The organism is Microcoleus harperi Pol14_C6, assembly GCF_036701295.1.
GTDB lineage: Bacteria > Cyanobacteriota > Cyanobacteriia > Cyanobacteriales > Microcoleaceae > Microcoleus.
In genome coordinates, this window is sequence record NZ_JAUBQN010000005.1 from 184,488 (window position 1) to 242,158 (window position 57,671).

The 57,671-nt window shown below is 46.3% G+C and carries 46 protein-coding genes and 1 pseudogene (1 of these 47 only partly in view); 19 read left to right on the top strand and 28 right to left on the bottom strand.

Annotation, left to right across the window (positions count from 1 at the left end):
• Nucleotides 1–993 (top strand): Calx-beta domain-containing protein (locus tag QUA27_RS06355; RefSeq protein ID WP_333067039.1); only part of this gene is annotated, 993 nt, incomplete at its 5' end.
• A 544-nt stretch (nucleotides 994–1,537) separates the two neighbouring features.
• Here QUA27_RS06355 and QUA27_RS06360 read toward each other — a convergent pair.
• Nucleotides 1,538–1,864: a DUF4129 domain-containing protein gene (locus tag QUA27_RS06360; RefSeq protein WP_333067040.1), complete on the bottom strand. Its 327-nt coding sequence runs from the start codon at nucleotides 1,862–1,864 to the stop codon at nucleotides 1,538–1,540.
• Between the two features lie 587 nt (nucleotides 1,865–2,451).
• Between QUA27_RS06360 and QUA27_RS06365 the strand changes: the two genes are divergently transcribed.
• The 3 genes from QUA27_RS06365 (at nucleotide 2,452) to QUA27_RS06375 (ending at nucleotide 6,759) form a co-directional block, all read left to right on the top strand.
• A complete protein-coding gene (locus QUA27_RS06365; protein WP_333067041.1) occupies nucleotides 2,452–4,179 on the top strand; it encodes a diflavin flavoprotein in 1,728 nt (575 codons plus the stop codon).
• A 212-nt stretch (nucleotides 4,180–4,391) separates the two neighbouring features.
• The gene (locus QUA27_RS06370; RefSeq protein ID WP_333067042.1) at nucleotides 4,392–5,021 is read left to right on the top strand and encodes a vWA domain-containing protein; all 630 of its coding nucleotides are present in this window, start codon (nucleotides 4,392–4,394) and stop codon (nucleotides 5,019–5,021) included.
• Nucleotides 5,014–6,759 carry a diflavin flavoprotein gene (locus tag QUA27_RS06375; RefSeq protein WP_333067043.1) on the top strand — a complete coding sequence of 582 codons (1,746 nt, stop codon included), beginning with the start codon at nucleotides 5,014–5,016 and terminating at the stop codon, nucleotides 6,757–6,759. Before QUA27_RS06370 ends, QUA27_RS06375 begins: the two co-directional genes overlap by 8 nt.
• Before the next feature lie 140 nt (nucleotides 6,760–6,899).
• On the opposite strand, the gene QUA27_RS06380 is transcribed toward QUA27_RS06375, so the two are convergent.
• From QUA27_RS06380 to QUA27_RS06410, 7 genes are all read right to left on the bottom strand, one after another.
• Complete coding sequence (locus tag QUA27_RS06380) at nucleotides 6,900–8,351, bottom strand: HAMP domain-containing methyl-accepting chemotaxis protein (protein ID WP_333067044.1); 1,452 nt, start codon at nucleotides 8,349–8,351, stop codon at nucleotides 6,900–6,902.
• Nucleotides 8,352–8,396: 45 nt separating this feature from the next.
• On the bottom strand, nucleotides 8,397–8,921 hold the full coding sequence (gene pgsA, locus QUA27_RS06385; RefSeq protein ID WP_333067045.1) for a CDP-diacylglycerol--glycerol-3-phosphate 3-phosphatidyltransferase: 525 nt from the start codon (nucleotides 8,919–8,921) through the stop codon (nucleotides 8,397–8,399).
• A 208-nt stretch (nucleotides 8,922–9,129) separates the two neighbouring features.
• Nucleotides 9,130–9,984: an ADP-ribosylglycohydrolase family protein gene (locus QUA27_RS06390; protein ID WP_510175255.1), complete on the bottom strand. Its 855-nt coding sequence runs from the start codon at nucleotides 9,982–9,984 to the stop codon at nucleotides 9,130–9,132.
• Nucleotides 9,985–10,058: 74 nt separating this feature from the next.
• Entirely contained in the window at nucleotides 10,059–10,769 is a 711-nt protein-coding gene (locus tag QUA27_RS06395; protein ID WP_333067047.1) for a sugar transferase, read from the bottom strand.
• A 263-nt stretch (nucleotides 10,770–11,032) separates the two neighbouring features.
• Complete coding sequence (locus QUA27_RS06400; protein WP_333067048.1) at nucleotides 11,033–12,937, bottom strand: hypothetical protein; 1,905 nt, start codon at nucleotides 12,935–12,937, stop codon at nucleotides 11,033–11,035.
• A 143-nt stretch (nucleotides 12,938–13,080) separates the two neighbouring features.
• Nucleotides 13,081–15,372, bottom strand: a complete 2,292-nt coding sequence (locus tag QUA27_RS06405) for a hypothetical protein (protein ID WP_333067049.1) — start codon at nucleotides 15,370–15,372, stop codon at nucleotides 13,081–13,083.
• A 653-nt stretch (nucleotides 15,373–16,025) separates the two neighbouring features.
• Nucleotides 16,026–16,196: a hypothetical protein gene (locus QUA27_RS06410; protein ID WP_333067050.1), complete on the bottom strand. Its 171-nt coding sequence runs from the start codon at nucleotides 16,194–16,196 to the stop codon at nucleotides 16,026–16,028.
• Between the two features lie 273 nt (nucleotides 16,197–16,469).
• Here QUA27_RS06410 and QUA27_RS06415 point away from each other — a divergent pair, with 273 nt between their 5' ends.
• The 4 genes from QUA27_RS06415 (at nucleotide 16,470) to cobT (ending at nucleotide 20,095) form a co-directional block, all read left to right on the top strand.
• The gene (locus QUA27_RS06415) at nucleotides 16,470–17,183 is read left to right on the top strand and encodes a Crp/Fnr family transcriptional regulator (RefSeq protein WP_333067051.1); all 714 of its coding nucleotides are present in this window, start codon (nucleotides 16,470–16,472) and stop codon (nucleotides 17,181–17,183) included.
• 90 nt (nucleotides 17,184–17,273) lie between these two features.
• Entirely contained in the window at nucleotides 17,274–17,771 is a 498-nt protein-coding gene (locus tag QUA27_RS06420) for a universal stress protein (RefSeq protein WP_333067052.1), read from the top strand.
• 246 nt (nucleotides 17,772–18,017) lie between these two features.
• Nucleotides 18,018–18,773 carry a DUF2232 domain-containing protein gene (locus QUA27_RS06425; protein WP_333067053.1) on the top strand — a complete coding sequence of 252 codons (756 nt, stop codon included), beginning with the start codon at nucleotides 18,018–18,020 and terminating at the stop codon, nucleotides 18,771–18,773.
• A 215-nt stretch (nucleotides 18,774–18,988) separates the two neighbouring features.
• Nucleotides 18,989–20,095, top strand: coding sequence for a nicotinate mononucleotide-dependent phosphoribosyltransferase CobT (gene cobT, locus QUA27_RS06430; RefSeq protein ID WP_333067054.1), 1,107 nt, complete (start codon nucleotides 18,989–18,991; stop codon nucleotides 20,093–20,095).
• Nucleotides 20,096–20,482: 387 nt separating this feature from the next.
• Here cobT and QUA27_RS06435 read toward each other — a convergent pair whose 3' ends face one another.
• A complete protein-coding gene (locus QUA27_RS06435; protein ID WP_333067055.1) occupies nucleotides 20,483–20,881 on the bottom strand; it encodes a hypothetical protein in 399 nt (132 codons plus the stop codon).
• Nucleotides 20,882–21,547: 666 nt separating this feature from the next.
• Between QUA27_RS06435 and QUA27_RS06440 the strand changes: the two genes are divergently transcribed.
• Complete coding sequence (locus QUA27_RS06440; protein ID WP_333067056.1) at nucleotides 21,548–21,667, top strand: hypothetical protein; 120 nt, start codon at nucleotides 21,548–21,550, stop codon at nucleotides 21,665–21,667.
• Nucleotides 21,664–22,773, top strand: coding sequence for an extracellular solute-binding protein (locus tag QUA27_RS06445; RefSeq protein ID WP_333067057.1), 1,110 nt, complete (start codon nucleotides 21,664–21,666; stop codon nucleotides 22,771–22,773). Before QUA27_RS06440 ends, QUA27_RS06445 begins: the two co-directional genes overlap by 4 nt.
• Before the next feature lie 250 nt (nucleotides 22,774–23,023).
• Here the strand turns inward: QUA27_RS06445 and QUA27_RS06450 are convergent, their stop codons facing one another.
• The 5 genes from QUA27_RS06450 to QUA27_RS06470 form a co-directional block, all read right to left on the bottom strand.
• Nucleotides 23,024–23,968: a YwqG family protein gene (locus tag QUA27_RS06450; RefSeq protein WP_333067058.1), complete on the bottom strand. Its 945-nt coding sequence runs from the start codon at nucleotides 23,966–23,968 to the stop codon at nucleotides 23,024–23,026.
• Between the two features lie 102 nt (nucleotides 23,969–24,070).
• On the bottom strand, nucleotides 24,071–24,601 hold the full coding sequence (locus QUA27_RS06455; RefSeq protein ID WP_333067059.1) for a hypothetical protein: 531 nt from the start codon (nucleotides 24,599–24,601) through the stop codon (nucleotides 24,071–24,073).
• A gap of 301 nt (nucleotides 24,602–24,902) precedes the next feature.
• Complete coding sequence (locus QUA27_RS06460) at nucleotides 24,903–28,124, bottom strand: PAS domain-containing sensor histidine kinase (RefSeq protein WP_333067060.1); 3,222 nt, start codon at nucleotides 28,122–28,124, stop codon at nucleotides 24,903–24,905.
• 629 nt (nucleotides 28,125–28,753) lie between these two features.
• Nucleotides 28,754–29,884: an aldo/keto reductase gene (locus QUA27_RS06465; RefSeq protein ID WP_333067061.1), complete on the bottom strand. Its 1,131-nt coding sequence runs from the start codon at nucleotides 29,882–29,884 to the stop codon at nucleotides 28,754–28,756.
• A 5-nt stretch (nucleotides 29,885–29,889) separates the two neighbouring features.
• Entirely contained in the window at nucleotides 29,890–30,396 is a 507-nt protein-coding gene (locus QUA27_RS06470; RefSeq protein ID WP_006635481.1) for a bifunctional nuclease family protein, read from the bottom strand.
• Between the two features lie 228 nt (nucleotides 30,397–30,624).
• Here QUA27_RS06470 and ribE point away from each other — a divergent pair, with 228 nt between their 5' ends.
• Complete coding sequence (gene ribE / locus QUA27_RS06475) at nucleotides 30,625–31,341, top strand: riboflavin synthase (RefSeq protein ID WP_333067062.1); 717 nt, start codon at nucleotides 30,625–30,627, stop codon at nucleotides 31,339–31,341.
• Nucleotides 31,342–31,597: 256 nt separating this feature from the next.
• Here the strand turns inward: ribE and QUA27_RS06480 are convergent, their stop codons facing one another.
• The 3 genes from QUA27_RS06480 to QUA27_RS06490 form a co-directional block, all read right to left on the bottom strand.
• Nucleotides 31,598–32,488, bottom strand: coding sequence for a glycosyltransferase family 2 protein (locus QUA27_RS06480; protein ID WP_333067063.1), 891 nt, complete (start codon nucleotides 32,486–32,488; stop codon nucleotides 31,598–31,600).
• A gap of 15 nt (nucleotides 32,489–32,503) precedes the next feature.
• Nucleotides 32,504–34,876 carry a glycosyltransferase family protein gene (locus QUA27_RS06485; RefSeq protein WP_333067091.1) on the bottom strand — a complete coding sequence of 791 codons (2,373 nt, stop codon included), beginning with the start codon at nucleotides 34,874–34,876 and terminating at the stop codon, nucleotides 32,504–32,506.
• Nucleotides 34,877–34,950: 74 nt separating this feature from the next.
• Nucleotides 34,951–36,726 (bottom strand): M23 family metallopeptidase, encoded by a 1,776-nt coding sequence (locus QUA27_RS06490; RefSeq protein WP_333067064.1) that lies wholly within the window; start codon nucleotides 36,724–36,726, stop codon nucleotides 34,951–34,953.
• Between the two features lie 430 nt (nucleotides 36,727–37,156).
• Between QUA27_RS06490 and pgeF the strand changes: the two genes are divergently transcribed.
• Entirely contained in the window at nucleotides 37,157–38,035 is an 879-nt protein-coding gene (gene pgeF, locus QUA27_RS06495) for a peptidoglycan editing factor PgeF (RefSeq protein WP_333067065.1), read from the top strand.
• Between the two features lie 244 nt (nucleotides 38,036–38,279).
• Nucleotides 38,280–38,891 carry a CPP1-like family protein gene (locus QUA27_RS06500; RefSeq protein WP_333067066.1) on the top strand — a complete coding sequence of 204 codons (612 nt, stop codon included), beginning with the start codon at nucleotides 38,280–38,282 and terminating at the stop codon, nucleotides 38,889–38,891.
• A 139-nt stretch (nucleotides 38,892–39,030) separates the two neighbouring features.
• Here the strand turns inward: QUA27_RS06500 and QUA27_RS06505 are convergent, their stop codons facing one another.
• Nucleotides 39,031–39,717, bottom strand: a complete 687-nt coding sequence (locus tag QUA27_RS06505; RefSeq protein WP_333067067.1) for an HAD family hydrolase — start codon at nucleotides 39,715–39,717, stop codon at nucleotides 39,031–39,033.
• 496 nt (nucleotides 39,718–40,213) lie between these two features.
• Between QUA27_RS06505 and QUA27_RS06510 the strand changes: the two genes are divergently transcribed.
• A complete protein-coding gene (locus QUA27_RS06510; protein ID WP_333067068.1) occupies nucleotides 40,214–42,343 on the top strand; it encodes a diguanylate cyclase domain-containing protein in 2,130 nt (709 codons plus the stop codon).
• On the top strand, nucleotides 42,324–42,857 hold the full coding sequence (locus tag QUA27_RS06515; RefSeq protein WP_333067069.1) for a GNAT family N-acetyltransferase: 534 nt from the start codon (nucleotides 42,324–42,326) through the stop codon (nucleotides 42,855–42,857). Before QUA27_RS06510 ends, QUA27_RS06515 begins: the two co-directional genes overlap by 20 nt.
• Before the next feature lie 20 nt (nucleotides 42,858–42,877).
• Here the strand turns inward: QUA27_RS06515 and hppD are convergent, their stop codons facing one another.
• The 8 genes from hppD to pstS form a co-directional block, all read right to left on the bottom strand.
• Nucleotides 42,878–43,939, bottom strand: a complete 1,062-nt coding sequence (hppD, locus tag QUA27_RS06520; RefSeq protein ID WP_333067070.1) for a 4-hydroxyphenylpyruvate dioxygenase — start codon at nucleotides 43,937–43,939, stop codon at nucleotides 42,878–42,880.
• A gap of 400 nt (nucleotides 43,940–44,339) precedes the next feature.
• Nucleotides 44,340–45,047, bottom strand: coding sequence for an SDR family oxidoreductase (locus tag QUA27_RS06525; RefSeq protein WP_333067071.1), 708 nt, complete (start codon nucleotides 45,045–45,047; stop codon nucleotides 44,340–44,342).
• Between the two features lie 83 nt (nucleotides 45,048–45,130).
• Entirely contained in the window at nucleotides 45,131–46,540 is a 1,410-nt protein-coding gene (locus QUA27_RS06530; protein WP_333067072.1) for a PIN domain-containing protein, read from the bottom strand.
• Nucleotides 46,541–46,582: 42 nt separating this feature from the next.
• Nucleotides 46,583–47,854 (bottom strand): APC family permease, encoded by a 1,272-nt coding sequence (locus tag QUA27_RS06535; protein ID WP_333067073.1) that lies wholly within the window; start codon nucleotides 47,852–47,854, stop codon nucleotides 46,583–46,585.
• A 274-nt stretch (nucleotides 47,855–48,128) separates the two neighbouring features.
• Nucleotides 48,129–48,980, bottom strand: coding sequence for a phosphate ABC transporter ATP-binding protein PstB (pstB, locus tag QUA27_RS06540; RefSeq protein WP_333067074.1), 852 nt, complete (start codon nucleotides 48,978–48,980; stop codon nucleotides 48,129–48,131).
• Nucleotides 48,981–49,036: 56 nt separating this feature from the next.
• Nucleotides 49,037–50,017: a phosphate ABC transporter permease PstA gene (pstA, locus tag QUA27_RS06545; protein WP_333067075.1), complete on the bottom strand. Its 981-nt coding sequence runs from the start codon at nucleotides 50,015–50,017 to the stop codon at nucleotides 49,037–49,039.
• 82 nt (nucleotides 50,018–50,099) lie between these two features.
• Entirely contained in the window at nucleotides 50,100–51,101 is a 1,002-nt protein-coding gene (gene pstC, locus QUA27_RS06550; RefSeq protein ID WP_333067076.1) for a phosphate ABC transporter permease subunit PstC, read from the bottom strand.
• A gap of 193 nt (nucleotides 51,102–51,294) precedes the next feature.
• Nucleotides 51,295–52,323, bottom strand: a complete 1,029-nt coding sequence (gene pstS, locus QUA27_RS06555) for a phosphate ABC transporter substrate-binding protein PstS (protein WP_333067077.1) — start codon at nucleotides 52,321–52,323, stop codon at nucleotides 51,295–51,297.
• Between the two features lie 334 nt (nucleotides 52,324–52,657).
• On the opposite strand from pstS, the gene QUA27_RS06560 reads away from it, so the two are divergent.
• The 4 genes and pseudogenes from QUA27_RS06560 to QUA27_RS27310 form a co-directional block, all read left to right on the top strand.
• On the top strand, nucleotides 52,658–54,166 hold the full coding sequence (locus QUA27_RS06560; RefSeq protein WP_333067078.1) for a UbiD family decarboxylase: 1,509 nt from the start codon (nucleotides 52,658–52,660) through the stop codon (nucleotides 54,164–54,166).
• Nucleotides 54,167–54,359: 193 nt separating this feature from the next.
• Nucleotides 54,360–54,647 carry a type II toxin-antitoxin system HigB family toxin gene (locus tag QUA27_RS06565; protein ID WP_333067079.1) on the top strand — a complete coding sequence of 96 codons (288 nt, stop codon included), beginning with the start codon at nucleotides 54,360–54,362 and terminating at the stop codon, nucleotides 54,645–54,647.
• Nucleotides 54,644–54,880, top strand: a complete 237-nt coding sequence (locus QUA27_RS06570; RefSeq protein ID WP_333067080.1) for a hypothetical protein — start codon at nucleotides 54,644–54,646, stop codon at nucleotides 54,878–54,880. Before QUA27_RS06565 ends, QUA27_RS06570 begins: the two co-directional genes overlap by 4 nt.
• A gap of 16 nt (nucleotides 54,881–54,896) precedes the next feature.
• Nucleotides 54,897–55,010: pseudogene (locus tag QUA27_RS27310) on the top strand (hypothetical protein); the annotation flags it as partial.
• 32 nt (nucleotides 55,011–55,042) lie between these two features.
• On the opposite strand, the gene QUA27_RS06575 reads toward QUA27_RS27310, so the two are convergent.
• Both QUA27_RS06575 and QUA27_RS06580 read right to left on the bottom strand, forming a co-directional pair.
• Nucleotides 55,043–57,475, bottom strand: coding sequence for a tetratricopeptide repeat protein (locus tag QUA27_RS06575; RefSeq protein ID WP_333067081.1), 2,433 nt, complete (start codon nucleotides 57,473–57,475; stop codon nucleotides 55,043–55,045).
• 104 nt (nucleotides 57,476–57,579) lie between these two features.
• A protein-coding gene (locus tag QUA27_RS06580; protein WP_333067082.1) for a hypothetical protein crosses the window boundary here: on the bottom strand, nucleotides 57,580–57,671 show its end. It continues 403 nt past the right edge of the window; only the last 92 of its 495 coding nucleotides appear in the window; its start codon lies off the right edge, out of view — the gene reads right to left on this strand; the stop codon is at nucleotides 57,580–57,582.

Sequence of the window (57,671 nt, forward strand, 5' to 3'; positions counted from 1 at the left end):
GCTGCATCGATTAACTACCAGACTCTTGACGGTTCGGCAAGTTCAGCAGGCACAGCAGCCGATTACACTAGCGCGACAGGGGTGTTGAATTTTGCTGCGGGGCAAACTACCGCTAGTTTCACCGTGCCGGCTTTGACTGATGCGATTTCGGAATCGGCGGAAACGGTGAATTTGGTGCTCTTCGGTGGCAATGTCAGTAGTCCGTCAATTTTGACGATTAATGATGTGCCCCCAACTGGGACGACGGTAACTCCGACGCCGACTCCAACTCCAGTAACATCAACAGCAACCCAGTTTGTTTTTAGTGCGGCTACTTTCACCACTCCGGAATCATCTGGCTTTGCTACGGTGACAGTCAATCGCATCGGTTCCACTACGGCTGCCGGAACCATTAGCTACAGTACTCTTGACGGCAGCGCCCTATCAACTGGAGGAACTGCGGCTGATTATGCGTCTACTGCTGGTGTACTCACCTTTGGCCCTGGGGTAACTTCCACGACGTTCAGCATCTTTGTCAATCCTGATACTGTGCCTGAAATGACTGAGAGTGTTAACCTATATCTCAACAACGGCCCCGTCGGCACTCCGTCAACAGCAAGACTAGACATTATTGACGGTAGCAGCAGTGCATCTGGCAATGTCTTCCAGTATAGTGCGTCTGATTACGGCTCGATCGGCGCTCAGGGGGGCGGCACAACGGTTACAGTTACCCGCTCAAGCGGCTTAGGTGCAGCATCGATTGATTATATTATTCTGGCGGGTACTCCAGCAGGCACCGGCCCTGCACCTGTATATGGTAACGACTACCTGCTTAACCCGGGCGGCCCCACTGGCGGCACGTTGTCCTTCGCCAACGGCCAACTCAGCCAAACCTTTACTATTCAAGACAACCCATTTACTACCAATAATGGGATTGTGCGCTTAGGTCTTGCTAACCCCACTGCGGGCTACAGTTTCGGCAGTACAGCGGCAACAAGTATCACTCTCATCTAAGGCTGTTAGTAGGGCGAGGAATCCTTGCTCTACTAATATGTCCCGCAAGTAGTTAAATGCTTTTTATCAGTCTGATTCCTCACTACAGCTTTTTTCAAGAAAGTGAGGTACGCGGGTAAAATCTTCGCTAGCTTAACAGCAGCGAGCATTGTCGCCCAATTACTGAATTTCGTTCGGGTAGTGCGCGAGACAGCAACAAAGTTAGCAATGTCAGGCAAGATGCGATTCCTTGCAAGGTGGCCCTACCGATATTGAGAATAACAATATCACCAACGCTAATATCGTATTGCTGGGGTAGGTGCTAGTTTCGTCGTTTTCAACCCATTTGCTGTTTAGGTCTTATACAACCCTTTCAAGGTGGTACTCTTAGATGCTACGCCCGTTATTCGAGTACGACCTTGAACCCTTGTATATTGAAAGAATTAGATGGCGATTTGCCATTGGGTGGGGGTTTTTGAGATAGTCGGTTTTTGGCAATTATTGTTCGTAAAACCCGCCCCTAAAATTATCGATTGGATATTATTGTTTTTTTGGGCTTACCTACTTAATCCTTAATTTGTTGATAAGCTTGCTGACACTGTTCAAACGTTGAGGCGTCAGCTTCCGTATTCCCAAAATATAGTTGTTCGTGTATTCTTATCAAAGTTTCATAAGGCACTGGCTGGGGTAATTGCTGGATTAATTGTAAATATTCGTCATCAGTGCAACTGGGTTTGTAAACCACGGTTCCGGTATCATTTAACCGCTGCAACGCCGCCATGTAAAGACAGCGGCAAGCTTGGCGGTATTTGCCTTGTTGCTGCAATTTTTGCGATCGCAACAACCACTCTGCTACCAATAAATCTTTAATTTTTTTTTTTCGCACTTCCATCAGTTGTTTGATTCCTCTTTTGGAAATTATGAATATAAAAACGTAACAGTTGCCAAATCTGCCAACTCGCCCAGACTGCAAGCAATGCTAAGATTAACCAAAAAGCGGCTTTAGCGATCGCCCCCTAGATGGGGGAATCAAACCAAGATGGCAATTTGACATTCGATATATTTCGGGCATTTTTTAGTTCCCACCACTCCTCCACTCGCTGTTGCCACTGTCCTAATTGCCAACCCAAATTAGTTTTATCACAGGAAGTTTCAGAGATAGCTTTACATCACTTAATTGATTGGGGCTTGTGGATTTTGGATTTTTTTACTCGATCGTCTTACTGCACATTTTTTACAGCTTTTAAGTTGCTATTAACTAATTGACTGCTCGATCGCAATTTCCATCCAAAACTCACTACCTCGATCGCCCAACCGATCGAACTTGCTTTACATACCACACCTATTTGCTTTTTGTCAAGCTATCTATCTCTGTTTTGGGATGCTTAACTGAGTGATAGGAAATTTGATAAAGATTTACAAAAAAAACGTGTCAGAATGAAGACAATAAGGTAGTGGGTAACAGACAAGGAGGCACTGATGGTAGCGCTGACTGAACGAGTCCAACGCAGATTGACGGTGGAAAAAGTCGAAATTGCCCCTGACACAACGGCAATTCGATGCCTGGACTGGGATAGAGACCGCTTTGACATCGAATTCGGACTCAAAAACGGTACAACTTACAACTCATTCATCATTCGCGGTGAAAAAACCGCCCTCGTCGATACCTCGCACGAGAAGTTTCGCCAGCAGTACATGGAAACTCTGACGGGCGAAATTGACCCCAAAGATATTGACTATCTAATTATCAGCCACACCGAACCAGACCACAGCGGTTTAGTCAAAGATGTGTTGGCGCTGGCACCCCAAGCCATTGTCGTGGGGGCAAAAGTTGCTATTCAATTTTTAGAAAACCTTGTACACCAACCATTTGAGCGATTGGTGGTCAAAAATGGGGACAAATTAGATTTAGGAAACGGCCACATTATCGAATTTGTATCCGCGCCGAACTTGCACTGGCCCGATACTATTTTCAGCTACGACAGCAAAACTCAAGTGCTGTTCACCTGCGACGCTTTCGGGATGCACTACTGTTCCGACAGCACCTTCGATGACGATTTAGCAGCAGTTGAGGAAGATTACCACTTTTATTATGAATGTTTGATGGCTCCCAATGCTCGATCGGTACTCGCTGCGATGAAGCGGATGGCAGAATTGGGAGAAATCGGTACAGTTGCAACCGGTCACGGGCCCTTGCTGCGGCACAATGTGGTGGAACTTACCGGGCGCTACAAAAAGTGGAGCCAAGCGCAAGCTAAGGCAGAAACCACTGTAGCGGTATTTTACACCTCTGACTACGGATTTAGCGATCGGCTCAGCCAAGCGATCGCCCACGGTATCACCAAAACCGGTGTCGCTGTGGAAATGATGGATTTGAGAATCGCCGACTTGCAAGAAGTCCGCGAACTTGTGGGTAATGCTGCCGGCATCGTAATTTGTTCGCCGCCGAGTAGTGGGACTGCTGCTGCGAATGCCGAAGCTGCTATCAACACAATTTTAGTTGCGGCTAACAACAAACAATCTTTCGGTTTGTGCGAATCCGGCGGCGGCGATGACGCATCAATTTATCCACTGCGAAACAAGTTCAAAGAGTTGGGTTTAAAAGAAGCATTTCCCAACATTTTAATTAAAGAATCACCGACAGAAGCGAGTTATCAACTTTGCGACGAAGCCGGCACCGACTTAGGACAGTGGCTGACGCGGGACAAGGCTGTCAAACAGATGAAATCTCTCGACAGCGACCTCGATAAAGCTTTGGGACGAATCAGCGGCGGACTGTACATCATCACCGCCCAAAAAGGCGACGTTAGCGGTGCGATGCTGGCTTCTTGGGTAACTCAAGCAAGTTTTAAACCGCTGGGTTTAACAATAGCAGTAGCGAAGGATCGGGCGATCGAATCGATGATGCACGCGGGAGATAAATTTGTTCTCAACGTGCTGGAAGAAGGCAATTATCAAACTTTGATGAGGCACTTTTTAAAGCGTTTTGCTCCTGGTGCCGATCGATTTGCCGGAGTTAAAACTCAACCTGCTACCAACGGTTCTCCCATTTTGACAGATGCTTTGGCGTACATGGAGTGCGAAGTAGTCAGCCGGATGGAACTTTCGGACCATCATATAGTATATGCGATCGTCGATAGCGGCCGCGTCTCCAATCCCGATGCACTGCCTGCCGTTCACCACCGCAAAGTCGGAAATCACTATTAGTAAGCAAGTTCGGCAACGAGCAGTGTACGCGGGGTTGAACGGATTTAACGGACTCTTTCTCAGGGAAGAAACGTGATTTCTTGTACGCAGCGACTCTCAAAGTAAGGTGCAACCTAAGCACCTTACCAGGCTCTCAAAGTAGGGTGCAATCTAAGCACCTTACCGGGCAAACCGTTGTCATTTTGACTCCATTTTAACTAGGGGAATTGCCAATGCCTGCCAATCTTTTAGAAGACCGAGATTACACAATTATTATTGCCAGAAGCGATGCCAGCCGAGACGCCCAACATCCTTGGTACGAGGAATGGGTAGAAGCACAGGCATCTCTGATCGACTTAGCAAAAAAATGTCAGGAATTTGACACCGACGGCATCACTCTTTACGAAGCTTCTACTCCTATGTGGAAGTATAAAAATTCCAATGTTGCCCGGTTAGCTGAAATTTTGCAGCGACAAAATACGGAACCGGATTCAGTAAAGCCGACTACAATTCATTTGGAAGAAGCTCTTAAAGCAAGTTTTAGCGATTATTTCGCCAACAAAACAGATGGCAAAGGGAAGAAAGGAGCAATAATTGTTGCAGTCGTAGATCAAAAACCAGAAAATACCGCTGCTGTCGCTGAAATTATTGTAAGTGCAGCAAATAAAATAGATAAAGACGAAGAAATTGGAGTCAGCTTTATCCAAATTGGAGATGATTTGAAAACCAGGGAATTTCTGACTGACCTGGATACCAATTTACAGGGTAGAGGTGCAAGGTTTGACATTGTAGATACCAAGTTTTGGCACGAAATCAAAAGAAGTTCTGTAGTTCAGTTTCTCATAGGTGCAATTAATGACTAACACTTTGACTCCAAGACTCGCATCTAATGCCAAACCCCGCGACGTGCAGTTTATCCCGATCGCACTCGATACTTTTATTGTGCGATCGCGCACTTGGGACAGACTCAAATTTGAAGTCGAGTATTCGCTGCAAAAGGGTACGACAGCAAATAGCTATATTATTCAAGCTGACAAAACTGCTTTGTTCGACCCGCCGGGGGAATCTTTTACTCAAAATTACCTGGAATTTTTGCAGCAACGGGTGGACTTGACAAAGCTGGATTACATAATTTTGGGGCATTTCAATGCTAACAGGTCAGTAACAATTAAAGCTCTGTTAGAATTAGCTCCTCAAATAGCTTTGGTTTGCACGAATCCAGCAGCAATTAGTTTGCGCGCCGCTTTTCCCGACCAAGAATTAAACATTATGATCGTTCGGGGAGAAGAAACTCTCAACTTAGGAAAAGGTCACGCCTTAAAATTCATTGCGACTCCGACTCCTCGCTGGCCAGATCAACTTTGCACCTACGATCCGCAAACTCGAATCGTATTCACTGACAAACTATTTGGAGCTCACGTTTGCGGCGATCAAGTATTTGATGAAGGGTGGACTGTTTACAGCGAAGATAGGCGGTATTATTACGATTCCCTGCACGCATCTCAAGCAAAACAAGTGCTGGCAGCAATGGATAAATTCGCCGATTTACCCACAGCATTTTATGCTCCCGGTCACGGTCCGATCGTCCGTTACGGCCTTAATGAACTGAGCAATTTGTATCGGGAATGGAGCCAGCAACAAAATTCAAAAGACTTGACAGTTGCTTTGATTTATGCTTCGGCTTACGGAAATACGGCGACTTTAGCGCAGGCGATCGCCAAAGGAATTACGAAAGCCGGCGTTGCGGTGGAAAGTATTAACTGTGAATTTGCCGAACCGGGAGAAATTAAAGAGGCGATCGAAAAATGCGCGGGATTTATCATCGGAACTCCCACTCTAGCAGGACACGCTCCGACGCAAATTCAAACTGCTTTGGGAATTGTTTTATCTACCGCAACTAAAAGCAAACTAGCCGGGGTTTTCGGTTCTTTCGGCTGGAGTGGAGAGGCGATCGACTTAGTGGAAAACAAGCTGAAAGATGCCGGCTATCGAATTGGATTTGAGCCGATTAGAGCCAAATTTAAGCCGACGGCGGCGACAATTCACGAGTGCAAAGAAGCGGGAACAGATTTTGCTCAAGCTTTGATTCGATCGCAAAAATTGCGGGCACCGAAACCGCAGTTAGCAGCGGGTAGCGATCGCACTGAACAAGCAGTAGGGAGACTCGTTGGTTCGCTGTGCGTACTCTCGGCGAAGCGGGGGGAGGTTAGCAGTGCGATGCTGGCTTCCTGGGTGTCGCAAGCAACGTTTAATCCGCCCGGTGTGACGATTGCGGTGGCAAAAGATCGATCGATCGAAGCTTTGATGTACGCCGGAGATAAGTTTGTGCTGAATATCTTAGCCGAAGGGCGACAGTTGCGGAAGTATTTCATGAAAAACTTTGCTCCGGGAGAAGACAGATTTGCGGGAGTCGAAACAATGGAAGCTAGCAACGGCTGTCCAGTTTTGACTGATGCTCTAGCTTATCTGGAATGCGAAGTGATAAGTCGGATGGAATGTGGCGATCACTGGGTAGTTTATGCGGCGGTTGAAAACGGTCATTTGCTGAAAAATGACGGGGTAACAGCGGTGCACTACCGGAAATCTGGGAGTCATTATTAAATCGAAACAATCTCGCAGAAACCTGTTGTTGTAGGGCGGTACCCTTGTACCCCCTCTTATTTCTTTTTACCCTGCCCTTCGACTTCGCTCAGGAACCGAGACTTGACCGCTCGCGTAGCCGAAGGGCATTATTCCTGATGCTAAGATAGCTTTTTAAGTTCTTCTGCGGTTTCGTTGAGGAGTTGCGTACTGAGTTTAACTTGAGCAAGACTACTCCCAGTTTCTGTTGCTCCTAAGTTAACATTGTTCATGGCCTCAAGCACTTGTTGAATTGCGACCGCCTGTTGGTTAGCATTCAGAGAAATCTGTTTGTTGTTCAAAAATACTTTGTCGATCGCATCTGCTACACCCGCAAAAATTTCAGTTGTCCCTTGAGCTTGTTTAATACCTTGCTCCGCTGTTTTTGCTCCTTCATTCGTTACTATCACCGTATGGTCGATCGCCACTTGAATTTCTGTCACCAGAGTATTAATTTTCTCGGCTGATTTTTTGCTTTCCTCAGCTAGTCGGCGAATTTCTGTCGCAACTACAGCAAAACCCTTACCATTTTCGCCAGCACGGACTGCTTCGACTGTGGCATTGAGAGCCAGCATATTGGTTTGGTTAGCGATATCGGCTACTAGGTCAGAAATTCCACCAATTTTAACAGCATTGTCGCTCAAATAGGTAATCTGTTTGGCGATCGCTCCTACTTTTTCTTGAATAGTTACTATCCCCTTCATGGTATTTTCTACGGATTTATTACCGGAATCAGCTAGTGTTAGCGCTTGATGAGCCGAGACTGCTGATGCTTCTGCTTGCTTGGCTGAAAGTCCCGAAGCAACACCTAACTCATTCATCGTCGCAGTCGTTTGATTCACAGCATTAGCTTGTTGAGACACAGTATGTTCCTGCATCGCCACGGCGGCTGCGATTTGCGTTGAAGAAGAGACAATCTTCCTCACAGATTGTACTATTGGGTTAACAATCTCACGGCTGACGATCGCAGTCAGGGATGCTGCGGACAACAAAGCGAAGATGAGAGTAAGCAGTAGCAGGACAGTCAAATCCCCTATCTTCGCTTCAATTCGATCGTGTTTTGTTGCGCCGACTTTTCGCTGAAGGTCGATTAGTGCTGAAAAGTCCTTAACGGTTTCGGCACCAAAGGGAGTTGTCGTAGCTGCGCGATACTCTGCTGCTTCCTTAACTTTGCCTGCTTGCTGCAACTCAAACCACTTAGGTCTGGCTGCAACATACCTTTGATAAATATCTTGCACTTTTTTGAAAGCTGCTTGCTCTTCGGCTGTGAGTTCACCTTTAGCATATTCTCGCAGGCTATCGTCAATTATTTTGTATAACTGTGGCTCTTGCGCCAAAATTTCCGCTCGCTTTTCAGGTTGAACTATAAACTGGGGGAAGCCGTAACGCAGCTTCCACAAAGCTGACTCGGCGTTGGCTAGAGCAACTGTCCCCTTAACTTGATATGTGTACAATTTCTCCGCATCTTCGGCTAGTTCAACTGTGTTTCGCCAACCCACAAACCCCACACCTGCGAGTAAGGCTATCAAAGCTCCAAAGCTAGCCAATAATTTAGCCCGAATCCCTAAGTTCATTGGATTTTAGATTTTATATTAAACAGAATAAGGAATAACGAAGAACTAGGCTTTGTCAAGCTCAGCATTCTTTTCCGGCCACAGATAAATAGCGCCAGAAATCAAAGTTAAAGCCACAGAAACCCAAAAAGCAATTAATGCCGGAACACTCCACGCCTCAGATAGAGGAGCAATTAAAAGTGCGATCGCCACAATCTGACTCACCGTCTTCAACTTCCCCCAAATATTAGCTCCCGAAATCGTAGTTTTATTAACACGCCACCCCGCAATTGTCAACTCCCGACCCAAAATTAAAAACACTGCCCAAGCCGGCACTCTACCCAACTCAATCAACACTAAAAGTGGCGCGAGAACCAACAATTTATCCACCAAAGGATCGAGAAACTTACCCAAATCGGTAATTTGATTCAGCTTCCTAGCCAAATAGCCGTCCAGCCAATCAGTAGCCGCAGCTACCACAAAAATCGCGGTGCAAACCCAGCGGCTTTGAGCGCTTGGGTCGTACAAACCGTAGAGCAGGAAAGGTACTCCCAGCAAGCGAGAAAAAGTAATCAAATTAGGCAAATTCATAATAGATAGGACTAAGGTCAACTGGAAAATTACACAAAGGTATATAGTTGAGCTTTAGCGCTCTTAGCTTAGGAAAGAGCCCTCAAGCGCAACTACCTACATAAAATTTAACCCTATTTGTGACAGTTGGTCTTAATCTTCATATAAAGAAGTTAGCCAACGAAACAGTGTAAGGTATTTAACGAATGTAACCTATCTCAGCAAGAAGTCAGAAGTCGATCGCGCAATTCATTAACTGTCGATCCAGTTCTATGATATAATCTCGACCGTAAGATTGATTTTCTAATCCTTGTACCAGATTTTCTGGCAGGTCTTGGGCAATTTCACTGCTACAGGAACCAGCAGCTAAAGCAATAGTTGCTACTGTATCGACATCTCCCGAAAAGGCAATGCAATCTTGGAGCAGTTTGCTCATACTATCATTTCGCATGACGGCAGTAATAGCTGCTCTAACACAGACCAAACCTTTAACGCTGACTTCTCCTTGCCAAGGTATCGACCACTCACCAGCTACGTGCTTTTCTAGAAAGTTTCCCAAATTCTTCTTTAAACCTAGCTGATAAATAAAGTAATGGGACATCAAAGCTGCTGCTATAGCTGCATTAATGCCATCAGGAGTGTTGTGAGTAATTGCAGCTTGAACGGTAGCATTTTCGATGACTTTTTCAATAGTAGGAAAAATGCCAATGGGGCCTGCTCGCATCGCAGATCCGCTTTTATCGCTAGCAGAGTGAATTTTTTCTAAGAATTCTTTTCCGTCTTGAACTTGTAGCAAAAAATTGTAAAATTTGCCAGCATAACCAAATCGCCGATCGCGCCTAAAAGCTTCAACAAATTTGCTGGCTAAAAGTTCCGGTGTCCAAGGTTCTCGGCTGACGATCGCTTCTGCGACGGCTAAACTCATCTGCGTATCGTCGGTGTAACATCCAGGCTGGATGTCGTGATGGGGATGCTTGATGTAACCGTTGAGATTGTTGTACAATTCGATCGTCTGCCGGTCAACAAATTCAAAACCCGCACCGTAAGCATCACCAATCGCTAATTCTATTAACATATATTTAATCCGTTTCCTACTATTTCATTCCATGTTTTTTCCTAAAATTTAAAATCCAAAAACACCCCAAAACAGTAAATATATTAACACGCACCGTTTTTACTGAAGACAACCCAAATTGTTTGGCAAATCAGAGTGATATCGTAGACAACAGACCACTTGCGCTGATAGTCGAGATCCATGAGTACAATCTCGTCAAAGTCTTTAACTCCAGACCGTCCGTTGACTTGCCACTCCCCAGTAATACCGGGTTTGACATTTAAACGTTGCCAGTGAAAATCGTCATAGGCAGCAACTTCATCAGGAGTTGGCGGCCGAGTTCCCACCAAACTCATGTCGCCGACTAACACGTTCCAGAATTGAGGCAACTCGTCCAAACTCGTGCACCGCAAGAAGCGGCCGACGCGGGTAATTCGCGGGTCATTTTCATTCTTAAAAATGTGACCCTTGGCTTGGTTGCTAACTAAATGTTTGAGATTTTCTGCACCGACAACCATCGATCGAAATTTCCATATTCTGAAATGTCGCCCTTTCAAGCTGCAGCGGACTTGACTGTAAAGCAGCGGGCCCGGATCATCCAACAGCATCGCCACTGCCACCGGCACCGCCACCACAGCAGCAATTGCCAGTCCCAGCAGCGAGCCCAAAATATCGATTAACCGTTTTACCTTGCTCGTTACGGATCGGTGATGCTGTTTTTGTGATACACAGACTCTGTAAGTAAATTCTTGAAAAAATAAGGACAGCATTTCTGATAATGATGATTTCCACGAGGCACCCATCGGAAATTTCATATGATTTGTCTCAACTTTAACGATCTCTTACGTCCATCTTATTAGCCATCCCAAATCTGCAGAGCCTGAAAGGCTGAGCTTTGCACAATCTTTAAAAATGTATAAAGTTTCTATGTGTTTTTTATAAGAACGTATAAACTTTATGTAAAGTTACGTAAATTTACAGAAAAAAGTTAGTCCAGGACGCAAAAACATCTGGTTTCGACTAGAACTCTTCCCGGAAGACAGGGAGGATTCTACTGAGAAACCGGGTTTTTTGCCGTTTAGCGATAAATATCGGTGCGAACATCCCAAGCAAGTGTTAGCGGCTCTAACAATTTTTGCTGGCTGCTAGAGGCGAGTTTGCCTAAATATTCGCGAACAACAGAGGCGTGTTCGAGATTCAAACGATAACCCCGCGAGACATCTTCAAAGAACAGCGGCTCAGCCAAAATTGCTTCCCAATCAGGATTTTGTCTCGACTCCTCGGCCAACAGCATGAAATCTTCCTCCGCAGGCACAAGTCCCGCCGGCAAATTTCCTTCCAAAATCCGCAAAATCCGGGGTTCGCAGGTGCGGGTATTCACGCCCTGACGTTCCAACAACTGCAGAATTTCCTGAAAGCTCAAAGTTTCCTCACCCAAAACCTGCATTAATTCCCACAGCAGAAAAAAGTCGCTGTACTGCTGCTGCGACAAATCCAAAATGTGAGGATAGAGAGCCAAACTCGCCAACCCGCTGGCAACTCGACCAAATTTTTTGGAAAAATTGGTACTTTGAGATACAGAATTTAATGCAGAATTGTGAATCTCAAAAATATCTCGATCGACCTGCAATTCGTGGTCTTGAACTACGATCGCATTCGGCAGCTTCTGCCGCAACCAGCGGGCGATCGCAGGCCAAGCACCCATACCACCTGCACAAATCGCCTGATTAATCCCCGCAGGCGACATTCCTGCGCGGCTGAGCAAAGCATTCAATTCGCGGTTTAACTGCTGCACAAAAGGCACTAAAACCAGACTTTCCAAATCTTTGCGCTTCACATCCCAATGCTGCTGGTCAATATCCAAAGCAAAACTTTTTTGATGTTGCAAAATAACTTTTATTTGCCTTGCTGCTTCTAACAATTGCAGGCCAAAAGCAGAACCTTGTAACCGCTGCTGCAATTGATAGCGACTCGGCAAATCTGGATGCCCCGGACGTGGCAAATCGATCGACATTCCCCAAGTTTCATTTTTAGCCAACAACTGACAGATAATATCCTGATCGAAAGCATCGCCAGCAAAACTAAAACTCTGGCAAGTAAAATCAGCACGAGTTAAATCTTGAAGATTGGACGGCAACTCAACTAAAGCTAATTCCACCGTCGCCGCCCCCGCATTCAAAATCAAAGTTCCCCCGCTAAAAGACGAAGCATTCACAGTCAGCGGTGCAGCTTCTTCAGGGTCTTTAGCAGAATCCACGGCTGACGACTCGACTTCCATGCTATTTTTCACAGGAGTTACAGCAGCCAGCAAAGTGGCGATCGCATCTTCCACCACAAAAATTTGCGAACCAGAAGCCACCAGAGACGCGCCCAAAACTGCCTCCCGCAGATTAAACATATAAACATCCGACCAGCCGGCTGGAGTCCCCAAAATTACACCCTGCAAGTCTAAAAGCGCCGCATCGAGAGTTTCTGGCGTTAGTCCCGAAGCCGTACAGATTAAATTGGAAACTGGCAATCCTGCAAAAATTTCCCTTGGTGCAGAATCTAAAACTTCCCCCGATCCGTCAAATTTTTCTCCCCCCAAACTCGGATTCAAAGTAGCCAGCAGTGCCCGCACACCTTGCAGCGGCAAGGCGATGGAAAAAGCCTGCAAGGGCGACCACTGCAAAAGCGGTTCGTACATCCCAGCAGCCTCCCGCTGATAAGGAATGCCCACCTTTAAAGGCAATTTAAAATTTTCCAGTAAAAATTCTCCTGCAGGCAAAGGCTGAGGTCGGAATCCCACCGACTTGACTGTCACCTCTGACCCTGGGTTTCCTGGGGCTGTTTCCGCCAGCACTGCAGCCGAGGGAACCCGAAAGCTGGCGTCTGCTGGGGAACCCTCAGCCTGCGATGCTTCCCAGTAAATCGGGTGCAACTGGCCGCTGGTGCGATCGAGCAAAGCCGCAGACAAGCCGCTGGAACCGAAATCAATGCCCAAATACCAGCTAGAATTCCGCCGTTCTAGGGATGGGGCGATCGCATCTGCTGCAGAATGTCCAGCCGATTCTTGCTGCTGTGTCCCGGCAAACTCGCTAAAATCGTTTTTCCCCTCAACAACTCCTGCTTTACTCTCTATCGAAATTAGTTTTTTTTTTGACTTTCTGGAGGGCTCGATCGCAGTTCGTTAGTTTCGGCAGTTTCTGGAGGGGAAGAATCAGTCAAAGGTCGATCGGTCTCGCTCAAACTAGCCAAAATCTCGTCTAGCGTCAAATTCGAGTCATCTTCCTCCGCAAACAAATCATCCTCAAGTTCGTTTTCCAAAACAAAGGGTTCATCCTCAGATGAGAGTTCCAAAACATCGGAGAACAAATCCTCCAGCGTGCCGAGTTCTTCCTCTGCGGCCTCGGCAAAGGGATTTTTTGCAATGTCATCGGGGGAACTCGCCGATAAATCCAAGCTGTTAGCGGCTGAGAAATTCGATCGCCGCGATCTAGTATTTTCCAATCCCTCCAGATTGTAGAGGTCTGCCTCCAAAAGTTCCAGAGTATTGTTGTCCAGATTTAGATCTCGATCGAGGTCATCTTCTAATGTCTCCACCGGCAGCAAATCCTCGTCCGGCGAAGCTTGGATGTACCCATCATCGAGCCGCTGCGAGGATGAGTCGAACTCGCCAGTTTGCAAGTCACCGACACTTGGTACAGCGAGCGTGGCACTGGGTCGGTGAGGGCTAACTTCTACAGGCGTTCTCAACGGCGAAGCTGCTGATTGAGGCACTGTAGCGCCGAACTGCTCGCTGATGTTTTGACCCGTTTCTATATTTTCTCGATCGTCCGCGTCAATTTGCACCTCAGCAGTTGAGGGTGATGCTTCTGAAACTTGAGGTACTGTTGCCACTTGCGGTTGAAATAAATCTGCACTATCTAAAGTTAGACTCTCTACAGAATTTTGCATTACAAATTCTGAATTTTCCTCTACTAAAATCTCTTCCAGAGATTCGCCTTCATCCAGTAGATTTACAAACAAATCTTCAGTCAATTTTAGCGATTCTGCATTTTCATTATCCGTCGCTGCTTGATATTCTACGCCTTCTCTTTTTGTCTCAATTACAGTATTTTCTACCGGAAAATTTTCTATTTGTAATTCTACTTCAGGAACCGCTTCTCCAGCGAACAAGCTTGCATACAAGTCATCAATTTCTTCGTCTGTTTCTGTTACCCTGTCATCCAATTCACCGCCAGTAAACCGAGTTGCATTTCGAGATTTTTCGGGTGTATCACCCAACACATTATCTTCCAGATCCGGGAGCAAACTTGGGGCTTGAATGCGGTCGCGGTCGCGCCTCAACTTTCTGAATTGCGGAGAAATTTCTGTACCGGCATAGGGAAATCTGTCTTGGTCTCCGAATTCGCCGGTGCGAACTTCCTGCACCGAGTCTCCCGCCAGAGTCTCTGGAGTATTTGAAAGGGCGGGAGCGATAGGAGATCGATCGGCTGCTGTTGGGGTGACGGTTTCGAGATTATTGGCTAGATCGATCGGCTGTTGAACGTAGGAAGATGCTTCTCGCCCCAACTGTGAAGCCAAGTGGTTGACCAAAGCCGCGAACATCGCCTCGCTCTGCTGGCTCAAACCGTACATATTTTCTACTTCTTGTCTCAAGGAAGCTTGATAGCTTTGCAGATTTGCTTGCAAAGCCTCGAACACTATAGCCATCCTAGAATCGAGACTCATCAGCAGACTGTCAGCACGAGATTGGAACAGTTGCATTTGCTCCAACCTCTGAGCCGGCGTCAGCAGCGGGTGTTCTTCTGAGGTTTGTCGGTTCAGTGTGACATCAATAGCCGACTGTTCATCAGGCGCACTGCCCAAAGAGTATGGTGCTGCGCTGCTTTGCAATAACTGATTTTCTAGCGAACTTAGAATTTGGGAGAAATCGCTAGTCAAGGTTTCTTCCAAGCGGGCAGTCAGTACCTGCAAGAATTCAGCAATGATTTGCTGTTGGTTGGCTTGTTGTTGAGCTAGGGATTGTTGCTGCTGCCGTTTTGCTTCTAGCTGTTTGATTTCTTGAATTAGAGCTTGCTGCTCTTGTCGCAAAGCTTCTATGTCTTCTTGGAGCGGCCCTGTCAGGCTTGAACGCAGATGGCTGATTTCTCCGGTTACGGCAAGCATGATTTGCTCTGCGGCTGAGGGGCCAGGGGCGGGCAGAGGCACTTTGGGCACTGGAACTGGTTGCGGGGGCACATTTGGGCGGGCAGGGGCCTTTGGGACTGTTAGCTTTGAGTCTGAGGAAACCAGATAAGCGCGCACTCGCTCTAAAAGTTGGCGCTGGTGGACAGTATCTATCGAACCCGTCCAAGGCAAGCGGGGTGCGGGCTTGCTGAGTACCTCGTCTATCTCAGCAATCAGTGCTTGAATTTTGTACTTCTGAGAATTCAAGGGCGGAACCTCTGGGAATGCGGCTTGGGAGAAACTTTACCGAAAAAAGACTGAATTCAGGCGGCAGCGATGCCAATAGATAGAATAATCTGAATGCGAGTCCGTCAATAATTCACTAATATTTTTTGACAACTTTTAATTAACGTTTGGCCTTCGGATAACTTCTATTGCCTATGATAGGTTAGCCGGTACTTCCGCACCAAATGCCAGCTTCTATCAATTGCAAGTGCTGTCAAATTCTGCGGCTCAGGGGCGAGTTTCCCGACCCGGAGGTTGATTCGTGCTCGTAAGAGATGCGATCCCAACGAAATTTTGTCTTCACCCGCTTGAACGGCGGGTCGCACACTGTCACCGCGAGTTTCGTTAGTATGGCGGCGCGCCACTTTCTCGTCATCTTTTACCGACTTGGAAAAAACCTCAAACAATTTGGGCTTTGGGATACCGAGATTAGGGATTGTCCCCGTATACTGGGTTTGAGTAACCTTTTATCATAGCCTTTTATCTGTATTCATGGCTAGATACTAATGGTACAATAATTTTGGGGTGGCAGAAAAGTTTGCTGGGAAGTGGGTGGGTTTCGCTCGCCAAGAGCGCCAGTCTTTAGGCTCGCAATGGCTGTGAATTTTGCCGATCGTGCTGACATTTGCCAGGTTCTAGGTAGTTGCTCGGATTTGGTCGCTGTCTACCTTGCTTGCAGGCTTGTACTCGTGGATTCTACCTTCTCGACAGCAGGGCCTAGTGACAACAAATCTCTCAGCAGTGTTAAGCTTGTCTTCGCGAAGTGCTTTCAAAGGTAATTCGATCGGCTCAGTGGTTTGCCACATTGCTAAAATTTTGTGAATAAAATTTGCTCAGTGGTATATATCTAAAAAATTATGGTATATTTTTTAGTTTCTAGCTCCCAATCAGAGCTTGAGGCTATTAGTTCCCATATTGAGCCTTTGACCGCAAAACTTTAGAGGTAAAATTTCCGATTTTAGATCCTTGATTTTAGATCCTTGTTTCTCAAATCTAGAATCTCAAATCCAATGACTCGGCTGCAAGCTATTTGTAACTGCCCAGCGCAGCTCAAGCGCATAAATTAAAATGATGGCCTCATGGAAGACCGCTTTAACACCCGAGATCCGAATTCTAATATAAACCAATTGATAGTTTCTACTCCTTTTTTTGCAGGATTACCCGATCCCGTAATCGAGAGAGCAACTGTCCACATCGTTACCCGCAGTCATCCGTCAAATCAAGTGATTTTACTCGAAAATGACTGGGGAACATCAGTGTATTTTATATTAGATGGTTGGGTGAAAATTCGCACCTACAACCTAGACGGAAAAGAAGTAACACTGAATATTTTAGGGAAAGGAGAATTATTCGGGGAAATGGCCGCGATCGAAGAAGCACCGCGATCGACAGATGTGATCACCCTAGCCCCGACACTGATCGGCAATATGCCATCTCAGGATTTTGTGCAGCTCATTCATACCGAGCCGCTAGCAGGCATTCGCCTAGCTCAACTGATGGCGCGTCGCCTGCGACAAGTCAACCGCCGCCTGCGTTTGCGAGAGTCTGACAGTACCTCGCGAGTAGCAGATATTCTATTATTTTTGGCAGAGGGACAAGGGAAAAAAATCATTTCCACAGGAGGTACAGAAATTCCCAACCTGCCACACAGAGAATTGAGCAGCCTCAGCGGGCTGGCTCGCGAAACAGTAACGCGAGTGCTGAGTAAGCTGGAAAAAAAAGGAACTATTCAGCGCGAACGTGACGTTTTGTGCATTCCCGACCTCCACGCCTTAGAGCGTCTGTTAGTCTAGAAGTATCAGAGTTTGCTTTTATTGCATCTAATTCAAAAGCACTCTCTGTTAACTAACTGATATTAATGATTTCCCGCAGGAGGTAAAGCTATGAGTTTTAAGAAAATTTTCGCCGCCTTAGATGATTCTGAACTGGGCCACCGCGTCTTCACTCAAGCTTTAGAATTAGCTCTGAGCGATAGCGCGCAGGTAATGCTATTTAACTGCGTTACTGTGAGCACGGTGGGTCAGACGGCAGTGCCAATTCCAGTAGATTTGGGAATGAATGTCGAGTTAATGGATCAAGCTTATCAAGCTCAACGTTTGCGGCTGGAAAGCGATGTAAAACACGCTTCGGGTTTGCTGAAAAATTACTGCGACGCCGCAGCAAACAAAGGATTGCAGGTGGAATTTGACTGCAAAATGGACGGAGATCCGGGGCATTGTATCTGTGAATCCGCCGAAAATTGGGGCGCAGATTTAATAGTGTTGGGGAGGCGCGGCCGCACGGGGTTCGCAGAAGCTTTCCTCGGCAGCGTCAGTAATTATGTCGTTCACCACGCATCTTGTTCGGTTTTGGTAATCCAGGAAGTCAAAATCGAAAAATAAATAATGCTGCTGAAAATTTTGGCTGAGAAAATCCATCTAACATAAGACTTGCGTTCCTACCTAAACCCGGTTTCTGCGAGCAATATTAAATTTGGTGGCGAGGCATCCAAACACTGAAATCGGGAATCAGCCGTATCGGGCGCAAGCCCCCTAAAATCTAAAATCTAAAATCTAAAATCTAAAATCGGGAATCAGCCGTATCGAGCGCAAGTCCCGTAAAATCTAAAATCTAAAATCTAAAATCGGATGAGTGATTTTTTGTCAGCAGATGCTGCCTCTAATTCGGGTAGTTCACCCAATACCAATAACGAGCCACAAACCGCCGATATTTCAGCAATGGCTGGCGATCGCACCAATCCCGATCAGGAGAAGCGCGCCTCTGGGGAAGCGCCTTTAAGGCTCGTAGAAACGGCTTTTTTGGCAAGTACCGCTAGCTTAATTTGGCTGGTAAATTATTACTTTCCGCTAGGGCCTTTGCTGCGGGTTTTTTTCCCCATACCCATCGCCCTAGTTTACTTGCGTTGGGGCAACCGAGCAGCTTGGATGGCAGCTTTGGTATCGGGTTTGCTGCTATCGGTACTGATGGGCCCGACGCGGAGCATTTTATACGTGATGCCTTTTGGAATTATGGGAGTTGCGCTGGGAGGACTTTGGAGGCGCAAAGCGAGTTGGTCACTCTCTATTAGTGTCGGCGCGCTAATTGGTACTGTCGGCTTCTTTTTTCGGTTTTGGCTGCTGTCAGCGTTGGTGGGTCAAGATCTATGGGTTTACGTAACCGCCCAGGTAACAGAGATGGTGGAATGGGTGTTTGTCAAGCTGGGCTGGCTTAATGTACCCAGTTTGAACACAATTGGGGCGATCGCCGCCGGGATGATTTTGGTTAACAATATTGTCTATTTATTTGTAGTGCATTTAGTAGCTTTGCTGCTATTAGATCGTTTGGGAAATCCAATTCCGCGGCCGCCAAGCTGGGTGCAAGTTTTGATTGATTATGAAGAGTAGTTATTGGGCATGGGGCATCGGGGATCGGGCATCGAGCATCGGGCATCGGGCATTGCTAATTGCTAATTGCTAATTGCTACTAAATAACTAATGACTAATAACTAATAGACCTCTCCTGCAAAGCAGGTCTTGAACAGGCAGAATTCCTGTTCCACAATAATTATTGCAGAGGTCTAATAACTAATGACTAATGACTACTGACTACTGACTAATTTATGATTGGTATTTATACAGAAATCGAACAGGGTCAGCGGTGGCTCGATCGCTATCGGGGACCAAAACCGATATTTGCCTGCGTGTTAGGATTTACCGCTACAGGCTTAATTCCGGGGATTTCAGCAGCAGGAGCAACCCCGCACGATCGACAATTTACTTGTTTAGCCGATGCAGAATTTTTGTATAACGGCCCTAAACCGTCGCCCCAATATCCTTTGCCGCCCCTAGAAGCGGGTGCATCGCCGGTATTGATATCTCGCGCTGTAGTCGAAGCTTTGGAGCTTCCCCTTTACTTATTTAATGCTGGTTTACCCCTCCCGCCTCCCGTACCTGCAATTGATTTGGGCGGCACTGCGGCAAAGTGTGTGATTTCTGGAAATGCTTTAGAACTCGAAACTGTCAAACATTTGCTCGAACAAGGATTAATTTGGGGAGCTAAATTAGCCGCTCAAACTAATGGCAGCTATTTAATTTTAGGAGAGTGCGTGGTTGGGGGAACGACTACTGCTTTGGGCGTGTTAATGGGTTTGGGTATGGCAGCGGCGGGCAAAGTTAATAGTTCTCATCCTCGCTGCAATCACGCTCAAAAATTGGCTGCGGTGACAGCGGGACTCAATAATGCTGAGTGGGAAATTAACGGACAAAACAGCACTCCCCTGGAATTGGTAGCGGCGGTGGGCGATCCGATGCAAATAGTGGTGGCGGCAATGGCGATCGCCGCGAGTCGGACTTGCGGGGTGCTTCTGGCCGGGGGTACGCAAATGCTGGCAGTGTACGCTTTGATGCAAGCCTTAGCCCGTGAATATGCTTTAGTATGGGGTCCCGAACAAGTTGCGGTGGGGACTACGCGCTGGGTGGCAGAAGACCCTACAGGAGACACTATAGGACTCGCTAAAGATATCGGCGGTGTGCCTCTGTTGGCCGCGCAGCTAAGTTTTGCTGGATCTCGCTACGGGCAACTGCAAGCTTACGATCGCGGCTATGTTAAAGAAGGTGTCGGTGCGGGAGCCTGTGCGATCGCCAGTGGTCTGACTGCAAATTGGACTCCTCCTCAACTCCTCCAAGCTGTTGAAGCTTTAGCCTCGCGATGTGAAATTAAACATTAGAGAGTCCTGGAGGCACAAAACCTGGTTTTCACTGAAAATATTGGGGTTTTGCAGCGACGAATACACTCGCAAACCTGATTTTTAGTTTTCTGGGCGTCCACGAATCTTAGGAATTAAACATTAAAAATTCAGATGCGCCGATCGAGCTGCGAACATGGTTGTGCTGCTCACCCAGCTTCCTTGTGGCTGAATAATTATATCACTTTCTGTAGCATTTATGCTCTCAGATTTACATAGTTTTCTACACAATATCTGGCTTTGATGCAGTATCCCCCCTGCTAATTGCTGGAGATAAAAAACTCTCTGCAATGAATCTCTAAGTACACGAGCATAAATCAACGCAACTTGTATTTTTTTTGATTAGTACCCGATCCCCGCTAGCAATATTTAATTAGGCCCGCCTAGATGTTGCGAGTGCATTCTTTTGGAGAGCAACTGTTCTTCCAAGGCTGCAATTCGATTGTAAGCTGCTGTTAGCTGAGCTGTTAAGCGCTGGATTTGAATCTCTGCGCTCAGCTCTTTTTCCAGGCTTTGAGAATTCTTGTCGAAGTAGCTGTCATCTAACAGTATGTCCTTGTGTTCGAGGAGGCCGTCGAGACTGCTGTAGCTTTGATAGGACGAGGTTTTGTCATTTCCTACCGTTCCAGAGCGATCGTTTCTCTGTTGCTGGGTCAGCTTCGTCTCCGTGGCAGACGCCAAGAGCTTTTCATTGAGGTTTTCTATGAGTTTGTAGAGGGCCTCGACTTGTTGGCTCAATACTGTAACTTGCTGGCGGAGCGCTTCCATACAATCATCCTTTGGCTCGTAACTTAATATCTTTACATTTTAGGTAAATCTTTACATAACTTGGATTTATCACTAAATTATTTAATTTTTGACGTAATTGTTGTGTTCCCAATCCAGACGGTAGATTTAGGGAGCCAGCTTGAAGATAATCGATCGCTATTCGTGAGTCGATTGTAAATTGTAGATTTTAGGTTTTACATAGCCTTGGACACAGGAACCAGGTTGGTTAACCCCTATACTTCGTTCCAACCTTCAATCAGAGTTAAAAGGTCGGGTTTCTGAGAGTGGGATTGCAGAGCGTCCTATTAGATTGACTTCGCTCTCGCCAGTGCTTTCAGGATTCAGATGAATGGATTTTTAGTTTTTTTAGTTATTAAGCTGTCGCCGATTTAAAAAGGATTTTTCACTTCGGTTGTGTAAAAAGCGTCATCCAACTGCAGATGGCAGCGCTCTCGTGATTTCGTTATATTAAAAAATGTAACACAGATGCAGTCGATCGACCCGGCTGGCGAACACAACTTGCTCAAAGGAACTTGGAACAGAGAAATTAGCGGTTAAGTTGACGGAGTTTTCGGCATCGGAAAGGTCGATCGACAAGCTAGAAGGTAAAATCAGGGCAAGAGCAAAACAGACTCTTTTGGCAGCAGAACCGAGTACAATGGCTCTGTGTTTGAGGAAGAAATAAGACAAATCGGCGCCAACTACCGGACTCGACAAACAATTATTTCCCGGGCTGTAGAACACAAAACGATCGGTCAATATTTAGAAAAGCGGATTCACAGGTGAAACGAAGGTCTTTGCTATTGGGGGCCGCCACCCTAACTTTAAGTCAATTGGCGGCAGGGTGCGACTCGAAGCCCATTCTCAAAATTCGATCGCTCAAAAACGGTATTCCGGCCCAACTGGTAAGCAAATTTAGTCGCGATGTACAACCGTCTCCGCTTTTGCAGGTAACGCAAGAACCACAATTAAAAGAATTATTCGCCCTGTTGCAGGAGTGGAAACGGGTTCCCGAATCAAAAAATCAAGCTAACTTGGTGATGTTGGGAGATTACTGGCTGACTTTGGCAATTAGGCAAAAATTGATTAAGCCGATCGATCCTGCTAAGTTTGCTAATTGGTCACAATTGCCCGAAAGATGGCAAAAACTCGTCAGGCGCAACGATGAGGGTAAATTAGATCCTGAAGGTAAAGTGTGGGCTGCACCTTACCGCTGGGGAAGTACAGTAATTGCCTATAGAACAGATAAATTCAAGTCTTTGGGGTGGACTCCCACAGATTGGAAAGACTTGTGGCGATCGGAATTGCGCGAGCGAATTTCTTTGCCGGACAGCGCTAGAGAAGTTATCGGTTTAACATTAAAAAAACTCGGAAAATCTTACAATACGCAGCAATTAGATCGAGTCCCGAATCTCAAAAAAGAACTCGCAAATCTGCACCGACAAGTTAAACTTTATAGTTCCGACGCTTACCTGCAACCATTGATTTTAGGCGATACTTGGTTGGCAGTAGGTTCCTCTGGCGACTTGCTGCCGCTGCTGCAAACTGAAAAGGATATTGCTTTAGTAATTCCGGTTTCGGGAACTGCACTTTGGACAGATTTGTGGGTAGAACCAGCATCAGGCAATTCAGTTTCTTTAGTGGAAAAATGGATTGATTTTTGCTTGCAGCCTCGGGTTGCTCCTCAATTATCTTTACTGGCTAAGGCTAGTTCGCCGATAATTGTCGGCATGAAACCCGAGGATTTGCCGGAAGCTGTTCGCACTAATTCTGTGTTGTTGCCAGATGCTAAGATTCTTGCTGCTAGCGACTTTCTGCTGCCTTTCGGGGATGCGGGGATTGCGCAATATCGATCGATCTGGCAAGAAATTCGGCAAGTAGTGCAAAGTTAAAATTTCACTGCGTTTTGAGGTACGTAGTTGCGCTTCAGCGCTCTTTTATCCATGAAAGATCACGGAGCATCGCAGTTTTGCATTTATAGTGCTGTCCCCGCTCCCGTATTGTACAATAGGCGAGCGGGACATTATTCAAAGAAAAAATCCTTTTTACAAAAATGAGATGCTTCCAAAGAGCGCTGAAGCGCAACTACGTACCTTAGAAAAATAAAAAAATAGCACGGGTTGAAGTGTTGGTATTTTAATTTTAATGACAATCGTAATTATAAATCACCTGAGAAAAATCTAATTTTTCTAAGTCCTCAGCACGAATCAAAAAGTTACCTACTCCACCATCACCCCAACAAAATTCATCATCACTAATCATGTGTAAAAGTACAACTTTATGGTCTTGGTATTGCGGACTATCCTCACGAGGGTCAGTTTGCGTAAAGTAGCCGTATCCCCCTATTTTATGGTGAATATCGTATAAATTAGCATAATACCAATCAAATAATTTGTAATTATCTGCACTCATTACCTCCCATAATTGTTTAACTTTTGGTTCTTCAAAAATGTTATTCAATTGATAGTCTGCTGGGCAAACCACCTCATTGTCAGGACTAAACTGTAAAGCCAAACATTCTTGAGAATTATTCACATCTTGTTGCTTTAAAGGTGAACATTCATGTTCTTCAAAAATATACTCACTAAAAGGATTATCTGTTGGAAAATTATTTTTATCTACAAATTGCAACGCACTAAGTTTTTGATTGTTTAAAGTTGAATAGCTCTCAGAAAGCTCCAACAAAAAAGCAAAATCTGTTTGACAATTATTTCTGTCAATTTCTAAAAAGTAAAATACTTTGAAATTTGTTTGATTGTCCAACTTCTCTATATCCATTCCATAACTACCTAGATTGTTGTAACTAATATAAAACTGCAAAATTCCTTTTTTGGGGAAAGGCGCTAAATATGGCACTTGGGCAAAGATTTCCTCAAAATTGAGTTGTGCCAAAAGGTGCATATATTTTCCCTCACTATCTTTGGGAAAATCGTAACCTTTCGGCAAGTAAGGCACTCCGCCAAATTTGCTTGACCACAAATCTGTAGCCTTGCGTTCGTAAGTGATTTTGATAACAGGCTTTTCTGAACTTTCAATTTCTTGACGGAAAGGTTCTAATTCAGCAGGAAGTTCAAGGGTTGTTTTCATTTTTTTATACGAATTCTAAACCGCATTTATCAGCTAAAATGTGGGTGCGTCAGCTTTTGATTTCTCGATTATCCCAAAAATCTCTCTAGCTGACGCACCCTACTAAAAGCCTTTGAGTTTGCCTCGAAGACCCGGATTTGACAGAGATTCTAAATCAATTTTACAGCTTAGCCGATCGCCCTTGCACGAATAAACTGCCAAAGCTGTCCCTTGACGGTTGCAAACTCGCACATTGTAACCGTATTCGCTGGCGACAGTGCCGAAACGGTTGACAAACTGATAGCGTTCCATATAATCGAGCAAACTCCAAAGTTGGCGGTTAACTATGATAATTACCCAAGTATTGCCGGGATCGACAAACCAGCGATCGAGCAATTTCCCGCCATAGAGTTTTTGAGCTAACCACAGACTCGGAACGCTTTTTTCGGCTTGGGAAAGGGGGGGCGCCGGCAAATTAGCAGCGTTACCAGTCGGGCAGGCCGGCTGCTGGGAAAAGGCTGCCGATTGTCCCCACAGCAAGGCTCCGAGGCAGGTAGAACCCGCAGTCAGGAACAAAAATAAACTTTTTGTCAAAATGCCGTGTTTGCGGCGGAAAACTTGATTTTCGTGGCGCAATTTGTGGTAATTCATCATATTATTAGACTTGAATGGCATAAATCATTCATTGATACAAAAACCGCAGATGTAAGGCAGATAAACACGGATAAACGCAGATAATTTTAAATTACTCGTTACTAGGCTGGAGCCTAGTAACGCAGATCCGGAGGCTCTGCCTCCATGTTTCCAAGCGAGGCAGAGCCTCTAGATTTAGGTTCCCAGGCTGGAGCATGGGAACCAGTTAATTTTATTATTCTTCAGTCCGCGGAGGCGGACATTGTTTGTATAGTAGCGGTTTCAACCGCCGACTCTTCTTGCTCTTATTTCTGCAAAATTATTAAAATTCCGATCGCTTAAACAATGAAGCAGGCAGACAAACGGTAAAAGTAGAACCGCAATCTAACTCGCTAGTAACTTCTATATCGCCGCCCATCATCTGACAAAAACGTTGACTGATAGTCAGTCCCAAACCAGTACCGCCGTACTTGCGAGTGGTTGAATTGTCGGCTTGAGTAAAAGGTTGGAACAGTCGCTCTTGCTGCTCTTGTGTCATGCCGATGCCCGTGTCCGTCACTCGGAAAATTAAAAAATCTGCATCCAAAATTAACATTTGAGCAACTCTCGGTTGATATTTATTTTTTAATTCTTCACTGGTAATTCTTTCTAAAGTAAGCACGATCGTCCCATTAGCAGAAAATTTAGCAGCATTGCTGAGCAAATTCAGCATTACCTGCCGCACTTTCATCAAATCGCCGTGCATCGCGCCGATATTCTGAGAACTCAATACTTCCAAAGTATTGCCGTTTTTATCCATTAGCGGTTTGATAGTTGTTACTACCTCCTCGATTAAGCCTCCAACATCGAAGCTTTCGAGGTAAATCTCCATCTTGTCAGCTTCAATTTTGGAGATGTCGAGAATGTCCTCTATCAGCCGCAGCAAGTGTTTGCCAGCAGTGCGAATTTTGTCTAAATCCGAGACTAACTCTAAGTTGCCTAACTCTTCGGCATCTTCCACCAGCATATCGCTGTAGCCGATAATCGCATTGAGGGGAGTGCGTAACTCGTGGCTCATGTTTGCCAGAAAAGCACTCTTGGCGCGGTTGGCGAGTTCTGCGGCTTCTTTAGCCAACTGCCACGCTTCCTCAGCGTCTTTGCGTTCGGTGATATCTCGCAGTGTCGCCACCACCGCTTCGACGCTGCCGTCTGTCGCACAAACCGGGCTGAGAATGTACTCGTAGTCGCGGGTTCCCCAGCTTGCCGTGGGGACAATTACTTCGCCTTTCACGGGCTCGGCTGTGGCAAATATGCCGTCGCATTCTTGGTGAACTCGCTGCATAATTGTTGGCGACCAGCCTAATTCCTGCCAGGTTTTGCCAATCATTTCTCTGGGGTTCATGCCGGCAGCTTGAGCGGCGGTGCGGCTGACATAGGTGTATTTTCCCGATCGATCTACTAGAAAAATTAGGTCAAGAGAAGCGCCGAGAATGCCGTCAACTGTTCTGGCGTGTCGGGCTACCTGAGCGGTCATTTGTCTGACTGTGATGGCACCCCGGACTCTGGCGGCGAGTTCAAACCGCAAGAGTTCGTTGGCTTGTTTGAGGAATAGGGTGCGCTGTTCGACTTCTATTTCTAGTTCTGCTTTGGCTTTTTCGAGGGTGAGTTCGGCAAGTTTGCGATCGCTCACATCTGTAGAAATTGTACCGACTGCATAAGCTTTACCTTCGCAGTTGCAGAGGGGAAATTTCAGAGAAATATAAGTGTGCGGGCCGTCGTCTTGAGGGATGATTTCTTCGAGGGTTAGGGGCGAGGAGGATTCGAGAACTTTCAGGTCATTTTCTCGCAAGGCTGCTGCTTTGTCTTGGGGAAAAATATCGCTGTCGGTTTTGCCTGTTATTTGCTCTTTTGCGATGTCGAACAAATTGTCAAAATGGCGGTTGGTGAGCAGGTATTTTCCCTCAACATCTTTGATGTAAATTACTGCTGTTGAGTTGTCTAAAATCGCTTGCAGCAGTGCTTCGCTCTTTCGCAGGGCTTTTTGAGTGTTTTGGCGATCGAGTATTTCTGGTTGCAATTCCCAGTTGAGGCGATTTAAGTCTTGCCAAGCTTCCTGGACTAGATTTAAGGCGATCGCGCTTTTTTCTAGTTCTGTATTTACCTGCCGCGACTGATTTGAGACGGAGTTTTCGGCCAATTCTAGGGGTTGGAAAGCGAGCGGGAGCTGGGGATTTGCGATCTCCCGATCGCCCTGATTTTTTTTATATCGAAAATCGACCGCTAATTTACCGTTTAAACTCGATTTTTTAGGGAATAAATCTGGAAATTCGCCTAAATTTAAATTGTCATAAACTAAATCCAAATTCCGGGATCGCTGCTGCGGTTGGGCAGTGGAGTTAAATGCCCAATTCCCCTCTGCTGTTGATAAATTTGAGTTACCGGGTTTGGCAATCCGGCGGGTGACAGCAACTGCCAAGGCGAAGGGGACAACCGCAGCAGCAGACAGTGCCAGCAGCCAGTTGTTGCCCCACCAGGTTTCGATCGAGGTTTTGGGGATGCCCCGCACTAAAATTGCTGCGGGTTTTCCGGCTAAATTCTCCTGGGATTGGGCAGCTACTGTATAAGTTTGACTGCCTATTTGTACGTTTCCGGCGACTGGTTTGCCGCCGGCAGCGAGTGCAGATTTTAGGAGAGATTTGTCTATCGAATTTAAGTCTGGCAACTGTTTGTTTTTTGTAACTGCTTGCGAACTTGCCAAGACAAATTTGCCGTCAGCCAGCGGTGCGTAGATAGCGTGATATCCGCCGCCCTGTAAATTGAGGGTTTCGCTGTTAGCAACTACCGACGTTTGGCTGATAATTTTTCCTAACACTAACGCAGCAATCACTGTCTGATTTTTTGGATCTTTTACGGGAATTGCTGCGTAGCGGACTAGCACAGGGCGATCGCCATTTCCGGGCGACAAAGAGCCCCATTGTTTCTGAACTTCTGATTTGGCAATGATTTCGGTGGCGGTAATTGGCTCTTTTGCAGCGAATACTCGATCGACTATTTTTTGCAGGTTAAAACTTTTTCCCTTCTGGTTGGAGTTGACGCTAACGACAATCTGCCTGTTTTTCCCCACTAAGGCCGCGCTGTCTATTTCCCCTGTTTTGACTTGATTTTCTAGAACTTGCTTGACTGATTTTCGCAAATCTGATTTTTTATTACCGCTGTTGTAAGCTAAGGCTGTTTGGGCGATCGTTTTGCTGTCAGAGGAGTTTTGCAAACGGTCGGCGGCGCGCTCTAGTTGGAGATTGTAGTCAATTTCACTAAGGCTCAGTTCTGATTTAGCTTGATTTTGCAGTTGATTGCTTTCAATTGCCGATGTTAGCCAAAGTGCTGCTCCCGTTAGCCCAACTGGCAAGATTGTTTGTAAAGTCAGCAGTCCGATTAGCTGTTTTCTGGTAACAGATAAGTTGTAGGTACACGGCTTAAAAGCTGCTTTCAATGTTCTTTCGGAAGTCGCAACTTTAGTTGGCTGCAGACAATTTTGCTGGCTGTCGTTTAACTGAGTATGAGCCATAGTAGTAGATGCGGTATCGGTTGTAGATGACAGGCCATCAATTAATCGGGAAGGGAATCAATTTGAGATTTTAGATTTGAGAATTTAGACTTCGGCGTGAGCGCTCAGTCGAACGATTTTATATTTTATATCGAGTTCGCTTAGTCACTCATCATAAAATTGTTAGCTCTCGCCGGGGGCAATAAAGCAAGAAAATGACTGGGATATTTTTAAATAAATCAATTTCTCGGTATTCAATCAGATTGTCTTATTTAGTTGTTTTTCCATATACTGTCGGCTCCTATTTAAAGTTTGTTGCGAGCAGACAGGGGACATTGGTGTCAACTTCAGACTAAAACCATTTGTATCTCTCGTTTATAGCCGAGTCTCGCTCCCCGTAAATCCCCCTTAAGAAGGGGGACTTTGACGCTCTTGTCCCTGGGGGGTTAGGGGGGATCGGGAAGACTATGAACTCAAACAGTAGATTGGTACAACATAAGACGTTAAGTGGACACCAATGCCTGCAGACAGTCCGCAAACTAAGTAGTTTTTCGCTCGACTCTATCCTAAATTCACTTAAACCAAAGTTTAACGTAATTATTGCAACACTTAGATACACTCGATCGCCTTTTGCCTTCATCACCTTTTTTTCAATCCCACAACCGCCTGCCTGCTTTGCCCCCGAGTCGCTGGTGAGTATCTTTGAGCAAAGTTGGGATGTCTAACTCTTCGGGACACCGAGGCAAACATTCGCCACAATCGGTGCAGCGGTTGCCTTTGTTGCCGGGAAACCAGTGTCCGGCATTTTCAAACATGGCATAGCGGTATTTGCCAAAGTCAGTCATGTCGCACCCGACTGCGAGATTGCGGAGTCGCAATACTTCGGGAATGTTGATGTTTTCCGGGCAAGGCAAACAGGCATAACACTGGCTGCATTTGTCGGTTTTCAAAGTGGCTGCCATAACCGATTCTAGCCGCTCGAATACAGCGATTTCGGCGTTGGTGAGGGGAAAGTCGCGATCGGCATATTTCAGAGGTTGCTCTAATTCTGTCGCATTTGCAGCCCCCACACTCAAAGTCCCAATCCTAGTATCGCTGAGTAAAAAGCGATAGTTCAACTCTAAAGGCGAGAAAGGCGAGCACAATTGTGCGAGAGTTTCCGGGGGCGTGTAGAGTTGCCCTCCTTTATCGGCTGGGGAAATGATGAAAACGCCCATATCTTTGTCTTTGGCGAGTTCAATTGCCGGGGCGTTGCGCTGAAAAAAATAGTAATAATGCAGATTGACAAATTCAAACAAATCTGTATTGATTGCAGCCAAAATCAGATCCAGAGGCCCGTGAGTCGAAAAGCCGACGTGCCGAATGCGACCATCAGCCAGGGCTTTGCGTACAGCTTCCATGCAGCCTGTGGGCGATCGCACAATCGCCAAATGTTCCCAAGTATTCAAACCGTGAATTGCCAGACAGTCGATATAGTCTAAATTCAGGCGTTTGAGGGATGCGTCGATACAGCGTTCCATTGCTGCTGCATCCTCGGTTGGGGAAATTTTCGTAGTGACGTGGAGGCGCGATCGATCGACAGACAAACCAGCCGAAAGGGCCGCGCCAAGATATTCCTCGCTGCAACCGTAACCAGCCGCAGTTTCCAGGTGATTGATTCCCAGAGACACCGCCTGTTTTACAGTCTGACAGGCAGTTTCCTCAGAAGCCAAATAGCGCATGGTTCCCAAGGAAAATACCGACAGGTGCAACTTTGTTTTGCCAAACCGTCGATAGCGCATAAAGGTTAGGAAGTTTCGCCCGGGCTGAAGCCGCTTCTCTTGATCAAATCCTCTGGACGGAGGTTTGAGATAAATTCCCGGAAGGCCCGGCGTTCGGCCTCATCAGCATCTCGATCGACCGGTATCGAAGCATCGGCGACGACTTCTTCCATCACCCAGATGGGGCAGTTCGTTCGCAGGGCTAGGGCGATCGCGTCGCTAGGTCGGGCATCGATCTCTTTTTTAACTTCTCCCTGACGAACGATCAGCACGGCATAAAACGTGTTATCTTGCAGCGAGTGAATAACTATACGCTCCAAGGTAAGACTCCATGCCTCTAAAAAATTGACCATCAGATCGTGAGTTAAGGGTCGAGGAGGCTTGTGACCTTCGATCGCGCTAATAATAGCCTTTGCTTGCTCCTGACCGATATAAATAGGCAAAGCCCGTCGCTCAGTAGCGTCTCTCAATAGGACAATAGGACTGCGCGTGGCTGCATCTAAGGCAATTCCAGCGACTTTCATTTCAATCATTCGATCGGCCTCATAGAATTAAGAAACTGTAAGGCAGTAGAGAACTTGGACATAAAGATCACCTAAATCCAGTATGACTTGATCTTCGCCTGAATCAGCAACAGATCGGGGACTGTCGATTTTAGATTTTAGATTGACTCCGGGGGACAGGGAGACGGCAAAACCTCCTGTCTCTGGTTTGTCCCTGTGATTTGATGTAAATAAGCGATCGACTAAGGAAAAATACTTATGTTTACAGGACTAATTCAATCTCTCGGAAAGCTGAAGTCGCTAGGCAACGATTATTTCCAAATTTCCTGCAGCACATCAAACAACTCCTACCAGATTTTACAAGATTTAGCCATTGGGGACAGCGTAGCCGTGGATGGAGTCTGTTTGACGGTGGTGGAAGTTCTGCCACAAGGTTTTGTCGCCGTCGCTTCCCCGGAAACCCTGCGCCGTACTACTTTGGGAGCATTCCCCGATGCTTGGGTCAACTTAGAAACCTCCCTGCGCGCCGGTAGCAAATTGGGGGGACATTTCGTGACCGGGCACGTAGATGCGATCGGCACTTTAGCCACATCAACCCAAACCTCCAACGCTTGGGAAATGCGGTTTACTGCCCCACCAGCAGCAAATTCGGGATGGCAGCGTCAAATCGCACCTTACATCGTTTCCAAGGGCAGTATCGCCGTCAACGGCATCAGCTTAACCGTGGCAGATTGCGATGCTGACGGCAATTGGTTTGAAGTTGCCGTCATTCCCCACAGTTTTGGTGAGACAAACCTCAGCTATTTGCAACCAGGAAGTTTAGTTAATTTAGAAGCAGATATTCTGGGTAAATATGTCGCCAAATTTCTCCGCAGCGGCACAAAATCCCATCCCGAACCGTGGGAAGAAACCCCCACAATCAACAGTTTGGGAACAATCACACCAGAATTCTTAGCAGAACACGGATTTATCTAATCTGTGGGTACGCACCGCGCACCTTGCTAATATCTGAGATATTACACCATCCTCAATAAGCCTTTTACGCGCGGGTTATCCTGCCCAACCCCACAAGAAAACTCACTCTTTGTGGAACAGGCAGGTGAGCCTGTTTTTGAGTTGTAGAAGGCATCAGGAGCGAATGAATTATATCAATAATTGACTGTTCAAAGCAGACGCACTCCAGTAACTCTTAATTCTCTGTCTACGCTCTCTGCGGTTCATTAATGAAATTTTATTCCTCAATAAAATTGTTTTTCTCCCAAAACAATCCCGCAGCAATTCCTGCCTGAGAAACTAAAAACAATGCAGCAATTAATAGCTTTTGAAAGCCCGGTGCGTGGAAAAATGGATAAGTTAGCAAATTCAGATAAAAGGACGGATGTTGTAGTTTCCCATTAGCCTCGCGTTTCGAGATAATTTGCTGAAACAAAAAAGCACCTCTACCATAATTGAATTGTTGTTTCCAAAATTTGCGAAGAGTTAGTGCATGGAAGTGATAGACTATAACTTCGGGAGCGTAAATTGCGGCTTTGCCCGAATGCAACCACCGATCGCAAAATTCCCGGTCTTCTCCAGCCGCTAGAGAAAAAGTCGTGTCAAAGCCGCCGATTTTTTGGAAAGCCTCAGCGGGAAGGGCAAAATTGTTAGAAGTGAAAAATTGGGCGCGATCGCCAATAGCATTATAGTAACTGTAAAGGTAATCGATCAGTTGCTGGCTGGCAGTAGAATAGATGTTATCCGGCAGCGCGTTTACAGTTCGACCTCCGATTAAGCAATCTGGTGTTTCCACAAATCGCTTTTCCAGATTTTGCAGCCAATCTACCCCCACAGTACAGTCATCGTCTGTAAACACTAAAAATGTGCCTTCTGCGGCAAAAGACCCAGTATTTCGCGCCGTTGCAGGGCCGGAGTTGGGTTGTGTCAGAAGTTTGATATTTAGCTGATTTTGAAAAGCGGAAATGGTATTTTCTACAGAGATTTCGGTGCTATCGTTGACCACGATAACTTGAAATTTATCGCGCGGATATTCAATTTCAACAAAAGACTGAATACACGCCGCTAATTTATCGGGGCGATTGTAGGTCGGAACAATAATTGAAAATAGAGTTTTAGCTTGGTTCATGGTAACTAATAACTTTTAATTTTTCAAGCGATATAACACCGACTCAGTATTAAAATCTTTCCCAAAAACTGGTTGCAGCGGGCCCTGGGGACTTGTCAGCCAAGATAAAGCTTTTCTAGTAGCTGCGTTTGTCTCAGTCAGGGGCCCGAATCCCACAGTCCTAATTTTATGTTGTCGCAGGTTGTCAACCCATGCCGAAAGTCGATCTGGTCTAAACGGCACATATAAAACTTTTCTGTCCAAATTTTTCCCGTAAAATAGGTAGCTGCGCGAACTTAAAAAGAAGCCTATTCTTTCATCTGGTAGTGTATTTTTATCAATATATTCGTAAATACCGCGATACAGCTCTGTCCGTGCAAAATCTCGCTTTTCCCTCCAATGACCAATTAATATCAATCCTATACACACACCAATTATCACTATATAAATTGATTTATTGCGACTTGGAAATAGATGATTCAGCCATCCGAAGCCAGGATTTATTTTCAACAAGATCGCAGCCAGAGTCAGTGACACAATATAAAATATCGGATATGGTAATATATATTGCCAACTTGGAGCTAATATTTTCCAGATACTATTAATAGCTTCTACTGGATTAGACTTAAAATTGTCAATCAATAAACTCCCCCAAACAATACTATCTCCGGTGAAAGAAGCATTTTTAATATAATCAAAAATTGTGTTGCTAGTAATTCCGAAAAAACCACTAATCAAAACCACTGCCAGAACAACTTGATTTTGAGTTTTCAAGAGAGTTGCTGTAGCTGCTGCGGCGACGGCGAGTACGCTTAAAAAGGGAAATCCGTATCTGAGGTTAAAACCGAGTATAGGGCTGAGTTTACCGATCGACTCTCCGACAGTACCGGAGGTGTAAGGTGTAATTAAATACAGAATTCCTGTGCTGGCGAGAAGTACAATTAAAATAATATTATTTTGATTAATTCTTCTGGTTTTACTTTGGATAAAAGCCAGAGGCGCTGCCAATACCTGAAGTGCGATCGCCAGAAAGGGCAGTTGCAATCTAATGATAATTTGTAAGCCGACAGTTTGCCAGTGGGAAAAATTGCTGGGATTAAATTGAGCTGCTAAAGTGCTTTGCCAAATCTTTAGAAGTGGCGAAGCGGGCGGCTGCTGTACCGGAGGTGTTGGTCCAGGTACGGGAGGCGGTAAGGGAACAGGCTCTAAGGGAATTTTAATATCGCCGACTTCGCTGACAGGGTAATTGATTTGCAGCAAGTTTCTCGCATACCAAAAACCTCCTAAAAGCAAGCAACAAGCTACGCTGCACAGCAAGACTGGTTTGAGAAAGTGGCGAATTCTAAATTTAGCTGATGTAGATTTTTTATTAACCGCGAATCTTTTAATTTCTAATATTGCTAATCCTCCTAAAAGTGAGGCTGCATAGACTATCCCAGTGATTTTTATTCCAGCTAGCATTCCTACGGCTGCCAAAAATAGGGATAGTTCCGATTGCGATCGGCTGCTGTGATAGGATAGACCAAGATACAAACCTACTGTAAATATTGCAGCTAGCGGTAAGTCTGGGTGAATGGTGTTAACTTGGTTGAGCACCATCGGTACTGTCAATACTAAAGATGCTGCTGCCAGAGCGTGAATTCGGGTTGCTCCAAATTTTACGCTTAATAGATAAACGGCAATTCCCTCAAGTACCCACGCAATTAGCAGGGGAAAAGCTGCGAGAAAGTCTTCTCGGAAGGGGAGTACACACAAAGCAGATAAAACGTGCCAATTGTAAGGATATACTCGGGCTTGTTCTTGTTCAAAAATCCAATTTCCGGCGGCATCTAATAAGGTAAATGAATGGGTTTGATACCATCGAGCGATCGCAGGTAGGTGAAACCACAATGAATCATAATTGGTTGTGGGTTTGGTTGCGAGAATTTGTAACAGCAAAAATCCTGCAATAGCGGTGGCAAAAATAATTAGGCGTTCGGATTTAGCCAGAGGTTGCTTGAGTTGGGGAATCGGCCACTCGGAGAAGGTAAAAGTTTTGTGGTTTTTTGTATAAATCAGGATGAAGCCGATCGCACCAATCAGAATTTCTGCTATAATCACGGCAGAAATATTTAGGCGATCGACACTTCCTAAAATCAAGCCGATACAAACTTGTACAATACTCCATCCCGTCAGGAGTATGAGTAAAAAATGAGGAAATGAATAGTTATTATTTTCTTTCTGATTCTCAAAGGCAAGAGACAAGCTTAAGGGAATTGGCCCGACTAGAATAATCAGAAATAAAATTAATTCCCACAAATGCTGCGCTATTAGCATAAGCTCCAAGTTACCATTTTTTATTAGTTTTTCCTCGTTACCAGAAAAAGCCTGGTAACGAGGAAAAGCAACGAGTTCGCCTGTTCGTTGCACCAAACATAAATTTTCTTGTGGGGTGCGCTTTTCGACCGTTCCACAAGAAAATTAATTTAGGCAATTCCCAATTTTTACCTGTTAGCTTGCTTCTGAGGTTTGGGTTTGAGGGCTTCAGTATCTTTGGGCTTAGAAGTGTCAGCTTTTAACAGTTCGGGGAATGGCGGCTGGAGGTTGTGAACTTCGATGTCCATTCCCAGCGGCAGAGGTGGAAGCTGGGGCAGATCGTTTTCCAAATCCTTGAGTCCGCTAGCGGTTTGTATTTCCACCATTTTCGGCATTTGCGGTACTTTGGCGGTTTCCAAACTGCCGATCATTTTTGCCAGAGCGAATTCTAGCTGAGAGCCCGGATCGATCGCCACCCAACCCTGGTCAGTCATTTGGCGAACCTCGAAGTGGAGGTGAGGCCCTGTAGACATTCCCGTACTGCCGACGCGGCCGATAGTCTCTCCCTGTTTCACCCACTCTCCCGGTTTCACAAACAGTTCCGAAAGGTGGCCGTAGAGAGTTTCCTGAGACTTTTTGCTGTGGTTGAGAACCACAGTCAAACCGTAGCCGCCCAACCAATCGGCGATCGCCACTTGACCCGCATAGGCCGCCAGTACGGGCGTTCCCATCGGGGCTCCCAAGTCAGTTCCGGTGTGAAACCTGCCGTAGCCCATAACCGGATGAGTCCGCCACCCAAACGGCGAAGTAATTGCCGAAGCAATAGATAGCGGAAACAGCAAGCTGGTGTTGCCATTTCCGGGGAGGCCTGCGGGACGCGGCGTGAGATTGTAGTAAGCAAAACCGGTATTGCTGCCGCTGCTGACACTAACGGCACCGACTTGAACAGGCCCGAGTCCCATGCTGGGCGCTGGAGGGCCGCCGCCGTAAGATGCAGATCCGGCATAATACCCAGCGTCTGCGGAGTATCCAGTGTTTGCGGAGTAGCCGATGTTAGCAGAGTATCCAGTGTCTGCGGAATATCCTGCGTCTGCGGAGTATCCAGGGTTAGCCGAGTAGCGCGGGGGTGCGTAAGCAGATTCCGGCGGGTTGGAACTCCCCCAAACCTGGCTGCCTATTTGTTGAACGGCTTGACCGATTTTACTGACAGGATTTCCGCTACTATTTCCTGCCACAGTTTCCCGAACATCGCCCGGAAGGCTTTCTGGCAGATTTCGAGGAGGAGGGGCTGCAATATAGCCGTTGCCTGCGATCGGAGTTTCCGGGCTGTAGCTTGGTTCTCCTGCATCTGCCGTCACCGGCTCGGAAACAGGAGGAGGCGCACAACCGCCAACTCCTTCGCAGCCGGTCGATCGTTCTGCAAACTCTATTCTGGTTGGCGCTTCGTACTCGGTGGTAGCGCCAACACTGTAGTCTGTTTGGTCGATTTCAGCGTGGGCTGGGTTAACGGGCGCTTCAAAAGGCGGCTCCTGGGCCGTCGCTTCTGGCAGGGGAATCAGCGCTGGCTCTGGCAGATAATATTCCGTGGGAGGTGGTTCGCTGGCGTACTCCGGCTCGGACGGCGGTGCGGCATCAAAAGGCTCGGACGGTGGAACTTCTGCCTGCGGTTCAGGGTATGGTTCTGGCGACCCTTGGCTGTATTCGGGTTCCGGGGGCGGGAGAGGAGCTTCAAATAATGGCTGGAGGTCTGCTGCGCCGGGGACGGCTTGTTCTGCTGGCGGAGTTTCGGCTTGAGCCCAAACAAGGCCTTTGCTGAGCAGTCCCAGACTGGCAAGGCAACCCAGTCCCACCAGCAGTGAGCGATCGGACAAAAGGCGCGATCGAGTCCGGGCGCCTGTAGGGTTCTTTTTTTGCTGTTTGGTGTTCAAAGGGGCTGTTATTTGCTTGTCTGGAACTGGTTTCACGATTTTTTTTCCCAACTCAACAGGGGGCACAAGGATCTCGAAGTCAGGATCGAATGTATGGCAATCCTTGTCTTTATATACAGGCCTAACTGATTTTACCGGGCTTGAGGCAATTTTTTTTGCACATAGAACAAGCTCAAATGCCTTACGCATTCACTCGCGATCGATATCCGGTTTTTTCGATCCCGATGGCACTTGCCTAGAAGTCTGTGACGGCCACACTGATGATAGCGCTTTGGCGTTCGTCTATGTTAATTAGTTGCCTATATTTCTGGGGTTCTGCAAAATTTCGGCGCAGTCGGTCGTCCTAAAACCGCCGACTGATCGAGATTTTTTCCTAAAAGCTAGCCCTGCCTTTAAACTTCGCGGACAAAATTTTTGATTGTTTAGAATACAAGCTAAATGATGCGCTTGGGTAAGGATAGGTTTCATGACTGTAGCTGGCGATCGCTTGACAAATTTTCCTGAGTCTGAATGCGCCGGAGGACCTGACAGTATCAGTTGGGACTGGCAGAGTTCTGAAGGCTTGCCTTATCTGACTTGCAGCTTGCTTTCTCGCTGGTCTCACGGCTTTTTTACGCGCGATTTCTCGCCCCAGGGGCCGATCGATCTGACGGCAGTTCTCGAACCGGGAGCTAAGGTTTACCGACTCCAACAGGTACACGGCAATGCGGTACTCAAAACGAGTGATTTGTCCCCGGTTGTGGCTCCGGCCCCGGAAACCGCTGCTCCAAGCTATGCTGAGGCTGATGGCTTGGTTGCCGATCGAGAATTGGAGGCGCTGTGGGTTTGCTCGGCTGACTGCGTGCCGGTGCTGATTGCTGACGATCGCACGGGACTGGTTGCTGCAGTTCACGCGGGTTGGCGCGGGACTGCTGCTAAGATATTACCAGAGGCGATCGCTCAACTTGTGGCACAAGGCAGTCAACTAGAAAATCTGAAGATTGCTATGGGGCCGGCGATCGCTGGAGAGGTTTACCAGGTATCTGTGGAAGTAGCAGCGGAACTGGGAGCCACCATTGCTCCTAAGAGTGCCGTTAGTGCGACAGCCGACGGCATTCTAGAGTTTTTGCACCAACTGCCGGAAACGCCTGTCTTAGCCGATCCAGAACCGGGAAAAGTACGCTTGGATGTTCGCCTCTGCAATGCTCTGCAATTGCAGCAGTTGGGAATCGATCTTTCTCAAGTGGCGATCGCTCCTTTCTGTACTTATTCTGACTCGGCTCGCTTTTTTTCCTACCGCCGCGATCGACTTAAAAAAGTCCAGTGGTCGGGAATTGTGAGTGCCTGCGGGACAAGTCCCTTCTGAGGGCATTTGGCAGAAGGTAAAATTTTAGACGGCCAAGATAAAAATAAAAATCTTTGGATTCATTATTTTTTATTTACGAATGCCAAATGCCTTCTAGTTTCTATTTTCGTAAGGTTTGCTGGTTCCTGTTTTAAACCACCAAAAACTAGCAGCAAAACTTTTGGGAAAGCGGCCCAAGCCCCCGCCCCGCTTTCCTCTCTTGTTAAGAGCGGTCTATAACGAGAGTCTTCAGCGGGTTATTACCATGAGTGAGCCAACTCCCTATCAACTGCTTGAAGTCGATGAAGATGCTTCCTTTGATGAAGTGCAAGAGGCCCGCACGCGCCTAGGTGAGCAGTACAGCGGTGACAAGAAACGTTTGGAATTGATCGAAGCAGCTTACGACGCGATCCTCATGGATCGCCTGCGGCAGCGACAGGAAGGTAAAATTAAAGTACCCGAACGCATTCGCTTTCCCGAACGGCTGACTCCGCCACCTCCAAGCTTTACTCCCTCTCCTCCTAGTGGCAGCCCAGCTTGGTTGCAGCGGCTAATCGATACTCCTAGTAAATCGGACATTTTGTGGCCGGCTGGGGTGTATGTGGGGTTAGGCGGACTGAGTATTTATCCGGCAGCTAATGATGGTTTACTACAGTTGACTCTCGCTCTTGGGGTCGGCTCTTGTCTTTATTTTGTTAATCGCAAGGAACAAAAATTTGGTCGGGCTGTGCTGCTGACTGTGGCTGGCTTGGTTATAGGCTTGTTGCTGGGAGGATTTTTGGGTTCTTTGGTCAGTCCGGCATTTATAACAACAGAGAAATTTATCGCTTTGTTTACGTTTTTAATTCTGTGGCTGGTCAGCGGTTTTCTGCGATAGTCAGCAGTCATTAGTCAGCAGTTATTAGTCAGCAGTTATTAGTCAGCCGCCAACCACTAATAACTGTGGAATCAAGACCTCCGACAAATAACCTCAGCTAACAATTAATAACTAATAACTAATGACTAATGACTAATGACTAATTTTTGCGACCTAAAATAATCTCGACTGCTTCGCTCAAATTGTTGGCAATTAAATCCGGTTGGTGCATTTCTAGTTGGGTACGATCGCGAATTCCGCACAAAACACCAATTACCTTGACACCGTGCGTTTTTGCTGCTATAATATCCGCCTCCGTATCGCCAACCATCCAAGTGTCAGAAGTCGGCGGCAGTTCGGCGAGAGCTTTTGCCATCAACAGCGGCTTATCTTTGACATCCCCGGTTTTAACGTAATCGTTGGGGAGGCAATAGCGGCGGTTTTCTGGGAAAAATTGCCCTAAATTGCAGCGGTTGAAGGCTTCATCTAGTTCCCTAACGCGGCGCATGGTCATCACGGCTAAGTCTACTCCAGCGCGCTGCACCTTTTCGAGGGTTTCCAGAGCGCCGGGCGCTGGTCGATCGTAAACCATGTAGGGTAGGGTGTGGACGGTTTGACGGCGTTTCTGAGCAAAATCGTGGGCTTGATCTGCATCTAATCCTGAGAGGATGCCAATTTCTGTTTCGGGAACCCGCGCGCGCTTCATGTCCCAAAACTCGGCTTTGGGGAGTTCGCGCACTGGTTGGTCCGAACGCTTAGTCTCGGCGAGACAATACTGGTAAACTCGGTAGTAGCGATCGGACACGTCCATGATCGGGCCGTCAAAGTCGGTAATAAGTCTCAGCATTTAGCAGAGTGTTTTTCAGCTTTTATACAAATTCTTCGATACTATATCACTTAAAGTAACGCTTTCTTTACAAAATTTGACACAAATACGCAGGGGAGGTAAGGTCTATAGGAATGGTGCTAATTAAAGGAAACATTTGAATTAAACTGTGCTACTTTTTAACTTTAGCGGTTCTCAGCCATATCGCGGAATTTAAAATTAAAATATGCCGCACAAATAGTGCAAACCGCTACGTATTGTTCATAAATCTCAACCTCAATAGAGGATGATTGTGACTGCGCTTTCTCAAAAAAAAGTTGGTAAAATTAATATTTTGCCTCATTTTTAAAATAAGCAAAAAACTGCTTGGAGAATCTAAAGTGTACTGTTTGCATAAATTAGCCAGCGGTACCAGATGGTGACATCTGCCAGTATAAAAATTTATATGAGAAATAGCAGCCAAAAAACAACTAACTTTACCTGCTAATTTTTGAGATTGATGCTCTACAATAACGAGATGCTTCCAATATTAACTGTAGAGAGCAGCCCAAGAAGTATTAATATTCTTCTTTATAAGCTGTTATCCTTACGCAGGATTGAATACCTCACAGTCGATCGAGAACTTAAGATTCAAGAAATATCTTTGAAAGTACAAGAGTTTGCCGACATTCATGAGGAAGTAGGCGAAGGAAAAGACGTGCGCGATAGTTTTCCCGAACTGATTGGAATTGAAGAAATCCTTGAAGGTATTATTGAACAACGAGAGCAAGACTTTCAGTTAAAATCAATTACCAGAGTTCTCAAAGACGGATCTTATTTGTATCTAGATTTGTACATCTTTGGTTATCATGGAGAAGCCAATGCTGACAGATTGATTATTTTATGCGAAGATGTGACCGATAGCATTGCAGCTCAGCAAAAAATAGTTCAGGCTGCCAACGAAAACAGTATTAAAGTCGATTACTTAGCTGCGGCTGGCGATTATATTGACAAAATTATTAATTCCCTAGGCGATGTTTTGTTAGTAACAGCAAAATCGGGAAAAATCAAAAAAGTGAATCAAGCTGCACAGCAATTATTTGGATATACTGAATCGGAATTAATCGGCCAATCCATATCCATGATTACGGCTGAGGAGGAATTGTTACGCAAAGTCAGCCAGCTACCTCCTGCACTTAAAAGCGAATATTGGCCTCAAGTAAAAGTAGCTTGCCAAACGAAAATAGGTTTAAAGCTGATTGTGGCGTTTTCATGCTCTACTTTCGAGACAAGCACAGGAAGCAAGTATGCAGATAGCGAGGTTATACAAAATTTTGTTTATATCGGCAAAGATATTACCAAGCAACAGCGCATAAAAAATTGTCAAGAAGCACAGTATGCTGTTACTCATATTCTGTCAGAATCCACTTCTCTAAATAGCGCAACTCCGAGAATTTTGCAAGCTATTTGCCAAAGTTTTGGCTGGGATATTGGCGAACTTTGGACGCCCGTAGAGGGGGAGAGAGAAACCAGATTTGGTGCGGAAATAAAACGCGAAAAACAGCCGCTTTTGTGCCTGCCACTTTGCTGTCCGATCGAGGAAACTCCTGGTTTGCGGCGGGTGGCTGTTTGGCAGGCGGCGGAGGAAGTTAGCGAGTTTGCCGAAAACCACCAGCAGATTACTTTTGCTCCGGGTGAGGGTTTGCCGGGAGCGGTTTCCAGAAGCGGTTCTGCGCAGTGGATTACTGATATTGTCGGCGATCGCAATTTCGTGCGATCGCGCTTGGCCCAGGAAGCGGGACTGCGATCGGGATTCGGTTTCCCCATTCACGCTAGGAGCCAAGTTGTAGGAGTAATGACTTTTTTTTGCCGGGAAGAACTGCCACCCGATCAAGATTTACTTCAGATCATAGCTGTGGTAAGTTCTCAATTAGGGGAATTTGTCAAGCGCAAATATGCGGAGCAAGAATTGCAAGAAGCTGAAGTTTCAATCCGATTTTTGTACGAACAAGAAAAACGCCAAAGTGAAGAATTAGCTCGGCAAAATTTAGCTTTAGAACAAGCCAAATTAGAATTACAAGCAGCTAACATGGAATTGCAGCGGCTCGCTTCTGTGGACGGATTGACTCAAATTCCCAACCGCCGCTGTTTTGACAAAAAATTAGAGTTAGAATGGCAGTGGATGGAGCGAGAACAAGAGTCGCTGTCTTTAATTTTGTGCGATATCGATTTTTTCAAACTTTACAACGATCATTACGGGCATCAAGGAGGCGACGAATGTTTAAAACAAGTGGCCCAGATTTTAGCTAGCAACGCTCAACGGGCGGGAGATTTAGCCGCCCGCTACGGCGGCGAAGAATTTGCGGTAATTTTGTCGCGAACTGATGTGCAAGGAGCAAAGCGGGTAGCTGAAGCAATTCGCAGCGATTTGAAAGCTGCTGCAATTTTTCATGCTGCTTCCCAGGTAAGTAAGTTTATAACTCTTAGTATGGGTATCGCTACTACTGTACCTGCTGCTGGTTTATCGATTGAGGAGTTAATTGGACAGGCCGATCGAGCTCTGTATCGAGCTAAACTAGAAGGGCGCGATCGTATAGTCTGCCTAGACTTGACAAGAGAATTTCAGGGCCCGAAAGGAGTAATTTCTGATGATTGTGAGAGAAGCTAAAATCGCTGACACACCTGCAATCGCACGGGTGAATCTAGATACTTGGCGGACAGCTTACCGAAAAATTGTACCAGCAGATTACCTCGCGCAACTGTCCTATGAAAAAGCAGAAAGCCGCTGGCAAGAAATCCTGGCCAACGTCAAAAATACTGGTGTATTTGTCTGCGTTGCTGAGAATGATTCGGGACAAGTTGTGGGTTTTGCGGCAGGTGGTGACGAGCGGACGGGCAAATATGTATATAAAGGAGAATTATTTGCCATCTATATTTTGGAGGAATATCAGCGTCAAGGAATTGGACGGCAACTCGTGAGAACAGTTGCAACAAAATTGGCAGAATTAAGTTTGAACTCTATGCTGGTTTGGGTACTAGGAGACAATTCAGCCTATAAATTTTATGAATTGTTAGGAGGTGAAAAAGTAGACGAACAGCAAACAAGTAGAGCCGGAGTTGAACTCAAAGAAATTGCCTACGGGTGGAAAGATATCGCAGTGCTGATTAACAAGTCTGTATGACTTAAAAACTGGAAGTTTTGTCAATCATCGATCAAACTTCCCCTCTTCATTTGTTCGCGTTCAATTGCCTCAAACAAAGCTCGAAAATTCCCCGCCCCAAAACCTCCAGCTTGCACCTGTTTGCCGTTCACTAAACTAACTCGGCGTTCAATAATCTCGAAAAAGAAAGTCGGTTCTGCAAAAATTGGGTGGGTAAAGATTTGCAGCAGCATCGCTGCGGGAGTATCTTCTTGCCAATCGGCTAAAACTTGACAAGCTGCAATTTCTTGCCAATCAGCAGGCAAATAGTTTTGCCGCTCCTGCAATTCGGAGTAGTATGTTGGAGGAACCGGCAGAAAAGGCAAACCGCACGATCGCAAATCGGCAACAACACCCACAATATTATTAGTTTGCAAAGCCATGTGCTGAATTCCCGGCCCCCGATTTGCGCTCAAAAACTCTTGAATTTGAGAATTAGCTGATGCCGGTTCATTAATCGGGAATTGCACCCCACCTTCAGCGTGTACCATAACTTGGCTCCGCAAAGCCGATTTCTCAGTCTGAATATCAAAATTTTGTTGCGGTTGAAAACCTAATATTTTTTGATACCAACTAACAGCACTTGATAAATCCCCAGATTCAACATTTAACACTACGTGGTCAATCCGGGTAAACAACTGCAGCTTATCCGAAGCCGATAGCAGTGAATGGGTGCCAATTCGCTCCACGAGCGTATGGCTTAAATCTCCCCAACCCGCGATTTTTGCTCGCTTAAAATACCCTCCGGCGTTTAGGTCTTCTTGAATCGGTTCCAGGATTTTAGCGCCTTCAGCAGTCGCTCTAGCTACCGCTAATTCAATATTTTTTACCCGAAAACCCACATCGGCAATCCCTGGAGGATGAAACTTCAACCAACTAGCAGCGGGACTAGCGGGTGTCAGGGGCGAAGATAAAACAAAACATACATTGCCACTGCTGACAACTTCAGTGTGAGTGTGGCTGTTGGCATAACCTGCTATTGATTGAAAGCCTAACTGGCTGACAAACCAGTCGCGGGATACTTTAGCGTTGTCAACGTAAAATTGAATGCGATCGAACTCCATAATCAATAATTGAAAATGGAAACTGAAAAATGGAAAATCTGCTGATTTTCAAGGCGAAATTGCCAGGGAGAGACTGAGTAATGGATATTTTTCATAATTTTTATTGTGCGCCCAATTAATAATAACCTAAAGATTGAATATCCTAGCTCCCTCTCAAGGTAGAAATAAGTCAGCACTTAAAAGAAACCCCGTGTCTGCGATAAATTAGGTTTGACCGCTGGGCTTTCACCAATAGGGCTAAGGCAAAAAATGGTTTGATATGCTATTTATAGGGGTAAGGTGCGCGAGGCCATGCACCATACATAATTAACTGCTGTACAAGTTCTCAAACCTAAAAATATCATAATTTTTCTTGCCTTCAGCTTCCGCTGCGTTCTGCCTTTAAATCACTCCTCAATACCTAAAAGAACAAATGACTTTCCGGCTGAATATTAATCTCCATGGGCACAGCTTGCGGGTCAGCCGAAAGAGCAAACATAATCGCATTGGCGGCAGTGTCGGTAGTCAGCATTTTTGACCTGTCTACCTTCAAACTCACATTATCCCAAAACGGAGAATCTACCCCGCCAAAATAGAATAGCGTAAACTTAATGCCGTAACGTCGCAGTTCATCTGCCATGCACTTGCTGAAACCAACTACCCCAAACTTTGAAGCGCAATAAGCCGTTCCCATCGCCATCGAATGCTTGCCCAAAATCCCGATGACATTGCAAATGTGGCCGGATTTGCGCTCTTTCATCACATTCGCCGCTGCTTGAGACGTGTAAAAACTGCCTTTCAAGTTCAAGTCAAGCATTGCATCTAAATCAGCGGGTTCTAACTTGTTCCACTGCTTGAGAATTCCGGCACCAGCGGCGTTTACGAGGGCATCAATTTGTCCGAAATGCCCCGCAGCTTTGTGCATCAGCGTCTCGACTTGGGGCAAATCGGTGATATCTGTGGGTACGCACAGTACCTCTGTTGCCGAAAGTTCGCTAGCTAAAGCGTCTAATTTACTGCTGTATCTGGCCGCGAGCACAAGCCTCGCACCCGCATCAGCGAGTTTGCGGGCCACCGCTGAACCGATGCCGCCAGTTGCACCCACCACAACCACAACTTTGTCCTGCATATCCCTTTACATTTCTTTACGTCTCGATTGTATGATAACTCAAGTTGCTAGTAATGGGGAGGTTGATATATTTTAATTTTTAATTAATGGAGGGAAACTTGCCAGCCTTTTTCGGCTTTTTTTAGCTGGAGAGAAGCGCAGGATTGCAAAAACTTAGTAAATTTTCTACCCAGATTAAAATCTTTAATTATTTGGGTAATTTGTTTGCCGTATTGTCGGTGAAATTCGCTACCTACATTGGAGAGAAATACAGAATTGTCAGGAGAGTTGTCTGTTAAGTCACCAACTATTTTGACAAGAGCTCTTTCCAAGTCTTCCAGAGAATTAATATCTGTCAAAGTCGCAGGTGCTGTCTGGTGGTTATTGAGAATTTCTTGGCTAAGTATTGGCGGTGGGGGAGATAATCTTACTTCAAAAAGAGTGACATAAGTTTGAGAAGTTTCTGATGGTTTGTGGAGGACAAAATCGGTGGGATATTTGAGAAAGATATCCCTGGTTTTAGTACCTAGCGAATGATTGGCAACAACTTGATTGAGGACTAAGCCGTAATTTTCCCTAAATAAAGCTGAAACAGTAGAAACTTTTATCCACTGAGTTGAGGTGCGTTTTTGCTCTTTTTTGATTAATTCTTTTAGTTGAATAACTAATTGTTCCAAAGGTGTAATTTCCGGTATGGTTACAAGCGAATGGGTTTCCATTTGTCCGGTTTTGCTGTTTAAAACTATGATTTTATCTATTTGTTTGCGGACTTGAAATACGGTTAGTCCGTGGGCTTGCAGTGTATTGCTGAGGTGAGTGAGGGCGCGATCGGACGAACAGACAAAAATCTCTTTGGCTGTGGGATAATGTACAAAAATCGAGGCGCCGACTGTAGCCATTTTTAAGTCGGCGCTGTCTTTGCCGGGGGGGACGTGAATTAGTTGATAGCCGCGCTGGTGAAATTCGGCATCTTTTTTGCCCATGCTGCGCCAGTTGGCAAAGGCAACTTTGATTTGGATTGGATAGTGGCAAATTCCCTCTAGGAATTTTTCGGTTTCGACGGTGAGTTGCAAGTTTTCGACATCTAGCAGCAAGATAGCAATGCCGATTGGAAGCGAATTTGTTTGATGGGTGGTGGGAGTGGGAGGCTTTGACGAAACTGAGTTTTGTGATTTAGGTGGTGCTGTTTGAGATTGGGCTAGCTGCTGAATTTTGGCACATAATTTGCTGAATTGAGGTGAATTAACGAATTCTGGAACCAGCAGAATTTGTAGGTATTTGTTCGCCGTCAGCAGCAGGGAATCTGTATCGCTGGCTACTGTGAAACTTTTTGTCAATTTTCCAATCAAAACTGACTGAAAATCAGGTTTGGCCCAGGGGGTTTTCCTGTATTTTTCAGTTATCCATTCGGGATGCTGTTGCTGAATGGTAATTAGGGTTTGAGCTATATAGCGACTGATGGCGCTGAATGCGAGAGATTCTTGAGTCGCCAGCAAGGGGGTTCGATCGGGCATGGCCCTCTACAATGCGGGATGCTGTTTCAATTTATCACAATTCTAGTTTGTCGCCGGGAGTCGGACGATCGCCCGCCAAATTAAACCGGCGGCAATTAATGCCAATCCTGTCAGCCAAATTTCCCTCTCCACCCAGAAAGCCAGAAACAGACAATTTCCCAAACCCGCCCAAGCCAACCACTGCGGATAAAGCCTTTCGGCGGGGGAAAGTTGCAGCGCGGCGAGGTTGGTGATAGCGTAATATATCAAAACGCTAAAAGCGCTAAATGACCAAGTGGTTTTGACATCGCCGACGAGGATTAAAAGTGCGATCGTAACTTCCACAACCACCACAGCCACGTAGGGAGTTGTCCCCGAAGGATTCACCCGCGCCAAGACTCTCGGCATATCCAAGCGCCGCCCCATCGCCAGCCAGATGCGCGAGAGCCCTAAAATTAAGTTCAGCAAGACTCCCAACATAGCGGTAATGGCGCCGACGGCTAGCAGTTGAGAAACTCCTGGAATTGGGAAACTCCGGGCGATGACTTCCAGGGGTGCAGTCGTACCGCCTATTTGTAAAGACAATTTATCGGCTCCCCCCACACCTGCGACAACTACTGCTACCCCCACGTAAAGCAGCATTGTCAGCACCAAAGTGAAAATTATGGCTTTGGGAATGGTTTCCCTCGGTTCCCGCACTTCCTCGCTCATTGTGGTGATGCGGGCGTAACCGCTATAAGCGACAAACATCAGGGCGGTAGCCTGGAAGATGGAGCCGATCGAGCTATCATTCTGTAGGGCGAGCATTTCCCACCTTACCTCTGGCAAACCGACAGCAACAAACACCGCTAAGGATAGAAGTGTAACGGAGACTATGGCAGTATTGGCAATATTCGATCGCCTAATTCCCGTCAATACAATTAAAGTGAGGGTGGCGAGGGATCCTAAAGCTGTTAGGATCAGGTAAGTGCGATCGGCTACACCAACTACATTTAAAAAATACCCCGCAAAACCTAAAGCAGCAGTAGCCGCAGAAGCCGTTTTCGCCAACAGAAACATCCAGCCGGCAGTGAAACCCAGCCAAGGATTTAGATATTTGTAGCCATATTCATAAGTACCGCCGCTAACAGGATGATTTGCCGCTAATTGAGCGCTGCTAAGGCCATTGCAAACAGCCACTAAAGCCGCCATACCTACAGCCAAAATCACTCCCGGCCCAGCAACTTCCGCAGCAATGCCGATACTCACAAATACTCCGGTACCGAGGATTGATCCCAGGCCCATGAGAGTTGCGCCGAAAACACCTAACTCTCGCTTAAGAAGCGGTGAAGACATAAATATAGCGGTTTTCTGTTCAGTGCCATACTGATATTAGGTTACATCTAGTAATATTTGCAATAATTCCGGCAGGGGCTTATACCCGGCTCAATGGTCAAGTGCCCAGCTAGGAGGACGGCAATACTTATTGAGAATGTTGCCCAATCTGAGTTAACAGTAAGTCAAATACTATTACTATTTCAGAGTTTTCCTAAGAGAACTTTAACTGCGAGACAGGAAATTAAGCCCCTGTCGGAATATAGCGACTGAGAGAAAGCAAAGAACCCTAGTATTAACCGAAACGGCCTTGAATGTAATCTCTCGTACTCGAATTGCCCGCAGAAGTAAAAATCTTACTTGTCGGCCCAAATTCCACCAGCCGGCCGATGCGACTTTCATCAGTATTAAAAAATGCAGTGTAATCAGAAACGCGAGCTGCCTGCTGCATATTGTGCGTCACAATCACAACAGTTAACTGCTGGCGTAGAGTCTGAAATAACTCCTCAATCTTCATCGTTGAAATCGGATCTAGAGCCGAACAAGGTTCATCCATTAGCAAAATTTTTGGCTTCACAGCCAAAGCGCGAGCAATACAAAGCCGCTGCTGTTGTCCCCCCGAAATTCCCTGAGCCGATTTCTTCAAATCGTCTTTGACTTCATTCCAAAGGGCCGCACTTTTGAGTGCAGATTCCACAATTTCATCTAATTCTGCTTTGCTTTTGCGACCAAAAATTCTCACCCCGTAAGCAATATTATCGTAGATGCTCAGCGGAAAAGGATTTGGTCTTTGAAACACCATCCCAATTTGGCGGCGCAAACTATTAATGTTTACTTTCGGGCTGTAAATATCCTGTCCAAAAAACTCTACTCTTCCTTTAATTTGAACCTTTCCCTCCAATTCACCAATCCGGTTGAGAGCTTTGAGAAAAGTGGATTTCCCGCAACCTGAAGGGCCAATAATCGCCGTAATTTGCGGGTGAGGGATATTCATCGATAAATTTTCTAAGACTTTGTGAGTTCCGTAATAAAAACTCAAGTCCTGAACCCGCAGTGCTGGCATTGCATTGGGGTCTATTTCCGGGGTGGCATCGTCTAGGAATTGAGCTGTATAGTTTTCGGATTTCAAGTTAGCTTTAGGTTTCATTATTGGCCTGGTTAGATTGTTAATATTTGACTGAGAGATGCACTTTAGTTATTGATTTATCGGTTTTGCAAGCGTTCCCGAGTTACTGTACGGGATGCGACGCTAGCAATCAAAACCATGCCCAAAAGGACAGAGGCAGCAGTCCACGCCAATTCGTTCTGCTCCTTGTAAGGAGAGCTGGCGTAGCTATATATTAATACCGACATAGAAGGAGTCGGAGTCAGCAGTGTTTCGGGAATTTCTTTGAGTTTTGAAATGGTTTCTGCACCTATAGGGGACTGCATTATCTCGCCCAATTTATCAACTAAAGGAGGCCAAAATTGACTCGACAAAGCCGTTACAATCAGCGGTGCGGTTTCGCCGGCGGCCCGGGATGCAGCGAGTAAAACACCTGTGGTAATGGTTGGAAGTGCTGAGGGAATAATCACCCGAAATATCGTTTGAAAGCGTCCGCCTCCCAAACCAGCAGAAGCGAGGCGGTAAGAAGTAGGCACTAATTTTAATGCTTGTTCTGTTGTCAGAGCAACAACTGGAAGCATGATGATGCCGAGGGCAAAACCGCCTGCTAATGCTGAAAATGCTTTGGTGGTAACGACAATTAGGGCGTAGGAAAAGACGCCAACTACGATCGAGGGAACGCTGCTGAGAATGACCGTGATAAAGCGAATGCTATTAGCCAGCGCTTTGTTGTCTCTACCAAACTCAGACAAAAATATTCCCGTCATTACGCCTATGGGAACGCTGACTAAAGTAGCAATTCCTACCATTAAAATTGTGCCAATAATCGCATTGGCAAAGCCGTTGGGCTGGTCTTCAACTCCGACGGGTGCTGGTAGGGACACTAGCACTTCCCAGCTCAAATGTGTGAGTCCTTCCCCCAGGATTTTGTATAAAATAGCAAACAAAGGGAGCAGGGCCAGAGCTGTCAGAGCGAAAGCGATAACTGTCATTCCCAGGCTGAAAATAGTTCGGCTTAGCGACAGGGGGTTGTTGATTTCTGAATCCAGGATACTGTCTAATTTTTGGGCTTGAGTCATGGGATTTTAGATTTGAAATTTTAGATTGAACCAGCGGATAAATCCGGCGGCGCCGCTTGTGACAAAATTGGTTTCGATGATGTTAAGTTTTAGCTCCCTTGGTCCCAATTAGCTGAACTAACAATACTGCGATCGCATTTACCAGCAGAGTGATGACAAATAGAATTAGGGCTAAATACATCAAAGCGCCGGTGTGCAGCGGTTCGAGAGCTTCCCGAAATTGACTTGCCAAAACAGCAGGAATTGAGTAGCTGGGGGATAGCAGGGATTTGTTAATTTGAATCGAGTTGCCAATCACCATTGTGACGGCCATTGTTTCGCCTAAAGCGCGTCCCAAGGCCAAGATTGTAGCGCCTATAATTCCTGAACTAGCTGCTGGTAGTAACAGCTTAAATATTGTTTCCCAGCGGGTCGCACCGAGGGACATCGAAGCACTTCGCAAATCGACTGGAACTGACATCAATACATCGCGGCTGATGGCGGCTACGGTGGGCAGAATCATAATCGATAAAAGGATTCCAGCGGGCAGCATTCCGGGGCCTAAAGGTTCGCTGCTGAACAGGAGAAACCAACTGAAATTATCGAACAATGACTGCTGCAAAGGCAACAAAAAAGGAATCAAAACAAAGATTCCCCAAAGGCCCACTATTACGCTGGGAATAGCCGATATTAATTCAACCATGAATCCCAAGGGCGATCGCACCCAAGCGGGTAAGAAGTTCTCGCTCGTAACTATAGCTACTGACAGCCCTAAAGGAAGTGCGATGATTATGCCGATCGCAGAACTAATTACAGTACCGTAAATAAACGGCAAAGCCCCAAACTGCAACTCGCCGATATCCCACTTAGGATTCCACAAGAAGGAGAGTCCAAAATGGCTAATAGCTGGCCAAGCATCTTTAAAAATTATCGCACTCATCCAAAACAGCGTACCCGCTGTCGCTAGGGCAAAACCCCATACAAATATTGTAAATCCTGACTCCATCCATAAACCTTCACCAGTAGTATCTGTTAAATCTACTTCTGCGTTTATTTCTGCCGGTTGCCGAGTCTGTTTTTTCAGTTTTTTTGAAAGATTGGTCATACCGGAATTATTATTGCGTAAAAAGTGAAATTTTTGCTGAAGAAACAAGTAATTCTAATGGGTGCGCACCTGGTTGGTAGGGTGCGCACAGCGCACCTTACACAGTAAATCTAGCGCACATTAACCTGATAATTTATGAGTTTTGAGTCCTACATTTAACTCATCAACTCATAACCCCGTGCGATCGCCCAAATTAACCTCTGGCAACCACACTCTGATTAACAGTTTGAACCACCTTTTGAGCTGTAGCTGAAGGAATTGTAGTATACTCTAGCTGTTTGTTGATACCTTGACCTGTAGTCATCACCCAATTAACCATCTTTTTAATAGCATCTGCTTTCGCTGCAGGATACTGTTTGTAGATTAACAGCCAAGTCAAACCAACAATCGGATAACCGTCGTTAGGATTTCCTTCTACTAAGCGGAAGTCTGCGGGGAATGTTTCCCCTGCTAAAGCTTTCTCTGCTTCAGCCAAACTAGGATCTACAAACCTACCAGCTTTATTTTGAAGAAATGCTGTTTGGAGATTGTTTTGCCGAGCATAAGTATCTTGAACGTAGCCGATCGCACCCGCTGTATTCTTCACCAAAGCAGCTACGCCGGGGTTTCCTTGACCGCTGACAGGGCTTCCTGGCCAACTCGGCTGAGCGGCTGCTTTGACGCTGCTGCCGATCGCCTGTAAGTGGTTAGCAAAAATAAAGGTAGTACCGCTGCTGTCTGCCCGCACAGCTACTCGAATTGGAGTATTGGGCAAATTTTTAGCTTGTCCAGAAATTCCGGCTATTTTAGCATCATTCCAGCGGGTAATTTTGCCTTCAAAGATGCCTTTCATTGCATCGTTATTTAGCCTCAGATTCGTCACTCCGGGCAAATTGTAAACAACTGCAACAGCGCCGCCAGCAGTCGGAACCGCCATGACGCCGCGCTTTACTTCGGCTATTTGCGCCGCCGTCATCAGCGCGTCGCTGCCTGCGAAATCAACAGTGCCTGAAATTAATGCTTTGATGCCAGCACCGCTGCCGGTTCCTTCGTAATTTACAGTAATTTGATTTGCACTTCTCATCTGAGAGAAGTAGCGATCGTAAAGAGGTTTGGGGAAAGTGGCTCCCGAACCGTTTAGTGTGACAGCAGCTACAGCAGAACTAATCAAAGTCAGCGAGAATGCTGCTACTGCTAGTGCCACTATAAAACCACGTCGCCAACGTGCAGTGAAAAAATTCATACTCCTCCTCTCCCTTAATAGCAGGCTTTGCAAATCTACGACCTAGGATAGACTGAAACCCGCCAATAAAGGGATAGCTTAGAATAAGCTTGTTTTACATTTTGGTTAATAGTAGATTAAATAATAATAGAATAAGCTTTGTTTAAATTATGGTTAAGAGTATTGCCAATAAAAATTAGCTAATGTCAATTTTTGATGAATCAGAGAAATACCAAATCATAGAGTAAGGATAACAAGAGAAATTTATTTAGCGATCGGGCGATCCCCCCCACCCCGCACTCCATCCCCCGATCGCCGCATAATAGTAGGGACACTTAACATTTCTTTAACAACAATGGCAAGAGACTTGCGGGGATTCCTAAAACTGCTCGAAGAACGGGGACAACTGCGCCGGATTAGCGCTTTAGTCGATTCCGACCTAGAAATTGCCGAAATTTCCAACCAAATGCTGCAAAAAGGCGGCCCTGGATTGCTGTTTGAAAACGTCAAAGGCGCAGATTTCCCCGTCGCCATTAACCTGTTGGGTACGGAACAGCGCGTTTGCTGGGCGATGAACATGGAAAAGCCGATCGAACTAGAAGAGCTCGGCAAAAAACTGGGAATGCTGCAACAGCCGAAACCCCCGAAAAAGATTTCCCAAGCCATAGAATTCGGCAAAGTGCTGTTTGACGTAGTGAAAGCCAAACCCGGCCGCGACTTTTTCCCAGCTTGCCAGCAAGTGGTAATTGAGGGAGAAGGGCTGGATTTGAACAAAATCCCGATGATTCGCCCCTATCCGGGAGATGCGGGCAAAATTATCACCTTGGGTTTGGTCATTACCAAAGATTGCGAAACCGGTACGCCGAATGTGGGCGTTTATAGGTTGCAGTTGCAGTCAAAAAATACTATGACTGTACACTGGTTATCGGTGCGGGGCGGGGCGCGACACTTGCGGAAAGCGGCGCAGGCTGGTAAAAAATTGGAAATTGCGATCGCCCTTGGAGTCGATCCCCTGATTATTCTCGCCGCAGCAACCCCAATTCCTGTAGATTTATCGGAATGGTTATTTGCCGGACTTTACGGCGGTTCCGGCGTGCAATTGGCGAAGTGCAAAACCGTAGATTTGGAAGTACCGGCGGACTCGGAAATCGTGTTAGAAGGAACGATTACCCCCGGTGAAGTTCTGCCCGACGGGCCCTTCGGGGATCACATGGGTTATTACGGCGGCGTTGAAGATTCGCCGCTGATTCGCTTCGGGTGCATGACGCACCGCAAAGACCCGATTTATCTGACCACATTTAGCGGGCGGCCGCCGAAAGAAGAAGCCATGATGGCGATCGCGCTTAACCGTATTTATACCCCTATTTTGCGGCAGCAAGTATCGGAAATTGTCGATTTCTTTTTACCGATGGAAGCGCTGAGTTATAAAGCCGCAATTATCTCGATTGATAAAGCATATCCCGGTCAAGCGCGCAGGGCTGCTTTAGCATTTTGGAGCGCGTTGCCGCAGTTTACTTACACTAAGTTTGTGATTGTTGTCGATAAAAGTATCAACATTCGCGACCCGCGTCAAGTAGTTTGGGCAATTAGTTCTAAAGTTGACCCGGTTCGAGACGTATTTATTTTGCCGAATACGCCTTTTGATACGTTAGATTTTGCCAGTGAAAAGATTGGTTTGGGAGGCAGAATGGGGATTGATGCTACTACGAAGATGCCGCCGGAAACCGATCACGAATGGGGGCAAGTTTTGGAGTCAGATCCGGATGTGGTGGCGATGGTAGAAAGGCGTTGGGCTGAGTATGGTTTGGCTGATTTGAATTTGGGAGAAGTCGATCCGAATTTGTTTGGTTATGAGATGAGGTAGGGAAGGAATCGTAAAGATGCAGAGGAGAAGGGGAGAGAGAACTTCTCCCTTTTTTTTTCTGGAGTTTGATAAACTGGATTTACGCATTTTAAGGTAATTCTCTCATTCTGAGCGAAGCGAAGAATCTGGGTCGATGCTTCGTTGACAGCACTAAAGCCAAAAATTAAAGAGGAGGAGGCATGAGTAAATTAATATGCACGTGATCACCCGCAAACGGCTGAATGAGTTTGCTAAACTTCATCCAGATACAACAAATGCCTTGGTTCAGTGGTACAAACTCGTCAAACAAAATGAATTTGCGACCTTCGTTGAACTCCGTGAACTATTTCCATCTGCAGATCGAGTCGGGAAATTGACAGTATTCAATATAGGAGGGAATAAAGTTCGACTCATTGCTGCTATTCATTACAATCGGAAGAGAGTCTACATTCGGGCGGTATTAACTCACTCAGAATACGATGAAGAGAGGTGGAAAGAATGATGCAAAGTCTTAATCTGGATCAAACAATTGCTGCTTGGTCATCCATTGCTAAAACTGTTTTTGTCCCTCACACCGAACAGGAATACGAGCGTTTAATCGAACTATTAGATAGCCTTATAGATCAAGTGGGCGAGGATGAAAGTCATCCCCTGGCTTCGATGATGGACGTTATTGGTGTTTTAATCGAAAACTATGAAGCTGAACATATTCCTGAATTAGAAGAGGTTGGATAATTAACTATTCCGCTTTGACCCACAAAGCCATGAAGTTTATATTTTCGCAGGCGACGAATTGCAAATCATTGTCTTCCTGTCTGAAAACTGGAGTTTTGTAGATGAAGCCATGCGCCAAAAATTTGAGTGAGAAATTGGAAACAATCGCTCTAGAAGCAACAGTTACTCTGTCTCCCGAAGTTGCTGAAGCAGTGCTTGCGTTGCTGGATGCTGGGAAAGTTGCGAGTCTTGACCCGTTGATATCGCCTGCTGGAGACAATCAATGAAATTGCTCCAAACTTTTTGGGTGTTGGGATGATTCTCTCCCAATCGGTTAACCAAGATTTTTAATGCTCTCAGGTAAAGCGGTTCCGCTTCCGGGTAGCAACCCATTGCATAATACAGCCCTGCCAGATTGCTCAAACTACCTGCCGTATCGGGATGGTCGGTTCCTAGCTGCTGCTCTCTGATCGAGAGCGATCGCACTAACAATGGTTCTGCTTCCGGGTAGCGTCCCATTGCACCGTACAGCCCTGCCAGATTGTTCAAACTACTTGCCGTATGGGGATGGTCGGCTCCGAGCTGTTGCTCCCATATCGAGAGCGATCGCACTAACAATGGTTCTGCCTCCGGGTAGCGTCCCATTTCACCGTACAGTAATGCCAGATTGTTCAAACTATTTGCCGTATCAGGATGGTCGGCTCCGAGCTGTTGCTCGCGGATCGAGAGCGATCGCACAAACAAGGGTTCCGCCTCCAGGTAGCGTTCCATTGCACGGTATAGCTCTGCCAGATTGTTCAAAATCAATGCTGTATTGGGATGGTCGGCTCCGAGCTGTTGTTCGTAAATAGAGAGCGATCGCACATAAAAGGGTTCTGCCTCCGGGTAGCGTCCCATTGCATAGTATAGATTTGCCAGATTGTTCAAACTCGTTGCCGTATTGGGATGATCGGCTCCGAGTTGTTGCTCACGGATCGAGAGCGCTCGCACGAGCAAGGGCTCCGCCTCCGGGTAGCGACCCATTGCACGGTATAGCTCTGCCAGATTGTTCAAACCCAATGCCGTATGGGGATGATCGGCTCCGAGCTGCTGCTCCGAGATCGAGAGCGATCGCACTAACAATGGTTCTGCCTCCGGATAGCGTCCCATTTCACCGTACAGTAATGCCAGATTGTTCAAACTACTTGCCGTATCGGGATGATCTGCTCCGAGCTGTTGCTCACGGATAGAAAGTGATCGTACATACAGGGGTTCTGCTTCCGGGTAGCGTCCCATTGCACGGTACAGCTCTGCCAGATTGTTCAAACTCGTTGCTGTATTGGGATGGTAGGCTCCGCAGCGTTCCTCCGCCATCTGCAGGCAAGCTTGATACCATTTCTCCGCCTCTGCCCACAAACTCTGCCCCTGGGCAACCCGCGCTAAGACCGTGAAAGACCCCATAGCATCAGTGCTATCTTCCAGCAAATGCGACCATTGCTCCGCCCCCACCTCCAAATGGGGCAGCGCCTCCTTCACCGATTGCTGCACCTCCAGCGTCACAGTCTGCGGAATCGTCTTTGCCACCACTGTCAACGCCATAGCAAAACTTCTCCGCAAATCCTCAGCATCGGCGCGTTCCTGCAATTTGGCTGCAAAAAACTCCCGAATCAAAGCATGAAGTTGATACTGCTTTTGCTCCACGCGCCCCAGCAAACTCAACTCCACTAAACGCCGCCGGCTCTGGCTCAAAACCCGATCGTCCAGTAGCAAACACCACTGCTGGGGTGCTTGCACCTTTCCCCACACCACCAACAATTTCTTCAGCCAGTTTTGCTTTGGGGCTTCTACTCTACAAACTACGACCACTGACTCGACCAACTGCCAAGGCATGGGAGCCAAAGCAAAGACACTCAGCAATACCGCCAACTGCTGTTCGGCAGCATTTAACTGCACCCAACTTAACTCAAAAGCCGCCGCTACAGGAGTCAGCACCTCATCCTGCAACAGCTTTTGCTGCAACTGTGCCAATAACTCTGCTACGGATACATCTGGCTCTACCTTCAGAAAGGTTGCCACCAGTTCAATCCCCAACGGCAAATACTCCAACCAAGCACACAATTTCTCAGCAACAATCTGTTCCTGAACAATGCGAGTCTCTGCCTGACTAACTTCATACAGTAACTTGAAAGCATCCAAGGGTCTGAGCTTCTTTAAATCCAATCGCTGCAAGGTTTTTTCTTCCAGTCGCTGTCGCGCAGTCAGCAACACCTTAAAGCGGGGATTTCTCGGCAGCAACCGCTGCACCGCGCGGTAATCGTTGACATCATCCAATACCAGCAGAGCATTGCCAGAGGTTTGTTTTGCCCACTCTTCGTAGCAAAACTGCAACCGTTCCTCCAGATTGTCGAGAGTATCCGGTGGCACAATTCCCATTCGCAGCGCTTTCTGCAACACCTGCGGCGCTAAATCGATTTCCCGCACAAACAGCCACCAAATCCCCGCTGGATAGGTGTTGTGTTCGCGGTGAAATGTTGCATACTGCCATGCCAATTCTGTCTTGCCGATGCCGCCCATTCCCGACGCAGCGGCAAGGGCAACGCGGCTTCCATCCTGCAACAATCCGTGCAATTGCTGCATCTCTTCATCCCGCCCGACAAAGTTTTTTGAACCGAGTTCGGAGGGAATATCGTATAGTTGGTAAAAACTTGTGAAACCTGGATTGGGTGTTTTTCGCTCCAGGTCTAGGACTTTTTTGCTAATACCTTAGCCCATTTCCGAAACGTTGGGAAATGCCGTTGGAAAAAATCCTCTGCATTGAACTCTTTTTCAAGGG

Coding starts and splice junctions, on each gene's coding strand:
- QUA27_RS06360 (WP_333067040.1), bottom strand. CDS start 1,864: ATGGAAGTGCGAAAAAAAAAAATTAAAGATTTATTGGTAGCAGAGTGG.
- QUA27_RS06365 (WP_333067041.1), top strand. CDS start 2,452: ATGGTAGCGCTGACTGAACGAGTCCAACGCAGATTGACGGTGGAAAAA.
- QUA27_RS06370 (WP_333067042.1), top strand. CDS start 4,392: ATGCCTGCCAATCTTTTAGAAGACCGAGATTACACAATTATTATTGCC.
- QUA27_RS06375 (WP_333067043.1), top strand. CDS start 5,014: ATGACTAACACTTTGACTCCAAGACTCGCATCTAATGCCAAACCCCGC.
- QUA27_RS06380 (WP_333067044.1), bottom strand. CDS start 8,351: ATGAACTTAGGGATTCGGGCTAAATTATTGGCTAGCTTTGGAGCTTTG.
- pgsA (WP_333067045.1), bottom strand. CDS start 8,921: ATGAATTTGCCTAATTTGATTACTTTTTCTCGCTTGCTGGGAGTACCT.
- QUA27_RS06395 (WP_333067047.1), bottom strand. CDS start 10,769: ATGAAATTTCCGATGGGTGCCTCGTGGAAATCATCATTATCAGAAATG.
- QUA27_RS06410 (WP_333067050.1), bottom strand. CDS start 16,196: ATGTGGCAAACCACTGAGCCGATCGAATTACCTTTGAAAGCACTTCGC.
- QUA27_RS06415 (WP_333067051.1), top strand. CDS start 16,470: ATGGAAGACCGCTTTAACACCCGAGATCCGAATTCTAATATAAACCAA.
- QUA27_RS06420 (WP_333067052.1), top strand. CDS start 17,274: ATGAGTTTTAAGAAAATTTTCGCCGCCTTAGATGATTCTGAACTGGGC.
- QUA27_RS06425 (WP_333067053.1), top strand. CDS start 18,018: ATGAGTGATTTTTTGTCAGCAGATGCTGCCTCTAATTCGGGTAGTTCA.
- cobT (WP_333067054.1), top strand. CDS start 18,989: ATGATTGGTATTTATACAGAAATCGAACAGGGTCAGCGGTGGCTCGAT.
- QUA27_RS06435 (WP_333067055.1), bottom strand. CDS start 20,881: ATGGAAGCGCTCCGCCAGCAAGTTACAGTATTGAGCCAACAAGTCGAG.
- QUA27_RS06450 (WP_333067058.1), bottom strand. CDS start 23,968: ATGAAAACAACCCTTGAACTTCCTGCTGAATTAGAACCTTTCCGTCAA.
- QUA27_RS06455 (WP_333067059.1), bottom strand. CDS start 24,601: ATGATGAATTACCACAAATTGCGCCACGAAAATCAAGTTTTCCGCCGC.
- QUA27_RS06460 (WP_333067060.1), bottom strand. CDS start 28,124: ATGGCTCATACTCAGTTAAACGACAGCCAGCAAAATTGTCTGCAGCCA.
- QUA27_RS06465 (WP_333067061.1), bottom strand. CDS start 29,884: ATGCGCTATCGACGGTTTGGCAAAACAAAGTTGCACCTGTCGGTATTT.
- QUA27_RS06470 (WP_006635481.1), bottom strand. CDS start 30,396: ATGATTGAAATGAAAGTCGCTGGAATTGCCTTAGATGCAGCCACGCGC.
- ribE (WP_333067062.1), top strand. CDS start 30,625: ATGTTTACAGGACTAATTCAATCTCTCGGAAAGCTGAAGTCGCTAGGC.
- QUA27_RS06480 (WP_333067063.1), bottom strand. CDS start 32,488: ATGAACCAAGCTAAAACTCTATTTTCAATTATTGTTCCGACCTACAAT.
- pgeF (WP_333067065.1), top strand. CDS start 37,157: ATGACTGTAGCTGGCGATCGCTTGACAAATTTTCCTGAGTCTGAATGC.
- QUA27_RS06500 (WP_333067066.1), top strand. CDS start 38,280: ATGAGTGAGCCAACTCCCTATCAACTGCTTGAAGTCGATGAAGATGCT.
- QUA27_RS06505 (WP_333067067.1), bottom strand. CDS start 39,717: ATGCTGAGACTTATTACCGACTTTGACGGCCCGATCATGGACGTGTCC.
- QUA27_RS06510 (WP_333067068.1), top strand. CDS start 40,214: ATGCTTCCAATATTAACTGTAGAGAGCAGCCCAAGAAGTATTAATATT.
- QUA27_RS06515 (WP_333067069.1), top strand. CDS start 42,324: ATGATTGTGAGAGAAGCTAAAATCGCTGACACACCTGCAATCGCACGG.
- hppD (WP_333067070.1), bottom strand. CDS start 43,939: ATGGAGTTCGATCGCATTCAATTTTACGTTGACAACGCTAAAGTATCC.
- QUA27_RS06525 (WP_333067071.1), bottom strand. CDS start 45,047: ATGCAGGACAAAGTTGTGGTTGTGGTGGGTGCAACTGGCGGCATCGGT.
- QUA27_RS06530 (WP_333067072.1), bottom strand. CDS start 46,540: ATGCCCGATCGAACCCCCTTGCTGGCGACTCAAGAATCTCTCGCATTC.
- QUA27_RS06535 (WP_333067073.1), bottom strand. CDS start 47,854: ATGTCTTCACCGCTTCTTAAGCGAGAGTTAGGTGTTTTCGGCGCAACT.
- pstB (WP_333067074.1), bottom strand. CDS start 48,980: ATGAAACCTAAAGCTAACTTGAAATCCGAAAACTATACAGCTCAATTC.
- pstA (WP_333067075.1), bottom strand. CDS start 50,017: ATGACTCAAGCCCAAAAATTAGACAGTATCCTGGATTCAGAAATCAAC.
- pstC (WP_333067076.1), bottom strand. CDS start 51,101: ATGACCAATCTTTCAAAAAAACTGAAAAAACAGACTCGGCAACCGGCA.
- pstS (WP_333067077.1), bottom strand. CDS start 52,323: ATGAATTTTTTCACTGCACGTTGGCGACGTGGTTTTATAGTGGCACTA.
- QUA27_RS06560 (WP_333067078.1), top strand. CDS start 52,658: ATGGCAAGAGACTTGCGGGGATTCCTAAAACTGCTCGAAGAACGGGGA.
- QUA27_RS06565 (WP_333067079.1), top strand. CDS start 54,360: ATGCACGTGATCACCCGCAAACGGCTGAATGAGTTTGCTAAACTTCAT.
- QUA27_RS06570 (WP_333067080.1), top strand. CDS start 54,644: ATGATGCAAAGTCTTAATCTGGATCAAACAATTGCTGCTTGGTCATCC.
- QUA27_RS06575 (WP_333067081.1), bottom strand. CDS start 57,475: ATGCAGCAATTGCACGGATTGTTGCAGGATGGAAGCCGCGTTGCCCTT.